This window comes from Pseudomonas floridensis (genome assembly GCF_002087235.1).
Taxonomy (GTDB): domain Bacteria; phylum Pseudomonadota; class Gammaproteobacteria; order Pseudomonadales; family Pseudomonadaceae; genus Aquipseudomonas; species Aquipseudomonas floridensis.
The window spans coordinates 1-49,647 of the sequence record NZ_MUIO01000016.1; the positions used below are offsets into that span (position 1 = coordinate 1).

Genomic DNA, 49,647 nt, shown 5'->3' on the forward strand with positions numbered 1-49,647 from the left:
TTGATCGTCCAAAGTATCGACAGCGAAACATCATTGAGCGGATGTTTGGCTGGCTAAAAGAGAACCGCAGAATAGGGACTCGCTACGACAAGCTGGCCAGGAGCTTTGCAGCCATGGTCACGCTGGCCTGCAGCCTACGCTGTATGAGGCAATACTTTCGTACAAAACCTAGTCAGTCGCAAATTTTCCTACTCAGGGTTTCCTTTGTGCGTTACGTCAGAAATTTTGATAGCTTCTGATCTATACGCTCTACTTGATTGGGATCCCGGTTTTTTTTGCGACTATAAAAAAATTATAAAAATAAGCTACTCAATAATGACTACATTGAGGTTCCAAAAGGCAGGTATAGTTTGACAATAAGTGGATATGTCGGACTGGATTTTCCTTGTGGGTCGCTTGGGTATGGGATTAACTTTCGCTTGGTTGATATGTTGCCAAAGGTTAGTAAAACTGCTTCAGTTGATGAAAAAAACTTTGTCTTAGAGAATGACATATAGAGGCTTTTGTAGTTCTTGATTCCGATCTTTGGTATAGAATTATCTGATTGACAGCAAGCTCGAAAGTACCGGCACGTCCCAGTACGACGGTCTGGGGCGACGGGTTACCAAACAGTTCGAAGTAAACAGCCAGACCGAACACAAACGCTTCCTATGGCAAGGCCTGCGGATGCTGCGTGAAGAACAGCCGGGACAGAACAGCCTGCACGTTTACGAGCCCGGCAGCTATGCGCCGCTGGCCAGTATCGACCAGCGTGAAGGTGAAGCCGAAAACACGCTTTACTACTTCCACACCGACCAGATCGGCACGCCGCTGGAGATGACCGACGCCGACGGCCAGATCGTCTGGCAGGCAACGTACAAGGCGTGGGGTTCCATTGAAACGCTGACCGTGAACGAGGTGGAGTAGAACCTGCGGTTTCAGGGGCAGTATTTTGATGAAGAGACGGGGCTTCACTACAACACGTTCCGGTATTACGATCCGGAGGTGGGGCGGTTTATTACGCAGGATCCGATTGGGTTTCTCGGAGGGCTTAATCTTTACTCATACGTTCCTGCTCCCACATTATGGATTGATCCATCTTGGATGGCTTCCTTGGGAGAAAGGAGGTTTTGATAGTTGGTTCAATAATGCTTCTTTTGCTGACGTTCTCAAAAATAAGACTGCAGTGGGAGACGCGCTAAGAAGGCCAGGAGGTAAGCATGAAATTTTTCCAATTTCAATAGCTGCGAAGGCAAAAGAGCTAGGTTTTTCGGCTCAAGAATTTAGAGAACTAACTGTGCCAACCAAAGATGGTACTTTTGTCGGCGTTACTAATGCGCTCGGCAATCCCGTACCTAACGGATCACACCATAATAGCAGCGCAGGTAGAAACTTTCACAATAATCTAATAAGAGATTTGGCTAAGACTCAGACAAAGGCTCAGGCGTTGAGTGTAATTGATGCCCATCATCGTGCTCATATGAAATTAGGGAGTTGCTAATGGATACTTACGATATTGAAAGATATGAAAAAGTTCATATTTGGATCGGTACAAACTTTGAGCCAGAACCGGATTATCAGAAATATTTTGAGCTAGATTATGATGCTGAATTAGATGAGCCAGGCTATAAAGTGTGTGGGTTTTGTAAGGATATAGGGATAAGGTGGTATGATCAGGATTTCATTGGAATCATCCCTAGAGCTGAAAAGGAAATAAGTTTAAATGAGCTTCTTAAAGAGGCTCCTGTTGATTCTAATAGTTTAGAAAATGTAAAGGCGGAATGTGCTAATTTAGGTATTTCCAAAGCAAATGCAATATTTTGGTACTCTGACGGTGGTATTGGTGTTTCTCGGCCATATAAGGCTAGCTATAATGGCTTAAAATATGTGGGTCTGTTTGAAGGAAATTGACTTTCTGTATGCTTTTTTAATGTGGAGATTATAAGTGCCTCGAAATAGTGATTGATTTTCAATTATTTCTTTGAGGTGCTTATATGTTGCTTCTATTTGCTAGCTATTGAGAGGCTTTTGTATTTTTAAAATTTCGTATTAAATAATTTCTGTCAGGTTGGGTTTTGATTTGTCAGATCTCAATTTTTAGAATGTATTTTTCAAGTCTGTTTCGAGTAAAATTTTTCTGCCCTCGCTACGACTCCGCAGCCAACCGCTTGAACTTTAACACCAGCCGTTTCGGCCACGTGACGGACAACCGCCTCAAGCAATGGCGCGATCAGGTATACAGCTACGACGCCTGGGGCAACCTGACCGAGAAAAGCAGTGGTCTGGCGAAATGGCAGACGTTTACCTACGACTGCGAAAACCGTCTCGTCAAAGCCGAAACGCTGGTAAACAGCAAGCTCGAAAGTACCGGCACGTACCAGTAAGACAGCCTGGGGCGGAGGGTTGGCAAGACTTCAATAAAGGACGGTCAAACCGAACACAAACGCCTCCTCTGGCAAGGCCTGCCGATGCTGCATGAAGAACAGCCTGTACGTTTACGAGCCCGGCAGCTATGCGCCGCTGGCCCGTATCGACCAGCTCGAAGACGAACCCGAAAACACGCTTTACTACTTTCACACCGACCAGATCGGCACGCCACTGAAGATGACCGACACCGACGGGCAGATCATCTGGCAGACGACGTACAAGGCGTGGGGTTCCATTGAAACGCTGACCGTGAACGAGGTCGAGCAGAACCTGCGTTTTCAGGGGCGGTACTTTGATGAGGAGACGGGGCTTCACTACAACACGTTCCGATATTACGATCCGGAGGTGGGGCGGTTTATTACGCAGGATCCGATTGGGTTAGATGGGGGGCTTAATCTATACCGGTATGCACCTAACCCTAATGTTTGGATAGATCCTTGGGGATGGGCTTATAAGGGGGTTGATTTTACAGGGTCCCCTGACTTATTCCCTGTAAGTGGTAACCAAAAAAACATAGTAAGTATCACTATGCAAGGGTCCAGAGGGCGAGATTTTACTCAGGCCTATAAAGAGGCTGGCATTAAAGCATCAGACGTCGATGACTATACGTGGCATCATCTGGATGATTTTGACCCTGCAACGGGCAAGACTACCATGCAGCTGGTTAAAACGTCGGCACACGAAGCTACGTTTCCACATGGAGGCTCTGTATCTCAGTTTGAAAAACACTTTGGATTGCGGTCTGGAGCTTATGGTACAGCAGATGCAATAGGTATTTCGCAAAGTAAGGGCTGGCTGAAAGGGCGGGCACCGAAAGTAAAATCCACAACGTGCTAGTAAGGGGTTTAAATATGCTACCTTTTGAGTTTTCTAAGTCTGAGTCTAAAGTTGGAATGGCTCAAATAGATGAGTTAGAGACTGTCGTAGGTAGAGTTCTACCTACAAGCTTTAAAGATCTATACATGAGCTGTAATGGCGGTGTGCCGAGTAAAGATTGGTGGGATAGCGATGATGAGTATGAGCCTGTTAGAGTAAAAAGATTCAAGGCTGTCGCGCCTCCAGACGCCCCAGATGCATCAGAAACTAAATTTCTGGGGGGGTGCTATGTTGCAATGGTAGCAAAAAATGTAATTCCCCAGACTTTACTTCCGTTTGCCATAGATGATGGCGGGAATTTTTTCTGTTTAGACCTTTCTGACGGTAATGTGTGTTTCTTTGCGACCGATTCCTTCGATTCCGAGTTGAGTGCCTCTGCTAATCATGCCAAAGCTTACAGGTGGCTTTCAAATTCCTTTGAGGAGTTTATTAATGAGTTGAAAGATGAATCGGATCTTGAGTTTTAAATTTGAGCCGTATTGGAAGTATTTTGCTTGGCTTGGGTGACTTTCATAAGTGCAAGTATGCGTATGGTTGAATTCGACAACCGAATTCAAGGGGGTAAAAAATGAAATAATTAAATTTGAAGGCGCAACTGAATAATTGTGCCTTTTGGCAATGTTTTGGATGTTGCGTGTTAAAATCCATCTATTCGATGAGGCTTTACGGACTATGAGCGAAGCCGCTACATCTCGCTGGTCTGAAGCGACTCGAGTTGAAAAGGAAAAAGCACGATTGTCACTGACACTGAGGCAAGGATCACACGTGAGTTGCACCTCTTTGTAGTGCCTGGCGATAGGTTTGTTATTAAGGGGGAGTGCCCGCCATGCAATAGCTGTAAAGGCAAGATGAATGCCTTTAAAAGCGCTAATGGTGCTGATGTAAAGTAAAAATTATCTGCTAGCGATGGTTATTCAGTTGAGGCTTAGAACGCTAAAACTCAAAAATATCTAGGCCTGGTTGCGGTTGAAAAAGGATGGGAGCAGTTTTCCGGTCCAAAATCAGCAACGTGCTAAAGGTTAATATGAATACTAATTTAAAAAGCGCTATCAAAGAGTATTATCGTTATGGGATATCTGGAGAGCTTCCGTCTCCAGAGTCTATGGAGGTCTTACGAACGAATGACTTACTTCGTCCTGTTGTTGAACTGGAACATGACGATTTGATTAAATTGCTTTTTCATGAGGTGTCGATATGCAGTAAAGAAAGTGTGGTTGAGTCTTTTTTGTTGGGTTTAGAAAATAATCAGCCTGAAAAGAGGGCTGCACTGTCAGCTTTTGCGATAGCTTTGAACTTACCTAAGCATAAATTTACTGTTGCTAATGGCTTTCAATGCGATGTGTGTGGCGCTTTTAAATCCCGCAAAAGGGATTTTACTATTTTGAATTTAGGGCGCTATTCTTCTGGGGCTAGCAATAGTGGTTCTCCCCGATGAGTTATATTTTTTTTGAAAGAGGCTAATGAGTCTAGAGTCAATAGTGTGGAATCTATAACATCGTTCAAAGCTGTGCTAGCTGTTTTAAAGAGTGCTGTGCCAGAGGATACACCTACGACTATTGAAAAAAATCAGAAGCTTGAAGAGTTTAAAGCTTTCAGCTGAGCAGTCTAGAGGGCTTGTTGATCTTTTAGTCCATATAGGCGTTTTGGAAAGTCCAGAGCATAAGGGGTTTGTTTATCAGTTTAAAAACATTGGGCTAATGCCAAGAAAATCCAAGTCCAGTGACTGGAGTTATCCGGTTGATTTCTGGAAAGGAGAGTATGGTGTAAATGAGGACGCGGTAGAGTTTTGGTTTGGTAAGTATTTGAGACAGTTTGCTTGAGCGCAATTTTATATGTTAAGCAAAATGTCTTTATAAGAAACAACTGGGCGTTACCGTCGAAAGCCGCTGCAAATCATCGAAGACGCGATGGGCCACTTCCTGCATTTCCTTCGCATCGAGCAAGACACGCTGGCCGACATTAGCGCCACCAGACGCTAGCCCTTCACCATCGAACTGCATGACACCGGCCACATAACCGGCTTTACGCTGCTTCATGGCAGCCAGCTTTCGCTTGGGTACGATGGATATGCCTGGCTGCTCCAGGAAACCGGCCCGCTATGTCGCACCATCACCTACCTTCATGAATTTATTGCCACACGCCCGGCAAGTCGCTGGATAAACTTCAAGTTCTTCGCAAGCTCGTTCCTCCCCATCAAGGAAGACCAAAATTGGGCAAACAATCCCGCAACAAACCAGGTCCCCTCGACCCAAAGCTGATGTATTTCTACACCCCGTACACCTTCCGCGCGCGCTATTTTCCGGTGTTCATGTTTTCCATGTTCATGTGCATTTTTTCGCTCGCCATCACGACAAGCATCGTCACGCAGGCCTGGTTTGCTCATGACCGCGATGCGTCCATGGATACCTTCAAGCTCATGATGGGCACCAGTGTGATCCTGTCCGCCGGAGGCATTTTGCTGGCCAGAGGGCGGTTATGGGGGATGTGGGTGTTGGTGACCTTGCTGGCGATCTGTATGGCTACGGTGCTGGTGACTTGGGCTATGTCTGATCGGCGTGTCGATGTGATCAGCTCGATGCTGGGTGTGCTTTTTCCGTTGCTTGGCTTTTTATCGCTGAACAGCAGGCGTCACCGGGAGATGCGTGAGCAGTTTCTGTTCAATCGTGCGCAGCGCAAGCTGCTACGTGAAGAGTACAAGCTCAGGGACACGCGCAAGCGCCACATCGATAGTCGCAGGGCCATGCTGCGCAAAAGGAAGGAGAGCCGTCGATAGCCGGATGCGTTTTCGACAGGCAACAAAAAACCCGCCGAAGCGGGTTTTCCCAAGACCATCCCGACTTCCTGTCGGACGCCTCCGAGGCGATGGCCGATCATCCTTGATCCTGGTGAGCTCCCTGCTCACCACTTGTTGGATCCAATATTACGGCTCATGTTGTTGGACAAAAATAGCCAACTACCCCTAGGGCGTGTAAGCCTTTGGCTATACGAGGCCGTTGCAGCCCTGTTCCTGCATCAACATGCCGTGGGAATGTGACAAGTGATGCGTAGGAGAAGCAGGGCGTACATAATTTGATCAGTCGTCCATGGCGCGGCACAAATCGCAGGCAATAAAAAACCCGCCGAAGCGGGTTTGTACCAAGACCATTCCAACTCCCTGTCGGCTGCCTTCCCGGCGATGGTCGATCGTCCCTGATCCTGGCGAACTCCTTGTTCACCAGTTGTTGGATCCAATCTTACGACCGTCCCGTCAGGTCAAAAAGAGCCAAATGACTCAATTGCGTGTAAGCCTTTCGCTATACCTGCGTGGGATTTAGTCGAAGGTCGGGTGATGCAGTCCTGCCTATGCGAGCTATAACTGAGCACAGCAGCATTACGAAATCACCGGCCCGCTTGGGTCCAGAGCTAATAATTCGCCAGGGTGTGTCTATGTCGATCTTCCATCAGGGGCTGTCCAAAGGCCCGGCCAACCACATGGCGCTTACGCCGCTGAGTTTTCTTGAGCGTACTGCCGCGACTTACCCGGATTATCCGGCAGTCATTCATGGCGCGATTCGGCGTGACTGGGCGCAGACGTATCGCCGCTGTCGTCAGCTCGCTTCAGGATTGAGCCAGTTGGGTGTGCAAAGCGGCGATACGGTTGCGGTGATGCTGCCCAATATTCCGGCAATGCTTGAGGTGCATTTTGGTGTGCCGATGCTGGGTGCGGTGCTCAATACACTGAATGTGCGCCTGGATGCATCGGCCATTGCTTTCATGCTCGGGCATGGCGAAGCCAAGGTGTTGATTGCCGACCGTGAGTTTCATGCGGTGGTGCATGCGGCGTTGGCAATGCTGGAAAACCCGCCGCTGTTGATTGATGTGGACGATCCCGAGTATGGCGAAGGACGACTGCTCAGCGAGCTCGACTACGACGCGCTGCTTGGCGCAGGTGATCCCGATTTCGAGTGGCGATGGCCTGAGGACGAATGGGCGCCGATCTCCCTGAATTACACCTCCGGCACGACCGGCGACCCCAAAGGTGTGGTCTATCACCATCGCGGTGCGTTTCTGAATGCCATTGGTAATCAGATGGCCTGGGGCATGGGCCTGCATCCGGTCTATCTGTGGACGCTACCGATGTTTCACTGCAACGGCTGGTGTTATCCCTGGACCATCACGGCGCAGGCCGGCACCCATGTGTTTCTGCGTCGCGTCGACCCGCAGAAGATCATTACGCTGATCGACGAACACAAGGTCAGCCATTTGTGTGGCGCGCCCATCGTGCTCAACGCGCTGGCCAATCTGCCCGATGCAGCGAACGTCTCGTTCGGCCATGCGGTCCATGCCATGACCGCAGGTGCTGCGCCGCCTGCGCGGGTCATTGCGTCGGTCGAGGCAATGGGTATCTGCATCACCCACGCGTATGGCCTGACGGAAACCTACGGCCCGGTCACGGTTTGTGCCTGGAAGGCTGAATGGGACGAGCTGCCGCCTGACGAGCGCGCATCGTTGAAAGCGCGGCAGGGTGTACGCTATCCGACGCTCGAAGGGGTAATGGTCGCCGATCCGCTGACCCACCAGCCGGTGCCTAAAGATGGCCAGACCATTGGCGAGATCTATATGCGTGGCAATACCGTCATGAAAGGCTACCTGGGCAACCCGACCGCCACGGATAAAGCGTTCGAGGGCGGCTGGTTTCACTCCGGCGATCTGGCGGTGTGGCATGCCGACGGCTATCTGGAGATTCGTGATCGCAGCAAGGACATCATCATTTCCGGCGGCGAGAACATTTCGACCATCGAGGTTGAAGGTGTGCTGTATCGCCATCCGGCCATTCTGGAAGCCGCCGTTGTCGCCCGGCCTGACGAGAAGTGGGGCGAGACGCCGTGTGCCTTCGTCACCCTCAAGACCGGCTCTGACCAGGTGACGGCTGAGCAGCTCATGCGTTTTTGCCGCGAGCATCTGGCGGGCTTCAAGGTCCCGAAAACCGTGGTGTTTACGCCGCTGCCGAAAACCTCGACCGGCAAGATCCAGAAGTTTCTATTGCGCGAATGGGCGAAAAACGGCCAGACCGATCAGGGCGTGAAAGTGGATGCGGCTTCGCAGTAGCGTTGTTCGGCGTTGCGGCTCTCCTGATCGCGATCCCGGTTCGCACGCTTGGTCCACTCCCGGCATTCCTCACGGAAGTTGACCTGCGCGGATTTGCGGCACTCGCGTCGTTCCACTGAGCGAGCAAGGAAGTTCTCGCACACGCTGTCGCCGTCGATGGTGTTGTCGTAGACACGCCACTGCGCGCGATAGCGGTTGCGCCCGTCCCACTCGCGTATGGAAACGGTTGCCACCTTGTAAGGTCGCGAAGGTCGGGCGGCGGGTCGGGCGGCGTCTGCCTTGAAGTCGGCCATGTAGCCCGCCGACACCATGCCTTGCGCCGGTTCGGTCTGAGTCGGGCGCGGGACCTGGCCGAAACGGCAATTCAGGACGCTCTCATCGATGACATTGCCGTTCTTCAGGCAGTTATCCAGCGGTTGTAACGGGGCGTTCGACGCGGCCGCACTGGCGGGCTCGGTTTTGGGCAACACATACGCTTCCCGACGCAGCGTGGCAGGGGATGGGCTGGCTGTCGGCACCGATTCCGAATCGATCCAGGACGTCTGCGCTTCAACGGCGGGCGGTTCAGCGACCGGCAGCGGCACAGCCTTGGGCTTGTGCAGGTGCGAAGTGATCATGGCACCCAGGCAACCCACGACAACCAGGCCCGCCAGCCATAACCCGTAGGCGCGCGGCTTGCGTGGACGAGGGCTGACCTTTCGGCTCGGGTGCGAACCCAGCACCACATCGACCTGGCCGGGCACAAGACGCTGGATGCGGATAATTCCGTCATCGTCTGACTGCTGCGTGGAATCCATTCCTGCTCCTTGAATCATTGATCACGCTGCGTGGTCTGGCTATGTGCCACGTATCGGGGTTTCAAGTGTATCGGTGTTCAGGGCGATTTCTGAAATGTTTTAGAGGTGTCGCCGCCGCGTCCTACGCGCTAAGGTCGAATCCGTTTTGATTCACCCGTTTCGATTCATTTAGGGAAGCGCCGCACATGCACGAACGTCTTGAGCAGGTTTTCGGTTACTCGCAGTTTCGTCCGGGGCAAGAGGCAGCCATTGGTGCGGTGCTGGCCGGGCGTTCCGCAGCCGCGATTTTCCCCACCGGTTCAGGCAAATCACTCTGCTACCAATTGCCGGCGTTGATGTTGCCGCACCTGACGCTGGTGGTGTCGCCTTTGCTGGCGCTGATTCAGGACCAGTTGGCCTTTCTCAAGCGTCACGGCATTGCGGCGGCGAGCATCGATTCGGCGCAGAGCCGCGAGGACGTCGCCCATGTGATGGCGCAGGCGCGCTCCGGGGAGTTGAAGGTGCTGATGATTTCCGTAGAGCGTCTCAAGAATGAACGCTTTCGCCAGTTCATCACCCAAGTCCCGATCTCGCTGCTGGTGGTGGACGAGGCGCACTGCATCTCCGAATGGGGCCACAACTTCCGGCCCGATTATCTGAAGCTGCCCGACTACCAGCGCGAGTTCAATATCCCGCAGGCCTTGCTGTTGACTGCCACGGCCACGCCGCAGGTGATTGCCGACATGCAGGACAAGTTCGCCATCGCGCCGCAGGACGTGGTCACCACCGGCTTCTATCGCGCCAACCTGCATCTGTGGGTCGAGCCGGTCAGCGGATGGGACAAGCGTCGGCGGCTGGTCGAATGGCTGAGCGAGCGAAGCGGGCAGCCGACCATCGTTTACGTCACGTTGCAGAAAACCGCCGAATACATCGCGGCGCACTTGCAGCAGAGCGGCCTGCCAGCCAGCGCCTACCATGCCGGTTTGCCCAACGATAAGCGCGAGTCGATCCAGCAGCAGTTCATGAGCGGTCGCCTGAACTGCATCGTTGCCACCATCGCGTTCGGCATGGGCATCGATAAGAGCGATATCCGCAACGTGGTGCACTTCGACCTGCCTAAATCCATCGAGAACTACAGCCAGGAAATCGGCCGGGCAGGGCGCGACGGTGCGGCGTCCGATTGTCTGGTGCTCGCCAACCGCGACAGCATCAACGTGCTGGAAAACTTTGTGTATGGCGACACACCGGAGCGTGAGGGCATCGCTCGCGTTCTGGAGGACTTGCTTAACGCACGTCACGACGGGCAATGGGAGTTTCTGCTGAATCCGTTGGCGGATCTCAGCAACATCCGCCAACTGCCGCTCAAGACGCTGCTGGTACAACTGGAACTGCGCGGGATCATCGCGCCGCGTTACGCCTATTTCGCGGAATACCGCTTCAAGTTTCTGATTGAGCCAGGTGAATTACTGGCGCGCTTCGAAGGTGAGCGACGGCAGTTCGTCGAAGCGGTCATCCAGACGTCCAGTCGAGCGCGAACCTGGGCGACGGTGGATTTCGATGCGCTCTACCAGCAGTACGGTGCCGAGCGCGGGCGTGTGGTCACGGCGCTGGATTACTTTCAGGAGAAGGGCTGGATCGAGCTGGAAAGCAAGCAGATGACCGAGGTCTACAGCCTGTTGCGCAGCGATTTTGATCCAGAGGCGCTGAGCGACGAGTTGCACGCTTACTTCAGCGAGCATGAAGCGACCGAAGTCGCCCGGATACACACCATGCTTGACGTGTTCGCGAGCGATCAATGCCTGACGCACCGTCTTGCCCAGTACTTTGGCGACCACAACGCCCCGCAGCGTTGCGGCCATTGCTCGGTGTGCCATGGCCAGATCGCCCATCTGCCAGAGCCTCCTGCACTCGAACCGCTAGGCAACAAAGACTTTCAGCAGCTGTGCGGCGATTTCATTCACAAGCATCAGGACCACAGCGGCCAGCCGCCAAGCGCGGAATGCCTGACGCGTTTTCTGTGCGGCATCAGTGTGCCGCTCTTCACAAAGCTGAAAGCGCGTGCCACTGCGGGATTCGCCGAACTGGAGGATTATCCATATGCGCACGTGCGGACGTGGGTGCTGAGCCGGCTCGTAGCGTGACGCAATAGCGTTTGTCTGCCCCGCCATTTCGTGGACAAGTCCACTCCTGCCCCGTGGGACTCGTCCGCGAATAGGCTAAACACCCCCACCGGAACGCAAACCGGCCGCTCGAGAGCGGCCGGTTTCTGTATCTTTATGATCAACGATGACGGTAATCGCGACCATGCTTGCGATGCCCATAGTGCTTGCCACGGTTACCATGACCGCGGTATTCGCGACGGTCATCACGGCCGCCACGATAGCGGCGATCATCATCGCGGCTTTCATTGCCCATATAATTGCCCAGCGCGCCACCTGCGGCGCCACCTGCAACCGAGCCCACCAGGCTGCCCGTGTTGCCGCCTACGCTGCGACCGATCCCGTTCCCGCCCGCAGCGCCCAGCCCACCGCCAATAGCCGCCTCTGTACGATTGCGGCGATCTGCACCAACCGCGCTACCGGCTGCGCCGCCCAGCCCGGCACCAATTGCCGAACCGGTGCTGCCGCCGACCTGCTGACCGACGACCGAACCCAGTACCCCACCCAATGCTCCGCCTACGCCTGCCGTCACGTTATCGCCTGCAGAGGCGAAACCGGTGCTCAGGGTAAGAGACAACAACAGTATCGAGGAATACTTCATGTAGGGAATCTCATAGGGATGACGCCGCGATATTCGTGTCAAGTGAAGAATGTAGCAATGCAAATCCGACGAGTAACACGATTGCAAAACAAACAGCTAAGTTATTGTTTTGGCTAAGGAACTTAAACCTGAAAATACAGTCTGAGGTTACTTGCGACAGGCCCGTTTCCAGAGAAACGGGCCTTTTTTATGGGCTTCAGATAATCCGCACCGACTCCGCCGAGCGCTCAAGGCGGATCGCCACGAACTTCGAGGTCGGCGTGCTGCTGCCGTCACCAACGCTTTCCAGCGGTACCAGTGGGTTGACCTCTGGATAGTAAGCCGCCGCCTGGCCGGCCGGGATGTCGAACGGCAGCAGGGTGAAGCCCTTCACGCGGCGCTCGCGGTTGTCGCCCCAGATCGAGATCAGGTCCGCTTTCTGGCCCGGCTGGAAGCCGAGGCGGATGATGTCGGCTTCGTTGACGAACAGCACGTCGCGTTGACCTTTCACACCGCGATAACGGTCGTCCAGGCCATAGATGGTGGTGTTGTACTGATCGTGCGAGCGCATGGACTGCATGATCAGGTCCGGAATCTCGCCGGTGGAACTGATGCCCTCATGCAGCAAGGTGCTCGGCAGTTTGTTGGGCTTGAAGTTGGCGCGGGTCGATGCGGTGTTCCAGCGACGTGCGCCCGCCGCATTGCCCAGGTAGAAACCGCCCGGGTTTTTGATGCGCTCGTTGAAATCCTTGAAGCCTGGAATGGTGTCTTCGATCAGATCGCGAATGCGGCTGTAGTCCTGCGCCAGCCACAACCAGTCGACCGGTTGCTTGCCCAGCGTCGCGTTGGCGATGCCGGCCAGGATCGCAGGCTCGGAGCGCATCTGCGAGGAGATCGGCTGCAACTGACCGTTCGAGGCGTGCACCATGCTGAACGAGTCTTCCACGGTGACCGCTTGCGGACCGTTATCCTGAATATCGATGTCGGTACGACCGAAGCACGGCAGGATCAGCGCGTCCTTACCGTGAAACAGGTGGCTGCGGTTGAGCTTGGTACTGATTTGTACCGTCAGGTCACAGTTGGTCAGTGCTTCGGCGGTGCGATGGCTGTCTGGCGTGGCCTGGGCAAAGTTGCCGCCCAGCGCGATGAACACCTTGGCGCGGCCTTCGGCCATGGCATGGATGGCTTCGACCACGTTATGGCCGTTTTCGCGGGGCACCTTGAACTGGAAGCGTTTTTCCAGAGCGTCCAGCAGGAACACCGGCGGGCGCTCGTTGATGCCCATGGTGCGGTCGCCTTGCACGTTGCTGTGACCGCGCACCGGGCACAGACCGGCGCCCGGCTTGCCAATGTTCCCGCGCAGCATCATCAGGTTGGCGATTTCCTGAATGGTCGCCACCGAGTGACGATGCTGAGTGATGCCCATTGCCCAGCACATGATGACGTTCTTGCCTGCGGCGTACATGCGCGCCGACTGTTCGACATCGGCAAGCGGCAGACCCGATTGTTCGACGATCTCGTCCCATGACGTGTCGTCGATGGCCGCCAGGTAATCCAGCACGCCTTCAGTGTGTTCGTTCAGGAACGCGTGATCGAACACCGACGGCGCGTTGTTCAGTTGCGCCTCGCGCTCCCATTGCAGCAGGTACTTGGCCATACCGCGCAGCAGCGCCATGTCGCCACCCAATGCCGGGCGGAAGTAGGCGGTGTTGGTCGGGCGGTCGCCGTTGGTGAGCATTTCCATCGGGTGCTGCGGGTGTTGGAAACGCTCCAGGCCACGCTCTTTCAACGGGTTCACGCATACCACCTGCGCGCCACGCTTTACTGCTTCGCGAAGCGGCTCGAGCATGCGCGGGTGGTTGGTGCCGGGGTTTTGGCCCAGTACGAAAATCGCGTCCGCATGTTCGAAGTCATCGAAGGTCACGGTGCCTTTGCCGACGCCGACGCTTTGCGACAAGGCAACGCCGCTGGCCTCGTGGCACATGTTCGAGCAGTCCGGGAAGTTGTTGGTGCCGTAGGCGCGCACGAACAACTGGTACAGGTAAGCCGCTTCGTTGCTGGCGCGGCCGGAGGTGTAGAACTCGGCCATGTTCGGGCTGGGCAGAGCTTTCAGGTGTTTGGCGATCAGCGCGAAGGCATCGTCCCAGGCGATGGGCTTGTAACGGTCGGTTTCGGCGTCGTAGACCATCGGCTCGGTCAGGCGGCCCTGATACTCAAGCCAGTAGTCGCTCTGCTCCAGCAACGCGGTCACGCTGTGGCGGGCGAAGAAGGCCGGGTCGACGCGGCGCTTGGTGGCTTCCCAGTTGACCGCCTTGGCGCCGTTCTCACAGAACTTGACCATGCCGCTTTCCGGCGAATCGCCCCACGCGCAACCGGGGCAGTCGAAACCGCCGTTCTGGTTGGTCTTGAGCATCATGCGCAGGTTTTTCAGCGCATTGTCGCTGCCCAGCCAGGCCTGCGTCACGCTGATCAGTGCGCCCCAGCCGCCAGCCGCACCTTTGTATGGCTTGTAGCGGGGTGTAGGTGTCTTGTCGGCTTGGTGATGAGTGCTCACGCTTGAATCTCCATCGCAGGGCTATAGACCCGCGGCGCACTGTGCTGCGGCAGGTGGATTAAATTAAGGTTGTGTCGGCGTGCCCATTGCAGGGCCAGGCCGGTGGGCGAGGACAGACTGACCAGCGTCTGGATACCTGCGCGCAGAACTTTCTGGATCAACTCCAGGCTGCAGCGACTGGTGACGATGGCCGTGCCGCCCGCCAAGGGAATATCTTGACGAATGAGCGCGCCGATCAGCTTGTCCAGCGCGTTGTGCCGCCCGATGTCTTCACGACCTAGCAACAACTGGCCGTAGCCATCCATGTAGATGGCGGCATGCACGGCGCCGCAGTGCTGCCCCAACGGCTGAAATTCGCCGATACGCTGGCGCAGGCCTTCCAGCCATTGAATCGGTGGGAGCGGTGCGCCAGGCAGCGCGTTAAGTTCCGGCAGCGCCTGCTCGACCGCTTCGACGCCGCACAGGCCACAGCCGCTGGTGCCTGCTAGCTGGCGGCGTTGCTGTTTCATTTCCCAGAAAGCACGGCTGGCGATTTCGACCTCGGCCTGCATCGCCGAGCCGCAACCGCTGAGTTTCAAGTCGTAGATTTCATCGCGTGACGCAATGATCCCGCTGCCCAGGCTGAAGCCGACGATGAAGTCTTCGAGGTCGGTCGGGCTGACCAGCATGACGGCCTGGCTGATGCCGTTGTAGGCGATCGCCAGCGCCACTTCCTCGGCAAGTGCCGTGCGTGCGCCGTCCTGACCTTCGAGGGTCGCGTAACTGTAGGACTGGCTGGCTTCGGGGGCGGGCGCGAAAGCAGACGCGGTGCCGACCGTGCGCTTGGCATGCATGGGCAAAAATACCGGCAGATTGACACCTACCAGACTAGGCCTGTTGTCCGGTATCGTCTAATCGCTAGTTCCAATGCGCTGATAGATAACGTCGATCAGCGTTTTATCGGGGGATTTCTGCTACCAGCGCGAAACACGCTTCCGCCAGCGCGGAGCGGGGCGCACTGCGGCGCATGATCAACCCCAGCTGGGCCAAAGTACGGGCATCGGCAATCGGATGCATGGCTAGATGCTCGGTGAGCGTCTCCAGGCCGCCGTCCAGCGGCATGATCGCGCAGCAAAAACCGCCATGAACTGCCTGTAATAACTGATGAACGGCATCGGTTTGTAGCAGAGGTTGCGGCTGAAGGCCGCGGCTGTGGAAGTTGTGGTCGATGGATTGGCGAAAATGCATGCCGCTGGTCAGCATGCCCAACGGCAACTCGACCAGATCCGCCCAGCTCAGCGGCGCATCGCCGAAGCTGAAATGTCGCCGGTCGTAGAGCAGGCCCATTTTCGTGTCATCCAGCGCCAGCGAGTCGAACCGGTCATTGTCCAGCCGCTCCAGATAGGACACGCCCAGATCGATGCGATTGCTCGCCAGTTGTTCCAGCACCTGCTCGGAACTGAGCGACGACAGCTCGAAACGCAGATTGGGGTGCATCTGGTGCAGACGATGCAGCAACGGCAAGGGATCGAAGCTCGACAGCGGCACCACGCCCAGTCGCAAGGTCCCGACCAGATGGCCACGGCAGGCGGCGGCTTCGGCCTGCAAGCCGTCATAGGCCGATAACACCGTCCGCGCCCAGGCCAGTACCCGTTCGCCCGGCGCGGTGAACCCTTCGAAACGCTGGCCCCGGTTGACCAGCGGCAAGCCGAGTTCTTCTTCCAGATTGCGCAGGCGCATCGAGAGTGTGGGCTGGGTGATGTTGCAGCGCGCTGCCGCCTGACCGAAGTGGCGCGTTTCGTCGAGGGCGATCAGGAATTTGAGTTGCTTGATGTCCATATTCACTCCGGTAGGCGATCCAGGCGCACGATTCTACGCGTTCATGGCCGAGGATGGTCGAGCGACGTTGGTCGGAACGCTGCAGGCCACGATTTATAAGGGCTATGGTTATTGTTGCTGATTCGACAACCAACGTCAGGAGAACCAGAGAATGAGTATTTTCAGTTTCTTGAAAGAGGCGGGCGAAAATATCCTGGATGCTATTACGCCGGGTAACGCCAACGCAGATGAAGTCCTGAAAACGCATATTTCCGAAGTCGGCTTGGGTAATCCCGCCATTCAGACAGAAGTCGACGATGGCACTATCACCGTCAAGGGTGAGGCTTCCAGTCAGGAGGAAAAGGAAAAGATTCTGGTAACGCTGGGCAATATCAAAGGCGTCGAGAAGGTAGACGATCAGATGACCATCGCCGCCGCTGGTAGCGCGTCAGGCGCTTCGTCCAGTGTCAGCGCACAATCCAGATTCGTCACCGTCGAGAAGGGTGACACCCTCAGCGCGATTTCAAAGCGCGTGTATGGCGATCCGAACAAGTACCAGAAAATCTTCGAGGCTAACCAGCCGATGCTCAAGAGCGTGGACAAGATCTATCCGGGGCAGACGTTACGCATCCCTGATTGAGCTGAGACGCTGATCGCGCCTCAGACTCTATACCCCTGATGAGTACTTGTGCGGCAGGCATGGGTACTCTCGATGCCGTGGGCATAACCCCTTACAAGCCCTTGATCAGCGCCCGATAATCATCCACGGCGGCAAACTCCTCGGTGTCCTTCGGACCTTTCTGGCTGTTGGGCTGGCTGACGGCCAACAAGTGCGCGACGCCGAAACGTCCGGCGCTGCGCAGGATCGGCAGGGTGTCGTCGATGAACAGGCTGCGGGCCGGGTCGAATGCCGTGTCGGCCAGCAGGGCGTCCCAGAACTGCGCGTTCTCCTTCGGAAAACCGTAATCGTGGGAGCTGATCAGGCGCTCGAAGTAGGGTGACAACTCAATTCGCTCCATTTTCAACGACAGCGAATCACGGTGCGCGTTAGTGATCATGATCACCCGCTTGCCCGCCTGTTTGATCGCCGCCAGAAAAGTCTCCGCGTCCGGCCTGAGTGCGATCATGTGGGCGATTTCCCGTTTCAGGTCACGCACTGACAGCTTCAACTCGGCGCTCCAGAAATCCAGGCAATACCAGTTCAGGGTGCCCGCGTTGTTCTCGAACAGCGGCTTCAATTCCAGCCAGGCCATGGCGAAGCTGATGCCGTGCAGCTCGGCGTAGCGCTGCGGCAGGTGCTGCATCCAGAAGTGATCGTCGTAATGCAGGTCGAGCAACGTACCGTCCATGTCCAGCAGGACGGTATCGATTTCGCTCCAGGGCATGGAAAGCATTCTTGCCTCTTGCGGGGTGGTCGTGTGAGTAAGCATATCCGACACAGACATTCGGAAAAGCCACGGTATAGTACCTCGTCCATGTGAAGGAGCCTGTCATGCGTCAGAAACCTACCGTCCTTGCCCGCGCCATCGTGGCCAGCAGTCGCCTGTTCCGGGTGGAAGAGCTGCAATTGCGCTTTACCAACGGCGTCGAGCGCACGTATGAGCGTCTGGTTGGCAAAGGCGCGGGATACGGCGCGGTGATGATCGTCGCGATGCTCGATGCCGATCACGCGATCCTTATTGAAGAGTATTGCGGTGGCACTGACGAGTACGAACTATCGTTGCCCAAAGGCTTGATCGAGCCGGGCGAAGACATCCTGGCTGCGGCCAACCGCGAGCTCAAGGAAGAAGCCGGGTTTGGCGCGCATCAGCTGGAACACCTGACCGAGCTGTCACTGTCGCCCGGTTACATGAATCAGAAGATTCAAGTGGTGCTGGCCACTGACCTTTACGAAGAGCGACTGGAAGGTGATGAGCCCGAGCCGATCCGCGTGGACAAGATCAACCTCAGGGAGCTGGCGAGCCTGGCTCAGAATGCACAATTCAGCGAAGGACGTGCGCTGGCCGCGTTGTACCTGACCCGCGATTTGCTGACCCAACGTGGATCGTTCCAACCATGACCGACTCGCTCGACCTTCTGCCGCATCCGCTGCTTGCCCCCGTGATCGAACTGGCGCGTCAGGCGGGTGAGGTGATCCTGCCCTTCTGGCGCGCAAACGTCAGCGTGACTTCCAAGGCCGACGACTCGCCCGTGACTGCAGCGGACCTGGCCGCCCATCAGGTGCTGGTCGACGGACTGCAGGCGCTCGATCCGGGTATTCATGTGTTGTCTGAGGAAGACGCTGACATTCCATTGAGCGAGCGCGAGACCTGGGAGCGCTGGTGGCTGGTCGATCCACTGGACGGCACCAAGGAATTCATCTCCGGCAGTGAAGAGTTCACCGTCAATGTCGCCCTGATCGAGCACGGTCGCGTGGTGTTCGGCGTGGTTTCCATGCCGACCAACGACCGCTGCTATTTCGGCGGTGCAGGGCTGGGGGCATGGCGCAGCGATGCCGTTGGCCATGTTGCGCCGATCAAGGTGCGCAGCGAACTGCAGGCCGGGCAGGCGTTCACCGTGGTCGCCAGCCGTCGGCATTCCAGCCCTGAGCAGGAGCATTTGCTGGCGGGGTTGGCTGCAAGCCTGGGGCCGCTGCAACTGACCAACATCGGCAGCTCGCTGAAATTTTGTCTGCTGGCCGAGGGCGCTGCCGACTGCTACCCGCGTCTGGCCCCGACCTCGCAATGGGACACCGCGGCCGCGCAAGGCGTGCTCGAGGGCGCAGGTGGCGAAGTGCTGCAACTCGACGGCCAGCGCTTTTCCTACCCGGCGCGCGAATCGCTGCTCAACCCGTTCTTCCTGGCCTTACCCGCCAAAGCCGACTGGCGCGAAAAGCTTCTGGTGCTGGCGCAATCCTGACTCTGGAGCAATACCCCAATCGCGGGAGCGGACTCGTCCGCGAAGGCTTTCTTTCAGTCGGTACACCTTCGTCGGACCCTACACCTTTTCGCGGACGAGTTGGCTCCCACGGGCGACCTGGCAAAGTAATACGGGGTATTTCCGCCGCCTGGGCAGCTTCGCGTTGGCGGCAGAGGTGGATCGTGGCACGATGGCGCGGTTATCGAACGGGATTGCCAAGACCATGCCGCACTCTAAACCCAAGAATCTTTCACTGATCGCCGCTATCGACCTGGGCTCCAACAGCTTCCATATGGTTGTGGCAAAAGCCAATCAGGGCGAAATTCGCATTCTTGAGCGCCTGGGCGAAAAGGTGCAGTTGGCAGCCGGAATCACCGAAGAGCGCCAGCTCACTGAAGAATCCATGCAGCGAGGCCTCGATTGCCTCAAGCGCTTTGCCCAGTTGATCAACGGTCTGCCGCTCGGCGCCGTGCGCATCGTGGGCACCAATGCCCTGCGTGAAGCCCGTAACCGCAACGACTTCATTCACCGCGCCGAGGAAATCCTCGGTCATCCGGTGGAAGTCATCTCTGGTCGCGAAGAGGCACGCCTCATTTACCTGGGCGTCTCCCACACACTGGCCGACACGCCCGGCAAGCGCCTGGTGGCGGACATCGGCGGCGGCAGCACCGAGTTCATCATCGGCCAGCGCTTCGAGCCGCTGCTGCGCGAAAGCCTGCAAATGGGCTGCGTGAGTTTCACTCAGCGCTACTTCCGCGACGGCAAGGTGACACCGGCCCGCTATGCCCAGGCCTACACCGCCGCTCGCCTCGAGATCATGAGCATCGAGCATGCGCTGCACCGCCTGAAGTGGGATGAAGCCATCGGCTCGTCCGGCACCATTCGCGCCATTGGTGTGGCGCTCAAGGCCAATGGCTATGGCGCGGGCGAGGTCAATGCCGAAGGGCTGGCCTGGCTCAAACGCAAACTGTTCAAGCTGGGTGACGTCGAGAAGATCGATTTCGACGGCATCAAACCCGACCGCCGTGCGATTTTCCCGGCTGGCCTGGCGATTCTGGAAGCCATCTTCGACGCCCTCGAACTCAAGCGCATGGATCACTGCGAAGGTGCGTTGCGTGAAGGTGTGCTGTATGACCTGATGGGGCGCCATCATCACGAAGACGTGCGCGAGCGTACGCTGACTTCGCTGATGGAGCGCTATCACGTCGACATGGAACAGGCCGCTCGCGTCGAGGCCAAGGCGCTGCACGCGCTTGAACAGGTCGCCGACAGCTGGGACCTGCAACATGAGAGCTACGCCGAGCTGCTGAGCTGGGCCGCCAAGGTGCATGAAGTCGGACTGGACATCGCCCACTATCATTACCACAAGCACGGCGCCTACCTGATCGAACACTCCGACCTGGCCGGTTTCTCACGCGAAGACCAGCAAATGCTCGCGCTGCTGGTGCGCGGTCATCGCCGTAACATTCCCAAGGACAAATTCGCCGAGTTCGGCGATGAAGGCATCAAGCTGATTCGCCTGTGCGTGCTGCTGCGCTTTGCGATTCTGTTCCACCACATCCGTGGCACCCAAGAGATGCCACGCGTGGTGTTGCGCGCCGACGGTCCGAACCTGGATGCGGAATTCCCGGCCGGCTGGCTGGAAAACAACCAGTTGACTCAGGCCGACTTCGCGCTGGAAGCGGAGTGGCTGACCCGAGTCGGTATCGTCTTCAGCGTACGCTGAGAACCGGGTTGCTCAGGCGCTCCAACAGGGTCGCCTGGGCGCTTCGGGCGTTCTGGTTGCCGGTCGGCGTGCTGCGCACGTAACGCCCGTCAGACTGCAACAGCCAACTGTGGGTGTTGTCGGTCAGGTAACTTTCCAGCTCCTTCTTCACCCGCAGAATCAACTTCTTGCCTTCCACCGGGAAACAGGTCTCGACACGCTTGTCGAGGTTGCGCTCCATCCAGTCGGCACTGGACAGGAACATCTGTTCGTCACCGCCATTGAGGAAGTAGAACACCCGCGTGTGCTCCAGGAAGCGGCCGATGATCGAGCGCACATGGATGTTGTGCGAAACCCCGGCAATGCCCGGACGCAGGCAGCACATGCCACGCACCACCAGATCGATACGCACCCCGGACTGACTGGCCTTGTACAAGGCGCGGATGATCTTCGGATCGGTCAGCGAGTTGAACTTGGCGATGATATGCGCAGGTTTGCCGTCGATCGCGAATTGCGTTTCGCGGGCAATCATGTCGAGCATGCCTTTCTTGAGCGTGAACGGCGCATGCAGCAGCTTTTTCATGCGCAGCGTCTTGCCCATGCCGATCAACTGACTGAAGAGTTTGCCGACGTCTTCGCACAGCGCGTCGTCCGAGGTCAGCAGGCTGTAGTCGGTATACAGACGAGCGTTACCGGCATGGTAGTTACCGGTGCCCAGATGCGCGTAACGCACGATCTCGCCGGCTTCGCGGCGCAGAATCAGCATCATCTTGGCGTGAGTCTTGAAGCCCACCACGCCGTAGATCACCACTGCGCCCGCGGCCTGAAGGCGGCTGGCCAATTGCAGGTTGGACTCTTCGTCGAAGCGGGCACGCAATTCGATCACTGCCGTGACCTCTTTACCGTTGCGCGCCGCATCGACCAAGGCGTCGACGATCTCCGAGTTGGCACCACTGCGGTACAGGGTCTGGCGCACGGCCAGTACATGCGGGTCTTTCGCCGCCTGGCGCAGCAGGTCGACGACTGGCGTGAAGGACTCGAACGGGTGCAGCAGCAAAATGTCCTGCTTGCTGATCACGCTGAAAATGTTTTCGCTGTTCTGCAGCAGCTTGGGAATCGCCGGAGTGAACGGCAGGTACTGCAGCTCCGGATGGCTGTCCAGACCGGTGATGCTGAACAGACGCGTCAGGTTGACCGGGCCGTTGACCTGATACAGCTCGGACTCGGTCAGATTGAACTGCTTGAGCAGGTAGTCGGACAGGTGCTTGGGACAGGTGTCCGCCACTTCCAGACGCACCGCGTCGCCATAACGACGCGAGAACAGTTCGCCGCGCAGGGCACGAGCAAGGTCTTCCACGTCTTCCGAATCCAGTGCCAGGTCGGCGTTACGGGTCAGGCGGAACTGGTAGCAGCCCTTGACCTTCATGCCCTGGAACAGGTCATCGGCGTGAGCGTGGATCATTGACGACAGAAACACGAAATTGTCGCCCGGCCCGCAGACATCTTCGGGCACTTTGATGATGCGCGGCAGCAGGCGCGGCGCCGGAATGATCGCAAGGCCCGAGTCGCGACCGAAGGCATCGATGCCTTCCAGCTCGACAATGAAGTTCAGGCTCTTGTTGACCAGCAGCGGGAACGGGTGCGTCGGATCAAGACCGATCGGGGTGATGATCGGCGCAATTTCGTCACGGAAATAGCGACGGACCCAGGCCTTGAGCTTGGCGGTCCAGTGACGGCGACGAATGAAGCGGACCTGATGCTTTTCCAGCTCCGGCAGAAGAATGTCGTTGAGAATCGCGTACTGGCGATCCACATGACCGTGAACCAGCTCGCTGATGCGGCCCAGCGCCTGATGCGGTTGAAGGCCGTCGGCACCTGCCTGTTCACGGGCAAACGTAATCTGTTTCTTGAGACCCGCAACACGAATCTCGAAGAACTCATCGAGGTTGCTGGAGAAAATCAGCAGGAACTTGAGCCGCTCCAGCAACGGGTAGGACTCATCGAGCGCCTGTTCCAGAACCCGTATGTTGAACTGCAACTGTGACAGCTCACGGTGGATATACAGGCTGCTGTCGTCCAGGTTTGGAACGACAATGGCAGGCGTCGCGGCAGCAGGTGCCTCGATGGCCGGGACAACTTCGATATCAGGCTCGACCACCGGGGCAGCTTCCTGAACATCGACTTCAACAGCGGCTTCGATGAGTCCTTCGGTATTCATGAGTGTTCCTGTGAGGCTATTGCCCTTTCAGCAGTTGAGCAGCGCGGACGGCAAAGTAGGTAAGAATGCCGTCAGCTCCTGCGCGTTTGAAGGCCGTGAGGGATTCGAGAATCACCCCTTCACTCAGCCAGCCGTTCTGGATTGCAGCCATGTGCATCGCGTATTCGCCACTGACCTGATACACAAAGGTCGGCACCTTGAACTCATCCTTGACCCGATGAAGGATGTCCAGGTAAGGCATACCCGGCTTGACCATCACCATGTCCGCGCCTTCAGCCAGGTCGGCAGCCACTTCATGCAGCGCTTCGTTGCTGTTGGCCGGGTCCATTTGATAGGACGCCTTGTTGGCTTTGCCCAGATTCAGTGAGGAACCTACCGCATCGCGGAATGGGCCGTAATAGGCGCTGGCGTACTTGGCCGAGTAAGCCATGATCCGCACATTGACGTGTCCGGCCAGCTCCAGCGCTTCACGGATGGCCTGAATCCGACCGTCCATCATGTCGGACGGCGCAATGACCTGCGCACCGGCGTCGGCATGAGACAGCGCCTGTTTGACCAGTGCATCGACCGTAATGTCGTTCTGTACGTAGCCTTCTTCGTCGAGAATTCCGTCCTGCCCGTGGGTGGTGAACGGATCCAGCGCCACGTCAGTGATGACGCCCAGCTCGGGGAAGCGGTCACGCAACGCACGTGTCGCACGCTGAGCGATGCCTTCGGGGTTCCAGGCTTCTGCGCCATCCAGGGATTTCTTTTCCGGCGGCGTAACCGGGAACAGCGCCAGCGCGGGAATGCCCAGTGCAACCCAGCTCTCGGCTTCCTTGAGCAACAGATCGACGCTCAGACGCTCGACGCCAGGCATCGATGCAATGGTTTCGCGACGGTTTTCGCCGTCGAGTACGAATACGGGGAGAATCAGGTCATCGACGGCGACCACATTTTCACGAACCAGCCGACGGGAAAAGTCGTCGCGGCGATTACGGCGCAGACGAGTGAGAGGAAACAGGCGGTTAGCGGGGGTAAAGCTCACGGCGAGACTCCTGAGCCCGCTTACGCGGGCAAGCGCGACAGTTATAAGCCGCCATTATGACCAATGTGTGACAGTCATGGTTCGACCTGCGACTGCAGGCCGCAGCGGCTTAACTGGAGAGAAAGGACCATTGTGGTTGCAAGAATCTTTAACGTCGAGACACATATGGACACTTTCATGATTGCCTTGGGCGAGTTAGGCTGCGCGTTCATTTCGCCAGCATCCAGACAATGCTCCAGAATTTCTTGAATGAGTTTGGCTACTTCGCCCTCTTCCTCGGCACCTTCTTTGAAGGCGAGACCATTCTGGTTCTTGCCGGATTTCTGGCTTTCCGTGGGTACATGGACCTCAACATCGTCATCCTCGTTGCCTTCTGCGGCAGCTACGCTGGCGACCAGTTGTGGTATTTCATGGGGCGCAAACACGGCCGCAAACTGCTTGCCCGCAAACCTCGCTGGCAGCTCATGGGCGACAAGGCGTTAAGGCTTGTGCGCAAACACCCGGACATCTGGGTGCTGAGCTTCCGCTTCGTTTACGGACTGCGAACCGTCATGCCGGTGGCCATCGGCCTGTCCGGCTATCCTCCGGGACGCTACCTGCTGCTCAACGGTATCGGTGCGGCAGTCTGGGCTGCGGCGCTGGGTTCGGCGGCGTATCACTTCGGCGCGGTGCTTGAGGGCCTGCTGGGTAACGTCAAGAAATACGAACTCTGGGTACTCGGTGCCCTGGTGTTGCTGGGCCTGGGTCTGTGGCTGCGTCGCCGCATCAAGAATGCCCGCATCGCCCGCGAAGAAAAGCGCTGCTGCGCGTCGGCCGCCGCCTCCGATCTGGAGATGCCGGTTGAAGTCCCGCTTGATCTGAAGAAAAAATCCGACGACTGATTTCGTCTTTCCCCGAGCGCGGCCAGACCGCCTCGCTCGGCGGCTGTACACCCTTCGCTCTGCACCCTGCCTCGGCTGTTTCCGGCCTCGACCCATCCGTTACTGAACAGATCGCAAAGATTACGATCCATTGCTAGACGCAACGTAGGCAAAGACGACCCTGTCGAGGCGTCGCAAAAGAAGGAGTCCAGGTTATGCAAAAGAAAGTGGCGGTGATCCTGTCGGGCTGTGGCGTCTATGACGGTGCCGAAATTCACGAAAGCGTATTGACCCTGCTGCGACTGGACCAACGTGGCGCGCAGGTGCAGTGTTTTGCGCCGAACATCGCGCAGCATCACGTCATCAATCACCTGACCGGTGAAGAAATGCCCGAGACCCGTAACGTACTGGTCGAATCGGCGCGCATTGCACGCGGCGAGGTAAAAGATCTGCGCGAGGCCGACGTCGAGGACTTCGATGCGCTGATCGTGCCTGGTGGATTCGGCTCGGCCAAGAATCTCTCAGACTTTGCACAACAGGGCCAGGCCTGTCAGGTCAATGCAGAACTGCTGGCATTGGCCGAAGCCTTTGCTCTGGCAGGCAAGCCGGTCGGTCTGATCTGCATCACCCCTGCCCTCGCCGCGAAGATCTACGGCCCGGGCGTGACCTGTACCATCGGCAACGATCCCGAGACTGCCGCCGCGATTATCAAAATGGGCGGCGAGCATCAGGACTGTGACGTATCCGAGATCGTGGAAGACCAGGCGCGAAAGCTGGTCAGCACCCCGGCCTACATGGTCGCCAAGAGCATCAGCGAAGCGGCTTCAGGCATCAACAAACTGGTCGACCGCGTGCTGGAGCTGACGCAGGAACAAGAGGCCTGAGCAAAGGCAACGGCCTTTCTCTGTGAAAGCGGACTTGCCCACGAGTCCCGCCGCACCACGCCTCACCCGTGGGAGCGGACTCGTCCGCGAAGCCCTCATTCCAGATACCCAGCCTCCAACGACCGTAACACCGCTTTCGCGGACGAGTCCGTTCCCACAGTTCTAGTGTTGCTTCAGGCGCCAAGCGTTGTCCGGGCAGGCTTGCGTGGGAGCCAACTGTCCGCGAAGACTATCTTTCAGCTCACACAGCTTCATCGAACCTGTAGATCCATTCGCGGACGAGTCCGCTCCCACGGGGTGTCTGCCCAACGCTTGGCCTACTGAAGAAACACTGGACTCGTGGGAGCCAACTCGTCCGCGAAAAGGTTGGCGGGTCCGATGAAGGTGTATGGGTTGGGAGATAGCCTTCGCGGACAAGTTGGCTCCCACGTGAAACCTGCCGGCGTGGGAGCGGACTTGTCCGCGAAAAGTGGATCTAATGGCTCACGCTTGCTCTACCGTGCCGATGAAGTTGGCCAGTTCCGGAGTCTTCGGGTTGGCGAAGAGGACTTTCGGATCGCCCACTTCATGCACTTTGCCCTGATGCATGAACACCAGTTTGTCGCCCACTTCCCGGGCGAAGCGCATTTCGTGGGTGACCATGATCAGGGTCATGCCATCGGCCGCCAGTTGACGCACTACGCTGAGCACTTCGTTGACCAGCTCCGGGTCGAGCGCCGAGGTGATCTCGTCGCACAGCAGCACCTTAGGCGACATGGCCAGCGCACGGGCAATCGCCACGCGTTGCTGTTGTCCGCCTGAAAGGCGATCCGGGAAGGCGTCGAATTTCTCGCCAAGTCCCACGCGCTCCAGCATCTTTCTCGCCAGTTTGGCCGCTTCGGCTTTCGACACTTTCTGCACAACCTGCGGTGCCAGCATCACGTTTTCACCGACGCTCAGGTGCGGAAACAGGTTGAACTGCTGGAACACCATGCCGACCTTTTGTCGCAAGGTACGCAGGTCGGCACGGGCGGCGTCCAGGTATTCGCCATCGACTTCGATCACACCGTCGTTGATCGACTCCAGACCATTGAGGGTGCGCAGCAGCGTGCTCTTGCCCGAGCCGCTGCGCCCAATGATCGCCACCACCTGGCCTTCTTCCACGGAAAGATCGATGCCTTTGAGGACGTGATGGTCGCCGTAGTATTTGTGCAGGGCGGAAATTCTAAGCAGAGGCATGCAGTCTCCTTTCCAGATGACGCGCGCAGAGCGACAAGGGATAGCAAAGGATGAAGTAGCCCAGGGCGACGAAGCCGTAGACCATGAAAGGTTCGAAGGTGGCGTTGGCCAGCATGCTGCCGGTCTTGGTCAGTTCGGTGAAACCGATGATCGAGGTCACGGCCGTACCTTTGACCACCTGCACCGAAAAGCCGACCGTTGGCGCAACCGCGATACGCAGCGCCTGCGGCAGGATCACGTAGCGCATCTGCTCAAGTGGCGTGAGCGCCAGGCTGGCGGAAGCTTCCCACTGACCTCTGGAGATCGACTCGACGCAGCCGCGCCAGATCTCGGCCAGATAGGCGCTGGTAAACAGCGTCAGCGCCAGTGCAGCAGCGGCCCACGGGGAAATGTCCATGCCCATCAGCGCTACACCGAAGAACACCAGAAACAACTGCATCAGCAGCGGTGTGCCCTGAAACAGTTCTATATATAAGCTGGCGGCCACACGTGGTCCGGATTTGGTCGAGGTGCGCATGCCCATCACCAGCAGGCCGATCAGCCCGCCGCCAATGAATGCCACCAATGACAGCGCCACCGTCCATTGCAGGCCGGTCAGCAGATTGCGCAGGATGTCCCAGAGGGTAAAGTCCATCAACTGCTCCTCGATATGAAGCGCCGTCCGATCCAGGCCAGCAACTGCCGGATCAACAGCGCCATCGCCAGATAGATCAGTGTGGTGACGATGTAGGTTTCGAACGAGCGGAAATTGCGCGACTGAATGAAGTTGGCGAAAAAGCTCAATTCTTCAGTGGCGATTTGCGAGCAGACCGCCGAGCCCAGCATGACGATGATGATCTGGCTGCTCAGCGCCGGCCAGACCTTGCTCAAGGCCGGTACCAGCACCACGTAGCGAAACGCCTCGTAGCGGTTCATCGCCAGTGCAGCCGACGCTTCCAGTTGTCCTTTGGGAATCGCCTGAATACCCGCGCGGATGATTTCCGTCGAATAGGCCCCCAGATTGATGACCATCGCCAGGACCGCGGCCTGCCATTCCGATATCTGCATGCCCAGCGAGGGCAGGCCGAAGAAGATGAAGAACAGCTGGACCAGAAACGGTGTATTGCGGATCAGCTCCACATACACCGCAAAAATCGTCGCGAAGGGCTGGATCTTCCAGGCCCTGACGACAGCACCGACAATTCCCAGGCTGACGCCGAGCACGGTGCCAATGGCGGTCAATTCCAGCGTGAATAATGCGCCGCGCAACAGCAGATCAATGTTCTGCAGTACCGGCGCAAAGTCGAAGTGATAAGCCATTGGCAAACCCTGTGATCAGAAAGCAGTGATCAGAGATCGGCTGGCAGCGGTTGCTTCAGCCAGGTCTCGGACGCCTTTTCCAGCGTGCCATCGGCCTTGGCGGCATTGAGGATCTCATTCACTTTGGCCAACAGTTCCGGCTGGTCCTTGTTCACGCCAACGTAGACCGGCGAATCCTTGAGTTTCACTTTCAGGGCCGGGATGCGTTTCGGGTTGCGCTCGCTGATGGCGACCATGACCACATTGCCGCTGGCAATCAGATCGGTTTGACCCGCGAGGTAGGCTGCGATAGTGGAGTTGTTGTCTTCAAAGCGCTTGATGGTTGCACCTTGTGGCGCCACGGCCGACAGCTCGATGTCCTCGATCGCGCCACGGGTAACGCTGATGGTCTTGCCGTTCAGGTCGGCGACTTCCTTGATCGGGGCATCAGGCGGGCCGAATACGGCCAGGTAGAACGGTGCATAGGCTCGGGAGAAGTCGATGACTTTTTCGCGATCCGGATTCTTGCCCAGGCTGGAGATCACCAGATCCACCTTGCCGGTGGTCAGGAATGGAATGCGGTTGGTGCTGTTGACCGGAGTCAGCTCGAGTTTGACCTTCAGCCTGTCAGCCAGCAGCTGTGCGGTATCGATATCCAGCCCGCGTGGTTTCATGTCCGGACCGACCGAGCCGAAAGGCGGGAAATCCTGCGGGACGGCAACCTTCAGTGTGCCGCGCGCTACGACGTCTTCCAGGCCGTTGGCATGGGCTGGCGCCTGGCTCAGCATCAGGCTGGCAAACAAGGCAGTAAGCAGTGCGCTGTAACGCTTGGTCATGTGAACTCTCCGAACGGAACGAAAGGTGTTGGCCGATCACTCAGTGCACAGCCCATGCCATCCGTCCCTGACGCGCCATAACTCAAGGTTTGCAGCCATTTTTTGGTCTTACTGGTCTGAACAGTTGCAGCATGGCACGCCCCGCTTTGGCGCGCCTGAAAGCCTCGCCGCCCCAGCGCTGGGCGTCGCTTGCCGAATGCTCGGGATGACGTTAAAAGGGATTTTTACTGGACTGACTGGCCTGAACAGTGATGCCCCACACTTCGCTCGCCGTACCGGAATCAGCCCTCAGGGCCATCCGCAAATTAATAGCCGAGCAGGGCTACAAGCCTGGCGAAAGCCTGCCGTCACAGCGGGATCTGGCCGTTCTGTTGGGGGTCAGCCGTGCGTCGTTGCGCGAGGCGCTGTCCTCGCTCAGCGCGCTGGGTGTGGTGAGCGTGCAGCCCGGCAAGGGTGTGTTCGTACAGTCCCTTTCTGAACCAGAACAGAGCACGGGGGGATTTTCCTGGCCTTTCGACGCGCGGGTTTCTCCGGCTGACACGTTTCAACTGCGCTACGCACTGGAAGGCTTTGCTGCCGGACTGGCTGCGGTTACCTTGACCGCCGACGAACGGGATGTGCTGGAAGACAACGTCGAGGCGATGCGTCTTGAACTGCGCGCAGGCGACTTTGAAGCGGCCGCCCGACTGGATTTCGAGTTCCATCGACACATCCTGGTCGCCAGTGGCAATCAGGCAATGCTGGGGATCGTTACCGCAGGCGCCGACATCTTCCTCGAAAGTCAGAAGATGCCGTTCATAAGGGCTGCAAGGGTGATGGAAACCTGGCAGGAGCACCGCAAGATTCTTCGCGCGCTGGCACGGCATGCCTCCGGGCCTGCGCAAAAGGCCATGCAGGAACACATCCGCGGCGCAGCGCTGCGCACCGGAATCGTATTCGCTACCCCCTCCGGCTGATGATGCGCTATAACCTGACTCATGCCTCGTCATAGCCAGACTCAATGAACCATCGCTTCCTGAATGCCATTAGGCCCGTTATGATGAGCGTCGTTTTTTAGCCTACGAACTCGGAGACATCCATGAGTAGCGACAAGATCAAACACGTCACCGACGCCAGCTTCGAAGCCGATGTACTGAAGGCTAATGGTCCTGTGCTGGTTGACTACTGGGCCGAATGGTGTGGTCCGTGCAAGATGATTGCCCCGGTTCTGGACGAAATCGCCAGCACTTATGAAGGCAAGCTGACCGTTGCCAAGCTGAACATCGACGAAAATCAGGAAACCCCGGCCAAGCATGGCGTACGTGGAATCCCGACGCTGATGCTGTTCAAGAACGGTAATGTTGAAGCGACCAAAGTCGGTGCATTGTCGAAGTCGCAGCTGGCTGCCTTCCTCGACGCCAACATCTGAAGCGTTCCAAAGCCCTGCGAATAACGGGGCTTTTTTTCGGGCGTCGTACTGGACGCCTCGAAAATCAAGTGGTACATTCGGCCCCGCAACGGCTTCTCCGTTGCCCCCTGCTAGCCGTCGCCGACGCTCTCCTTTCGATTTAGTACGCGATCCTGTCGCCTTCTCTGCGGCGCGGCCTCATTAAGCCAAAAGCTTAATTTCCCCTCCATACACGATTACGTCATTCCTATATGAACCTGACTGAACTCAAGCAAAAGCCGATTACCGATCTGCTCGAAATGGCCGAACAGATGGGCATAGAAAATATGGCCCGTTCGCGCAAGCAGGATGTGATTTTCTCCCTGCTCAAAAGGCACGCTAAAAGTGGCGAGGAAATTTCCGGTGATGGCGTGCTGGAGATCCTCCAGGACGGCTTCGGCTTCCTGCGCTCTGCAGACGCTTCCTATCTGGCCGGTCCGGACGACATTTATGTCTCCCCGAGCCAGATTCGCCGCTTCAACCTGCGTACCGGCGACACCATCGTTGGCAAGATCCGTCCTCCTAAGGAAGGTGAGCGTTATTTCGCTCTGCTCAAGGTCGACACGATCAACTACGACCGTCCGGAAAACGCCAAGAACAAGATTCTGTTCGAAAACCTGACGCCGCTGTTCCCGAACGTGCGCATGAAGATGGAAGCCGGCAACGGCTCCACCGAAGACCTGACCGGTCGCGTGATCGATCTGTGTGCACCAATCGGCAAGGGCCAGCGTGGTCTGATCGTTGCGCCGCCGAAGGCGGGCAAGACCATCATGCTGCAGAACATCGCGTCGAACATCACGCGTAACAACCCGGAAGTGCACTTGATCGTTCTGCTGATCGACGAGCGTCCGGAAGAAGTGACCGAAATGCAGCGCACCGTGCGCGGCGAAGTGGTTGCCTCGACATTCGATGAACCGCCAACCCGTCACGTACAGGTTGCCGAAATGGTGATCGAGAAGGCCAAGCGCCTGGTCGAGCACAAGAAAGACGTCGTCATCCTGCTCGACTCCATCACCCGTCTGGCCCGTGCCTACAACACCGTCATCCCGAGCTCCGGCAAGGTACTGACCGGTGGTGTCGATGCGCACGCTCTGGAGAAGCCAAAGCGTTTCTTCGGTGCTGCACGAAACATCGAAGAAGGCGGCTCGCTGACCATCATCGCCACCGCGCTGGTTGAAACCGGCTCGAAGATGGATGAAGTCATCTACGAAGAGTTCAAGGGTACCGGCAACATGGAGCTGCCTCTGGATCGCAAGATCGCGGAGAAGCGTGTGTTCCCGGCCATCAACATCAACCGCTCCGGCACCCGCCGTGAAGAGCTGTTGACCGCTGATGATGAACTGCAGCGCATGTGGATCCTGCGCAAGCTGCTGCACCCGATGGACGAAGTCGCGGCGATCGAGTTCCTGATCGACAAGCTCAAGCAGACCAAGACCAACGATGAATTCTTCCTGTCGATGAAACGCAAGTAACAGACGGGTCGGTTCAAGAAATGGCATCCCTCGGGATGCCATTTTTTTTGGCTGGCGATCGGCTCATTAGCTGCCTTGAATGCTCAGAGCGGGTAGGATATGCGTCTATTTGGATAAATGGCCGGGTTAATGAAATTCAAAGATCTAAGGGATTTCGTACAGCAGCTTGAGCAGCGCGGAGAGCTGAAACGCATTCAGATGCCGATTTCGCCCGTGCTGGAAATGACCGAGATCTGTGATCGCACCTTGCGTGCCAAGGGCCCGGCCCTGTTGTTCGAAAAACCGGTCGGCTTTGACATTCCGGTGCTGGGCAACCTGTTTGGCACACCCGAGCGCGTGGCCATGGGCATGGGTGCCGAGGCAGTCAGCGAACTGCGCGAAATCGGCAAGCTGCTGGCCTTCCTCAAAGAGCCCGAGCCCCCCAAAGGTCTGAAAGACGCCTGGTCCAAACTGCCGATCTTCCGCAAAGTCATTGCGATGGCGCCTAAAGTGGTCAAGGACGCGCCGTGCCAGGAGATCGTCATCGAAGGCGATGACGTCGACCTCGGCATGCTGCCGGTCCAGACCTGCTGGCCGGGCGACGTCGCACCGCTGATCACCTGGGGCCTGACGGTGACCAAAGGGCCGAACAAGGAACGCCAGAACCTGGGTATCTACCGCCAGCAGGTGATTGGTCGCAACAAAATCATCATGCGCTGGCTCAGCCATCGCGGCGGCGCGCTGGATTTTCGCGAGTGGTGCGCCAAGCATCCGGGCGAGCCTTATCCGGTGGCCGTTGCGCTCGGCGCTGACCCGGCGACTATTCTGGGTGCTGTGACGCCGGTTCCTGACAGCCTCTCCGAGTATGCCTTCGCCGGTTTGCTGCGTGGTTCGCGTACCGAACTGATCAAATGCCGTGGCAGTAACCTGCAAGTGCCGGCCAGCGCTGAAATCGTGCTGGAAGGCGTGATCCATCCCGGCGAAATGGCGGATGAAGGGCCTTACGGCGACCACACCGGTTATTACAACGAAGTGGACAGTTTTCCGGTGCTCACCGTCGAGCGCATCACCCATCGCATCAAACCGATCTACCACAGCACCTACACTGGCCGTCCGCCGGATGAGCCCGCAATTCTGGGCGTGGCGCTGAATGAAGTGTTCGTGCCGATTCTGCAAAAGCAGTTTCCGGAGATCGTCGATTTCTACCTGCCGCCCGAAGGCTGCTCGTATCGCATGGCCGTTGTGACCATCAAGAAGCAGTATCCCGGTCATGCCAAGCGCGTGATGCTTGGGGTCTGGTCGTTTTTGCGGCAGTTCATGTACACCAAGTTCGTGATCGTCACCGATGACGATATCAATGCCCGTGACTGGAACGACGTGATCTGGGCGATCACTACGCGCATGGACCCCAAGCGCGACACGGTCATGATCGACAACACGCCGATCGACTACCTGGACTTCGCCTCGCCGGTGTCCGGTCTGGGCTCCAAGATGGGCCTGGACGCGACCAACAAGTGGCCGGGCGAAACCAGTCGGGAATGGGGCAGGGCCATCGTCAAGGATGAGGCCACTACACGTCGGGTCGATGAGATCTGGGATCAGTTGGGAATAAAGTGATGCGTGTAACTTTGCAGCCCTCGGGCGCAGTGCTGGAAACCTTGCCGGGCGAACGGATTCTCGATGCCGCGCAACGTTTGGGCTACGACTGCCCGCAGAGCTGTCGCAACGGCAATTGCCACGTCTGCTCGGCGCTGCTGGTCGAAGGGCGCGTCATGCAGTCGGGTCAGGAGCATGATCACGGCGAAATCTACACCTGCCTGGCCGAACCGCTGGAAGAGTGCGTGGTGCTATGGGACGGCGTGCTGGCCAAGGGTGAGTTGCCGGTGCGCAGTTTCGCCTGCCAACTGAGCGAGTGCATCGAGGTGGGTGGCGATGTCTGGCGCGTCGGGCTCCGTGCCCCGGCCGGCAAGGCGCCGCGTTACCACGCCGGGCAATACCTGATGATCGAGCGCGAAAATGGCGAGAAATCGGCCTTTTCCATCGCCTCTGCGCCTCATCGGGGTCGCGATCTGGAGTTGCACGTGCTGGTTCGCGAGGACAGCGCACGCAACCTTATCGAGCAACTGCAGCGCAACGCGATGGCCCGGGTTGAATTACCGTTCGGCGATACGCATCTGGCTGAGCTGCCTGACGGTCCGCTGGTCCTGATCGCTGCCGGCACCGGTATGGCCCAGATGAGCAGCCTGATCGAGCACTGCCGGGCCAAGGGGTTCGACCATCCGGTGCACTTGTATTGGGGGGCGAGGCGTCCCGAGGACTTCTACGAAATTGCCCATTGGGATGAGTGGGCGAAGCTGCCCAATCTGTTCCTGAACAAGGTCGTCAGCGATCTGTGCGGTTGGGAAGGACGCTGCGGGATGCTGCACGAGGCCGTCTGTGAAGACATCAAGGACCTGTCGGCCTTGCATGTCTACGGCAGCGGCTCGCCAGCGATGATCTACGGCACGCTCGATGCGCTGGTTAGCGCCGGTATGGACGCTCATCAGATGCGTGCGGATGTGTTCGCCTACGCGCCACGTCCCTGATACCTGACTGACGGCAGCAACGCTGGATTGGATTTTGCTTGGATCCGCTTATAGCCGCTGGCGATGTCAAATCATCGCCAAGTGCTTTTTTGGTAAGGCAGGCCGTCGGCCTGCGGCAGTGAACGTACCACGACACCCTGATGCCGCTCGCCCGTGAGCGTTTCAGCGGGGCTCGGCAAAGACTGGCAGCGAGACTGTCAGGGAGGCAAATGGAGAACCCAATCAACGAACTGGCCGTGGCTGTACACGACGGCCTGGGCCTGACGTATCCACCTGTCATCGATCTTGGCCCGCAATTGACCCGCGAACAGCTGTTGGCCTCGATGGCGGCCACCATGCAGCGCCACAAAGGTGGTCCGGTATGGCTTTTCGCATACGGCTCACTGATCTGGCGACCTGAATGCACCGCCGTCGAACGCCAGCGCGGGCGCGTGCATGGTTACCATCGCGGTTTATACCTGTGGTCGCACGAGCATCGTGGCACTCCCGAGGTGCCGGGACTGGTGTTCGGCCTGGACCGTGGCGGTTCATGCACCGGCTTTGCGTATCGGCTGCCGGATGAGTGCCTGGAAGATTCGCTGCTTGCGCTTTGGCAACGCGAAATGCCCTATCCCTCCTACCGGCCGCACTGGCTCAGTTGCCGTCTTGAAGATGGCCGACAGGTGCAGGCGTTGGGATTCGTGCTGGAGCGGCATTTGCCGAGTTATGCGGGCAATCTGCCGGACAGCGTGCTGAGCCAGGTGCTGGCCAGCGCAAGCGGGCGGTATGGCACCACCCGCGACTACGTCGAGCAGACCGCCATCGCCCTGCGCAGCCACGCCATGCCGGATTTGCATCTGGAGGCGCGGCTCAAGCGGTGCCGGTCAGCGACGGCCTGAATCAGGCTTTGACTTCACGCGCGGTACTGGCGACCTGTTTGTGACGCAGTGTCGGGGCCAGGAACACCATGGCCAGAATGCACGCGCCGATTAGCAGCACGAAACCACCGTCCCAGCCAAAATGGTCGACGGTGTAGCCCATCGCCGCGCTTGCTGCGACCGAGCCGCCCAGATAACCGAACAGGCCGGTAAAGCCCGCCGCCGTGCCGGCTGCCTTCTTGGGTGCCAGCTCCAGCGCCTGTAGGCCGATCAGCATCACGGGGCCGTAGATCAGGAAGCCGATGGACACCAGCGCGATCATATCCACGGTCGGATTGCCTTCAGGGTTGAGCCAGTACACCAGCGTGGCGATGGTCACCAGGAACATGAACACCATGCCGGTCAGGCCGCGATTGCCCTTGAAGATCTTGTCCGACATCCAGCCGCACAGCAGCGTGCCCGGAATACCGGCCCACTCGTACAGGAAATACGCCCATGAGGTCTTGTCGACAGTGAAGTGCTTGGCTTCTTTCAGATAGGTCGGTGCCCAGTCCAGTACGCCGTAGCGCAGCAGATAGACGAACACGTTGGCCATGGCGATGTACCACAGGAATTTATTGCGCAGCACATATTTGACGAAGATTTCCTTGGCGCTGAATTCTTCTTCGTGGCTCGCATCGTAGCCTTCCGGGTAATCGTTCTTGTAGTGCTCGATAGGCGGCAGACCCACGGACTGCGGTGTGTCGCGCATGGTTGCGAAGGCAAATACTGCAACCAGTAGCGCCACGGCGGCCGGTACGTAGAACGCAGCATGCCAGTCGTTGGTCCAGCCCATACCCAGCAGGAACAATGGGCCGATCAGACCGCCGCCGACGTTATGCGCGACGTTCCACACCGACACCACGCCGCCGCGCTCTTTCTGCGACCACCAGTGCACCATCGTCCGCCCGCTCGGCGGCCAGCCCATCCCTTGCGCCCAGCCATTGATGAACAGCAGGACGAACATGATCGTGACGCTGGACGTGGCCCAAGGCGCGAAACCGAAGATGAACATGATCCCGGCCGACACCAGCAGGCCGAACGGCAGGAAATAACGCGGGTTGGACCGGTCGGAGATGATCCCCATCAAGAACTTCGACAGGCCGTAGGCAATGGCAATCGCCGACATCGCTACACCCAACTGACCACGGGTGTAACCCTCTTCAATCAGATAAGGCATCGCCAGCGAAAAGTTTTTGCGTAGCAGGTAGTAACCGGCATAGCCAATGAAGATACCGGCGAAAATCTGCCAGCGCAGACGGCGATACGTGCTGTCGACTTTCTCTTCGGGAAGGGGTGCCTTGTGCCTGGCGGGGCGGAAAAACGCAAACATAGAGACGCTCCTGGTTCTTATTTTTTTGCGAATGCGAATATTACATTTTCGTTACAGAAAAAAGCACTGCCTTTTGACCGAGAAGCCCGGTAAATCGGGGGTTTGGCATGTTGTTTTATGAACGTCTCACAGGTTTAACGATTCAGCTATCAGGTTGAGAAGGGTCTTACGGCCGGATCGGAAATCGTGTCCTTATGTATAAACGGACACGCCCTTAGTATCGCGATCGGCAAGCCCTGAAGGCATTCACATTGCGGTAGGCAGAGGTCAGGATGAAATGGATTGTGGTTATTCTGGTAGTGACACTGGCGGTGATGGCGTTGCCGATGTGTGTGGCGGAATCGTTTCTGATCCCGATCCACACGCCAGCTCCAGCGTCCCTGCCGAGTTGATCAAAATCCGCTATGTCGGCAAGGTACGCGCTCAGTTGGTTATCAAGTCAGACGGTTCTGTGCATGAGGCTAGGCCGTAGAAAGCGGACACCCTTTACTGATGTCGAGCAATCGCTCGGACATGGCGCTATAAACCTTGGATGGGGACGGTAGGTGCATCACCTTTCACCAGTATCATGATCCCGGTGATTTTTGTCTCCCTCGGGTATCGGCGCTTCAATACCAAGGTCGTGTGGGGGGCGACATTCGCTGCAGCTACCTCAATCACTAAGTGCAGTTCGTCCGGCAGGACTCCCCCGACGAATAGTTAAGCAACGTTGATGTGTTCTGGTACACCGGCCAGGTGCTGTTCAGCAGCCATGTTGCGCACGGCCTCCCCCATCCTGAAAGCTAAAACGTAACCGTGACCTGTCAGTTCGCTGGAACGGCGCTTTTTCGTCCTCCGCTGGACGAACGCGATGCGTTGGTGCGCGATTTGTTTCAGGCGGTGCCGACGGTAATCGCGAGTTCTCGGGATAATCTTAGGCAGCGATAGGTGAGCTATTTGCCGGAGCGTGTTCGGCAGTCATCTTAAAGGCCGCTGCTGGAACCTGACGCCAGTTCGGACGACGACATCTCGAACTGGCGTCTACGGCTGTCAGCTAGTCAAATACGTGCATTTTTTCTACGGCTTCAAAATGCTCAGTATTGGACACGCCTTGAGCGCTCAGTGCGTTTGAGCATTCTGTAACCGCAAACTCAATGGCATTTTTGAGTGCGTTCAGGGCAACACCTATTTCCTTTGTTGCCTCAGGCCCCAGCATCGCTTTCGCTGTACGTGCTGATTCTGACGCCAGCCTTAGGGCTTCCTCGGCTTTTATACGTGTAACTTCGCGCGCTGCCTCTTCAGTCTGGCGTTGCGCGAGCTGCAGTGCTGCCTCTCGGGCACGCTGCTGCGCGGCGTGTTCTTCTGCCATGCGCCGGGCGGCTTCTTCCGCCTGCATTCGTGCCCGAGCAGCATTTTCGGCTGCGCGGCGTGCGGCTTCTTGAGCGACAAGCACGGTGTGCTGGCGTTGCTGCTCTTTAAGCCTGCCGTGTAACGATTCGAGGCCTGCTTTGAACTCGTTTAGAAAGCGAATACTCTGCAGATGAAAATCAGCATCGACCGTCATGGAGTAGAAGTCAGTCTGACCACCTCCCGGCAAGCTGCGCAACAAGGCTTTGTTTTCCATGTCGAGCTTTGTAGCGCGTACATCACCCCACATGAAACGTACATTATCGATGTGTGCTTGCTGCAACGGTGCTCGTTTGCTGTTAATAAGATGATGGGCCGTGTGTATGTATCGTTCGGTAATCCCTGTGTATTCAAGTCCGCTCAAGCTGCCAATGTGAGCGGCAAGTTCTGCCTGCAAAAAATTGGGCAGTTGTTGCAGGTGATGATTTAACTCTTCCATGGTTTAAATCCTTTTTAGATTGTTATGATTGCTGAAAACTAATAGTGGATAAGCGTGCGGCGTTGGTTTAGTCGGACTGCTTGAACCCCGGCTTGCCACTCCGCGCTCTCCATGCCTTGATTTCCTGCATGACCCCTTTGGCGCTGTCTTCTCGATCTGCGGGTGGATAACAGAGGAGGCCTGATTTCTCGGGGTGCTCGGTCACGCCAGCTATGTGGTCGATAAGGTCAGTTATATACTGTTCCTCTTGATCTTCAGGCACATCAACCGGGCCGTCGAAAAGCTCGCTAAGAATTTCAAAGAACTCGGGTTCTGTGTATTCGCTCAGCGTTGATTTAAATTTCATGTGCGTGTTTTCCTGTGGGTCTGAATATGCTCTTTGGGAGTCATTATAGTGAGGTTGTCGAGGTCGTAGACGGCTCCCCCATTGCTGATCCAGTGTTTGTGATGGATCTCTAGTTTTACACGGCTGCCTATTCTGTCTTCCGGCAGAGCATAGGGTGCGCGTTTCTTTAAAACCTCTCTATTATTAATAAAGCTGAAGTGTCTACTCAACTCAGGATCTTTAGACGCCGCTAACCAAATTGCCTCTCTCAGCCAATCAAAGCTGTTGAATTTCTGACCTCTGAGCTGCTCCGCGATACTCGATGGAATGGGGGCTCCCTGACTCTTCGCAGAGTTTTTCAGCCAGTTTGCGTCAACCGTTGCTCCATACCCGCTCGCTACCCCAGGAATAGACCTCGGGTCCTTGAATAGCAGATAGGTGTCTGGCAGCCCTGAATCAATCGGCGATACGAGAATGTAGTCATCAGGATCGTTTCGATCGATTGCCGGGTACGTCTCAAGCTCGGGAGCGACCGGAGCCACGGTGGTGCCTGGATCAGCAGGCAGCGCTGGTGGCCTCAGGGGAGAGACAGTCGAGCTGTCAGCCGGTCGTGCTATTGGAGTCCAGATCAGTGACGGTGTGGATTCGCCATATCGGATAAATTCGTAGGTGTTGTTCTGGGCGTTGTAAGTGAATGTTCGTACACGAACCTTCGTGCCGAGTTTTATTCCATCGGTTGCCGTCCACTGCGCGAGCGAGCGTTCACCATCGGTGGATTCGACCAGTCGATGAGGTACATCAATGGCACCGCCCACACTGGCGACGTAAGCCAGGTCCAGTGTTTCAGGCAGGTTGAGCTGTGAAAGGGGCGTGCCGACCACGGGCGAGGGCCGTTCGGCATCGCCCAGGATCGGCGCATAAGCGGCTAGCGCGAGACCTGCATTGCGTGTGAGTGCCTTTGAAGCGATTCGAAAAAACTATTCCTTCGCCAGATGGGCCGTCTTTGTCTGTGCCGTTTCGATTCCCGCAGTGGTTGCCGACAGCGCCGGAGGTGCTACGGCATTCCATAGAGTGTTGACGTGCTTCGTGGAGACGGACTCTTCTGCCTCCCTGGCCGATCTGAAGGTGTGCGATAACTCGGCATGCTGTGTGGAGAGTTGGGTAGATCGTTCTTCGAGTAGTGAGATGGCTTGTGAAAGAAGCTGCGACTTTTGGGTATGCGTATAGGCATCTATCCAGCGTCGATGAAGCTGATGTGACAGATTTGCATCACCGTTGCTATGGGCTTCAAGAAATTGTTTGTACTGGCTTGGATCTGGATTGCCTACGCCTGTACCACTTGCAGTAAGTGCATTATTTAATGCATCCCGATCAGCGCTCTTCATGGCGATCAAGTAGTTGATCTGCGCTTTCTCTTGAAGGATGAGATCAAGTGCCTGCTGCGCGGTATGCGGAACCTGTTGCGAATCAATGAAGCCAATTTCCTGCGCTATCGACTCGGATAAGCTGGCAAACTTCGCTGTGAAGTGTCGTGCTATATCCTGACTTTCAGTTCGAAAAGACTCGGTCAACGAGTTGATAGTGTATCGGTATGCTTGTTCTTTCTCGGCTTGGGCACGTGCAGCAGCTTCTGTCTGCGCTCTCGCTGTTGCTTCGGCTTTTACTCGTTGTTCACGTTCGTGTTGCGCTTTGGCCAGACTCTGCGCATGTTCCTGAGCCTGCCGCTCGGCCTGTGCGATGGCTTCGGCTTCAGCTATTGCTTGAGCAGCCTGCTGTGCGCGGGCATGCAGTCGCCTGCGTCGTCTTTTTCGGCTGGAGGAACCCGTATTGGTGAAACTGCTCCCGAAAAAGCCTGTATTTTGCAGTTTTGATGAGCCGCCGTGACTAATATTCACAGTCCCGGTGGTTGTGTCCTTTAATAAGTTGGTCTGTCTTTTTTTTCTGATAGCCATACAGTTCTCCTTTCTGTATGGCTATGTTGTTTGGTTTTTTATGCACGCCCGATCTATATAAATATTTTAAATTGGTTTTTCTATGCTGATCACTACCTTCCCCACCGCCCTGCGCCCACCCAACGCATCAATCGCCTCCCCAGCGCGCTCCAGCGGATAGACCTGCGACACCAGCGGCTTCAACTTCCCTTCTTCAAACCACGCAAACAACTGCTTGAAGTTCGCGGCGTTATCCTGCGGCTGTCTCTGCGCAAACGAGCCCCAGAACACGCCCACCACCGAGGCACCCTTGAGCAGGGCGAGGTTGACCGGCAGTTCGGGGATGCGGCCGCTGGCGAAGCCGACGACGAGCAGGCGGCCGTTCCAGGCGATGGCACGGATGGCCTGGTCGAAGAGGTCGCCGCCGACCGGGTCGTAGATCACGTCCACGCCATTGCCATGGGTGAGGCGTTTGATTTCGTCTTTGAGGTTGGCTTCGGTGTAATTGATGAGTTCATCGGCGCCTGCTTTTCGGGCGACTTCGAGCTTCTCTGCCGAGCTGGCAGCAGCGATTACACGGGCGCCGAGGGCTTTGCCGATTTCTACGGCTGCAAGGCCCACGCCGCCCGAGGCACCGAGCACCAGCAGGGTTTCACCGGGCTGAAGATTGGCGCGTTGTTTAAGTGCATGCATCGAGGTGCCGTAGGTCATGCTGAAGGCGGCTGCTATGGTGAAGTCCATGCGCTCGGGAATCGGTAGCACGTTGTAGTTCGGTACCGCGACCTGTTCAGCAAAGCTGCCCCAGCCGGTGAGCGCCATGACGCGGTCGCCGGGTTTGAGGTGAGTGACTTTTTCGCCGACCGCCGAGACGACGCCCGCAGCTTCACCGCCCGGTGAAAACGGAAAAGGCGGCTTGAACTGGTATTTGCCTTCTATGATGAGGGTGTCCGGAAAGTTGACCCCGGCTGCGCGAACGTCGAGCAGGATTTCGTTCTTCTTGATCGCAGGGCTCGGGATTTCTTCGAGCACCAGGGTATCCGCAGGACCAAAGGCTTTGCACAGCAGAGCTTTCATCGGGCTATTCCTTTTTCAGTAATGGCCGATAAAGTCAGTTAAGTGGGTTTCAGGGTCAATGAGCATGCCCCTGCCTGATAAGCACACATAAGCTGTAAGCTGAGTGGCAAACCGTATTAAGGAGTGGACTGTGAAAGCGTGGATTCTGATGTTGCTGGCTTTGTCGTTGCCCGCCATGGCACAGGAAGAGGCCAAGGAAGAAGGTCCGCCGAAAGCGGCCTATGTCTCGCTGACGCCACCTTTCGTAGGCAACTACGCGCTGGATGGCGGTCCCAAGTTGCGCGTCTACAAGGCCGACATTGCCCTGCGTGTTACCGGCGCTGACGCTGAAGCTGCCGTGAAGCGCAACGATGCGTTGATCCGCAACCAATTGGTGTCGCTGTTCACGCAGCAGACCGTCGACACCATGAGCAGCGCCGAAGCGAAAGAGAACATTCGTCAGGAAGCGCTCAAGCAGGTTCAGCGCGTCATGAACGATGAAGAGGGTAAGCCCATCGTTGAAGACCTGCTGTTCAACAACTTCATCGTCCAGTAAGGCCGCTCAGCGCAGCGCCAGAATCGCCGCCCATTGTTCGGCGGTCACTGGCATGACTGAAAGTCGACTACCCTTTTGCACCAGCGGCAGTTGTTCGAGCTGACTTTGCTGTTTCAGGTAGCCGAGGCCGAGCACCTTGTCGAAACGCTCCACGAACGCCACATCAATGGCGCTCCACGGATTCTTTTCGGGGGTTGCCTTGACGTCGTGGTAAAGGCTGTCAGGGTCCAGCGCGGTCGGGTCCGGGTAGGCGGCTTCGGTGATCTTGGCGATTCCTGCAATGCCAGGTTCAGGGCAACTGGAATGATAGAAAAAGAACTCGTCGCCCTCCGCCATGGACCTGATGAAGTTGCGCGCCTGATAGTTGCGTACGCCGTCCCAGCGGGTGTTGCCCAGACGTTGCAGGTCGCTGATCGAGAGCTCATCGGGCTCGGATTTCATCAGCCAATAGGCCATTGATGGTGCTCCTGGAACAAGAAGTTCATGTTTGTTTTATGACAAACCGACAGTCGGTTGGCGTCAGGATTTGCGTACTGGTTCACGTTATCGCAGAATGCCGCCATTTTAAGCACCACGCTGCTGCACGGCCCACACAAAACCGCTGCTGACATCGTATTGATTTGCCTAAGGAGGGCAGTCAATGAAGCGCAAGCCTGATTTACTCTGGATTCTGGTTATATTGTTTGGCTTGGGTGTCGTGACAACGGGTTATGCGCAAAGCCTGTGGGCGAGCAAGCCGGACATGCCTGTCGAGATTACCCAGCAACAGCAGAAAGTGCCCGGTCGACACTGATAAGCCCCGTCTTGCTCTGACCGTCCAGACGCCTTCGCAACGAAGCCCGATCGGTCAGAGTCCCTGCGCCAGATACCAGCGTTTGTCCGATACCGTTCCCTGCAGTGGAACATCCCAGCTGGCTTGCGCCAAGCGTTCTACCTTCTGACATTCATGCGCCAGGCCGAGCAATACCGGCTTGCGCCAGGTACTTCTGCGCGTCCGGTACGCCAGGCTGCGATCGTAGAAGCCGCCGCCCATGCCCAGACGTCCACCTTCGTCATCGAATCCCACCAACGGCATCAGAATCAGATCGAGCGCCCAGATTCGACGCTGTTTGGCGCGGTCGATGCGTGGCTCGGGTATGCGGAAGCGGTTGGGCCTGAATTTCTCGCCGGGACGCACGCGCTGAAAAACCATGCGTGTGCGCGGCCAGGCATTGAGAACGGGCAGGTACGTCGCCTTGCCGCGACGCTGCGCCGCACGTAACAACAGGCGTGGATCGATCTCGCCGTCCATGGGCAGATAGAGCGAGACATGCCGGGCGCGCCTGAATAATGGATGCTGCGCCAATTGACGATACAGGCCGCGGGCGGCTTCACGTTGCTGGCTACGGCTGAGGGATCGACGCGCCTTTCGCAGTTGGCGACGCAATTGCGGGCGTGAGAGCGAAGGTGCACTGGTCATGATCGAGAGGTCATGCAGGCGGGTCCTTGAAGTCGGAATCAAGGCAGGATCGTCATTGCCAGACAGCGGTGACCGGCAATGGATTTAATGAGGACTCCCCGACGAACCGCTGTCGGTGTAGCCCTTGAACCCGAAAGTTCAAGGTGGAGATTGCAGGAGGTTTTAAGGCTTTCCGTCGAGCGGACATGCACACCAACCCCAACGTGCAACCCCCGTGGTTGTGCGTATCGGCTCAGGGACATGACCGACTGGCAAGCACTCCAGGGAGTGGCGCAAGTATACAGAAATGACCCGCAATAATCAGCCCCGTGTTGAATCCGGCGCGCCTGGCGTGTCACTGGACAGGACCAGATCGACTTTATCGAGCAGATCGCGGACCTGTTCGCGCGTCGATCCGCTGGCCTGTACGTCAGGCAAATCCTGCTTGTGCAGCAAATCGTGGGTGATGTTCAGGGCGGCCATCACGGCGATACGGTCGGCACCGATTACTTTGCCGCTGCTGCGGATTTCACGCATCTTGCCATCCAGGTAGCGGGCAGCGCTGACAAGGTTGGTGCGCTCTTCCTGAGGACAGATGATGGAGTATTCCTTGTCGAGGATTTGAACGGTAACGCTGTTGCCATTACTCATGAGTCTTGCTCCAAAGCCTTGAGGCGCGAAATCATTGACTCGACCTTTTGCCGGGCGATTTCGTTCTTTTCAATGAGGTGGGCGCGTTCCTCGCGCCAGGATTTTTCCTGAGCTAATAGGAGTGCGTTTTGGGCTTTAAGTTGCTCGGCGTGCTTGAGTAGCAGCTCCACGCGTTTCATCAGCGCTTGCAGGTCGGTGTCTTCCATTGTTTTCCACTGAGTACTTTCTGATGAATGGCACGGGCGAGGTAATCATGCCGAAGCCCAAACCGTCGCGTTGATGATCTTGGCGCGCGGATAGTCTAGGATACAAGGCCTTCATTCTAGACATTGCGCCGTTTGGCGACTAGCTACCCATGCCCATTCAGAATTCTCCTTACAAAGCATTTGCCACCTTGCTCAACAGCAGTGGCCACCCGGTTTCTCCCGCTGAACTCCACGGCCTGCTGTTGGGCCGCAGTTGCGCCGGTGCCGGCTTCGACAACGAAAGCTGGTTCGCCGACGCGTCGGTGCTGCTGGAAACCGAGCCGCAAGACAATGTTCGCCAGGCCCTGATCGGCCTGCAGGAGATGGTCAAGGGCGAACTCACCAGCGACGACATGACCGTTGTGCTGTTGCTGCCGGGCGACGACGAGCCGTTGGCCGAGCGCGCCGCCGCGTTGGGCCAGTGGTGCCAGGGTTTTCTGTCAGGCTTCGGTCTGGCAGCCGGTGACAAGGTGCTGAGCATTGAGGCCACCGAAGTGCTGCAGGATCTGGCCGCCATCGCGCAGGTGCAGGACGCGCTGGAAGAATCCGAAGACGGCGAAACCGACTACATGGAGGTCATGGAATACCTGCGTGTCGCGCCGTTGCTGTTGTTCACCGAGTGCAACAAGCCTGCCGCCGCACAACCCAAGCCTTCCCTGCACTGATTGCCCATCATCGCCTGCCGGCCGGGTAACAAAACCCCGGCGCCGGTAAGCGCCATCAGGACTAACGTTGCCGATGATCCATATTCCGAAGTCCGAATACGCCCGCCGACGCAAAGCCCTGATGGCTCAGATGGAGCCCAACAGCATCGCCATCCTGCCCGCTGCGGCCGTGGCGATCCGCAATCGAGACGTCGAGCATGTGTACCGGCAGGACAGCGATTTTCAGTACCTGAGCGGATTTCCGGAGCCGGAAGCCGTGGTGGTGCTGATCCCCGGTCGCGAGTACGGCGAGTACGTACTGTTCTGCCGTGAGCGCAATCCCGAACGCGAGCTGTGGGACGGCCTGCGCGCAGGGCAGGAAGGCGCGATCCGTGATTTCGGTGCGGACGATGCCTTTCCGATCAACGATATCGACGACATCCTGCCGGGGCTGATCGAGGGCCGCGATCGGGTGTATTCGGCGATGGGCAGCAATCCCGAGTTTGATCGGCACCTGATGGAGTGGATCAACGTGATCCGCTCCAAGGCCCATCTGGGCGCTCAGCCTCCCAACGAATTCGAGGCGCTGGACCATCTGCTGCATGACATGCGGCTGTACAAGTCGGCGGCCGAGATCAAGGTCATGCGCGGCGCGGCCGAGATTTCTGCACGCGCTCACGTGCGAGCCATGCAGGCCTGCCGCGCCGGGCTGCACGAGTACAGTCTCGAAGCCGAACTGGACTACGAGTTCCGCAAGGGCGGCGCGAAAATGCCTGCCTACGGTTCCATCGTCGCGGCAGGCCGCAATGCCTGCATCCTGCATTACCAGCAGAACGACGCGCCATTGAAGGACGGCGATCTGGTGCTGATCGATGCCGGGTGCGAAATCGACTGTTACGCCAGCGATATCACGCGCACCTTCCCGGTCAGCGGCAGGTTCTCGCCGGAACAGAAGGCTATTTATGAACTGGTGCTCAAGTCCCAGTACGCGGCGTTCGAAGCGATCGGTCCGGGCAAGCACTGGAACCAGGCGCATGAAGCCACGGTCCAGGTTATTACCGCAGGGCTCGTCGAGCTGGGCCTGTTGCAGGGCGATGTGAATCGGCTGATCGAAGACGAAGCCTACAAGGCGTTTTACATGCATCGGGCCGGGCACTGGCTGGGCATGGACGTGCATGACGTCGGTGAATACAAGGTCGGTGGAGAATGGCGCGTACTGGAAGTCGGTATGGCGCTGACCGTCGAGCCCGGCATTTACGTGGCTCCCGACAATCTGAATGTCGCAAAGAAATGGCGAGGTATCGGTGTGCGAATCGAGGACGACGTGGTGGTGACCAAGAAAGGCTGTGAAGTGCTTTCCGGTGGCGTGCCCAAGACAGTGGCCGAGATCGAGGCGCTGATGGCTGCCGCGCGGGTTGACGCGGCATGAGTCGCTTCAATATAGCCATCGTCGGCGGCGGACTGGTCGGTGCCAGTCTTGCGCTGGCGTTGCAGGCGGGTGCCAAGGCGCGGGGCTGGAAGATCGTTCTGGTCGAACCCTTCGCGCCGGGTGAAACCTATCAGCCCAGCTACGACGCCCGGTCTTCGGCGCTGTCGTTCGGTGCGCGGCGTATCTACGAACGTCTTGGCGTCTGGCAGCAGATCTCGCGCCGCGCCGAGCCGATTCTGCAGATTCAGGTATCCGACCGGGGCCGCTTCGGCGCGACCCGTCTGTCGGCCATTGAAGAAGGTGTACCTGCGCTGGGTTACGTGGTCGAAAACGCCTGGCTTGGGCAATGTCTGTGGGCGGGCCTGGATCGCGACGTAGTCAGTTGGCGTGTGCCGGCCGAGGTGCGCAAGATGCAGCCGCTGGCCGACGGATACCGTCTGACGCTGGCCGACGAAAGCGAACTGGAATGCGATCTGGCAGTGCTCGCTGATGGAGGCCGTTCAAGCCTGCGCGAACAGTTGGGCATTGGCGTTCGGCAAACGCCTTACGACCAGAGCGCGCTGATTGCCAACATCACGCCGAGTGAGGCGCATTGCGGTCAGGCGTTCGAACGCTTCACCGATGAGGGGCCGATGGCCTTGCTGCCGTTGCCGGAAAATCGCTGCGCCCTTGTCTGGACGCGGCGCGGCAACGACACTCAACGTCTCGCCGAGCTGGACGACCGTGCCTTTCTTGAAGAACTGCAGGGCGTGTTTGGCTACCGGCTCGGCACGTTGCGTCAGGTCGGCGCACGGCATGTGTATCCGCTGGCGCTGGTGGAGGCCGAAGAGCAGGTGCGCTCGCATCTGGTGATTCTCGGCAACGCCGCGCACAGCCTGCATCCGATTGCCGGACAGGGTTTCAATCTGTCGCTGCGCGACGCCGATGCACTGGCCGAGACGTTGCTTGAGAGCGATTCCGCGCTGGGCGATCTGGCGACGCTGCAGGTCTATCGCGAACGTCAACGCCTTGATCAGCAACTGACCGTGGGGTTTTCCGACAAGGTGACGCGCCTGTTCGGCAGCACTCAGTCGGCGATCACCACGGGCCGTAATCTTGGCCTGCTGGGGCTCGATCTGTTGCCCACGGCCAAGCGCTGGTTTGCGCGTCAGGCCATGGGCCTGGGGACGCGTACCGATGTGTGACGCACGTACTTTCAAAACAGGGCTTCGGCCGCAAGCGGGGACCGTTTGATCATGGAAACACGCGCAGATGTGCTCATCGTCGGTGCCGGCATGGTCGGCAGCGCGCTGGCGTTGGCCTTGCAGGGCAGCGGCCTGGATGTTGTCGTGGTCGACGGCGGACCGCTGAGCGTCAAACCGTTCGACCCGGCTTCGACGTTCGAGCCGCGTGTCAGCGCCTTGTCCGCGGCCAGCCAGCGGATTCTGCAACGCCTTGACGTCTGGGACGGCATCGCCGCTCGCCGTATCAGCCCTTACGGCCACATGCAGGTGTGGGATGGCAGCGGCACCGGGCAGATCCATTTTTCTGCGTCCAGCGTACATGCCGATGTGCTGGGTCATATCGTCGAGAACCGTGTGGTCCAGGATGCGCTGCTGGACCGTCTGCATGACAGTGACATCGGTCTGCTGGCCAACGCCCGGCTCGAGCAGATGCGCTATTCGGGTGATGACTGGCTGCTGACTCTGGCTGACGGCCGCCAGTTGCGCGCGCCGCTGGTCGTGGCGGCCGATGGCGCTAACTCGGCCGTGCGCCGTTTGACTGCAACGCCGACCCGCGAGTGGGATTACCTGCATAACGCAATCGTCACCAGCGTGCGCACGGCCGATTCCAACAGGAAAACCGCCTGGCAGCGCTTCACTGATGAGGGGCCGCTGGCTTTTCTGCCGCTCGATCGCGAGGGCGAGCACTGGTCTTCCATCGTCTGGTCGGTGACGCCTGCGGAGTCCGAGCGCCTGATGGCGGTGGACGACGAGGTGTTCTGCAAAGAACTCGAGCTGGCGTTCGAAGGTCGATTGGGCCAGGTGCTGGCGGTCGATGCCCGTTTGTGTGTGCCGCTGCGTCAACGTCACGCCAAGCGCTATGTCGCCAAAGGGCTGGCTCTGATCGGTGATGCCGCGCACACTATTCACCCGCTGGCCGGGCAGGGCGTAAACCTTGGTTTTCTGGACGCTGCAGTACTGGCCGAAGTGCTGACCCATGCGGCCGGGCGAGGCGAGTTGTTGTCGGATGTACGCGTATTGGGCCGTTATGAGCGTCGTCGCATGCCGCACAACCTGGCGCTGATGGCCGCAATGGAAGGCTTCGAGCGTCTGTTTCAGGCCGATCCGCTGCCTCTGCGCTGGCTGCGCAACACCGGGCTTAAAATGGTCAACAAGATGCCTGAAGCCAAGGCACTGTTCGTGCGCGAAGCGCTTGGGTTGGCGGGGTATCTGCCGGAATTGGCGCGACTGTAGGTCTGCGCTGGAAAGCTTCCAGGGAGCGGTTACAGCCTCAAGCCGCTTTTAGTCGGTATTCGCTCTCGTTTTTCAACAGGCAAATACGATTCGGGCCATCTTGCTTGCAAGCATGACTAATGCCACTCCCACAGGTTGTGCACAGCTCCACGCTACCCCATGTGGAAGCGGACTCGTCCGCGAAGGCTATATTTCAGCCGCTGGATCTTCATAGAGAGCATCGTCCTCTTCGTGGACAAGTCC

The 49,647-nt window shown here is 57.6% G+C and carries 49 protein-coding genes, 1 other RNA gene and 4 pseudogenes; 30 read left to right on the top strand and 24 right to left on the bottom strand.

Features of this window, described 5'->3' with window-relative positions; genetic code table 11:
* The 8 genes and pseudogenes from BZK31_RS05450 to BZK31_RS29690 all read left to right on the top strand — a co-directional run.
* Positions 1 to 158, top strand: a pseudogene (locus BZK31_RS05450) (transposase); the annotation flags it as partial.
* Between the two features lie 391 nt (positions 159 to 549).
* Positions 550 to 1,089, top strand: a pseudogene (locus BZK31_RS29995) (RHS repeat domain-containing protein); the annotation flags it as partial.
* A complete protein-coding gene (locus BZK31_RS29685) occupies positions 1,013 to 1,480 on the top strand; it encodes a hypothetical protein (protein ID WP_167377851.1) in 468 nt (155 codons plus the stop codon). The pseudogene BZK31_RS29995 and the gene BZK31_RS29685, both read left to right, overlap by 77 nt.
* A complete protein-coding gene (locus tag BZK31_RS05460) occupies positions 1,480 to 1,890 on the top strand; it encodes an immunity 22 family protein (RefSeq protein ID WP_083181778.1) in 411 nt (136 codons plus the stop codon). The genes BZK31_RS29685 and BZK31_RS05460 overlap by 1 nt, the downstream gene beginning before the upstream one ends.
* Before the next feature lie 233 nt (positions 1,891 to 2,123).
* A pseudogene (locus BZK31_RS30000) lies at positions 2,124 to 3,123 on the top strand (RHS repeat-associated core domain-containing protein); the annotation flags it as partial.
* A gap of 134 nt (positions 3,124 to 3,257) precedes the next feature.
* Entirely contained in the window at positions 3,258 to 3,749 is a 492-nt protein-coding gene (locus tag BZK31_RS05475) for an SMI1/KNR4 family protein (protein WP_083181779.1), read from the top strand.
* A gap of 267 nt (positions 3,750 to 4,016) precedes the next feature.
* Positions 4,017 to 4,172 carry a hypothetical protein gene (locus tag BZK31_RS30010; protein WP_157900705.1) on the top strand — a complete coding sequence of 52 codons (156 nt, stop codon included), beginning with the start codon at positions 4,017 to 4,019 and terminating at the stop codon, positions 4,170 to 4,172.
* A 134-nt stretch (positions 4,173 to 4,306) separates the two neighbouring features.
* A complete protein-coding gene (locus BZK31_RS29690) occupies positions 4,307 to 4,717 on the top strand; it encodes a hypothetical protein (protein ID WP_167377853.1) in 411 nt (136 codons plus the stop codon).
* A 415-nt stretch (positions 4,718 to 5,132) separates the two neighbouring features.
* Here the strand turns inward: BZK31_RS29690 and BZK31_RS05485 are convergent, their stop codons facing one another.
* Positions 5,133 to 5,318, bottom strand: a complete 186-nt coding sequence (locus BZK31_RS05485) for a hypothetical protein (RefSeq protein ID WP_083181781.1) — start codon at positions 5,316 to 5,318, stop codon at positions 5,133 to 5,135.
* Between the two features lie 173 nt (positions 5,319 to 5,491).
* Between BZK31_RS05485 and BZK31_RS05490 the strand changes: the two genes are divergently transcribed.
* Both BZK31_RS05490 and BZK31_RS05495 read left to right on the top strand, forming a co-directional pair.
* Positions 5,492 to 6,055 (top strand): hypothetical protein, encoded by a 564-nt coding sequence (locus tag BZK31_RS05490; protein WP_083181782.1) that lies wholly within the window; start codon positions 5,492 to 5,494, stop codon positions 6,053 to 6,055.
* A 653-nt stretch (positions 6,056 to 6,708) separates the two neighbouring features.
* The gene (locus tag BZK31_RS05495) at positions 6,709 to 8,370 is read left to right on the top strand and encodes an acyl-CoA synthetase (protein ID WP_083181783.1); all 1,662 of its coding nucleotides are present in this window, start codon (positions 6,709 to 6,711) and stop codon (positions 8,368 to 8,370) included.
* Here the strand turns inward: BZK31_RS05495 and BZK31_RS05500 are convergent.
* Complete coding sequence (locus BZK31_RS05500; protein WP_083181784.1) at positions 8,337 to 9,167, bottom strand: hypothetical protein; 831 nt, start codon at positions 9,165 to 9,167, stop codon at positions 8,337 to 8,339. The genes BZK31_RS05495 and BZK31_RS05500 overlap by 34 nt on opposite strands.
* Positions 9,168 to 9,352: 185 nt before the next feature.
* On the opposite strand from BZK31_RS05500, the gene BZK31_RS05505 reads away from it, so the two are divergent.
* Positions 9,353 to 11,287: a RecQ family ATP-dependent DNA helicase gene (locus BZK31_RS05505; RefSeq protein WP_083181785.1), complete on the top strand. Its 1,935-nt coding sequence runs from the start codon at positions 9,353 to 9,355 to the stop codon at positions 11,285 to 11,287.
* 139 nt (positions 11,288 to 11,426) lie between these two features.
* Here the strand turns inward: BZK31_RS05505 and BZK31_RS05510 are convergent, their stop codons facing one another.
* The 4 genes from BZK31_RS05510 to BZK31_RS05525 all read right to left on the bottom strand — a co-directional run bounded on the left by BZK31_RS05510 (position 11,427) and on the right by BZK31_RS05525 (position 16,257).
* A complete protein-coding gene (locus BZK31_RS05510) occupies positions 11,427 to 11,906 on the bottom strand; it encodes a glycine zipper domain-containing protein (RefSeq protein WP_083181786.1) in 480 nt (159 codons plus the stop codon).
* A 196-nt stretch (positions 11,907 to 12,102) separates the two neighbouring features.
* Complete coding sequence (locus tag BZK31_RS05515) at positions 12,103 to 14,439, bottom strand: FdhF/YdeP family oxidoreductase (protein WP_083181787.1); 2,337 nt, start codon at positions 14,437 to 14,439, stop codon at positions 12,103 to 12,105.
* Complete coding sequence (gene fdhD, locus BZK31_RS05520; RefSeq protein WP_083181788.1) at positions 14,436 to 15,272, bottom strand: formate dehydrogenase accessory sulfurtransferase FdhD; 837 nt, start codon at positions 15,270 to 15,272, stop codon at positions 14,436 to 14,438. Before fdhD ends, BZK31_RS05515 begins: the two co-directional genes overlap by 4 nt.
* Before the next feature lie 103 nt (positions 15,273 to 15,375).
* Positions 15,376 to 16,257 carry a LysR family transcriptional regulator gene (locus tag BZK31_RS05525; RefSeq protein WP_083181789.1) on the bottom strand — a complete coding sequence of 294 codons (882 nt, stop codon included), beginning with the start codon at positions 16,255 to 16,257 and terminating at the stop codon, positions 15,376 to 15,378.
* A 151-nt stretch (positions 16,258 to 16,408) separates the two neighbouring features.
* On the opposite strand from BZK31_RS05525, the gene lysM reads away from it, so the two are divergent.
* On the top strand, positions 16,409 to 16,876 hold the full coding sequence (lysM, locus tag BZK31_RS05530) for a peptidoglycan-binding protein LysM (protein WP_083181790.1): 468 nt from the start codon (positions 16,409 to 16,411) through the stop codon (positions 16,874 to 16,876).
* Between the two features lie 91 nt (positions 16,877 to 16,967).
* Here lysM and yrfG read toward each other — a convergent pair whose 3' ends face one another.
* Positions 16,968 to 17,630, bottom strand: a complete 663-nt coding sequence (gene yrfG / locus BZK31_RS05535) for a GMP/IMP nucleotidase (protein WP_083181791.1) — start codon at positions 17,628 to 17,630, stop codon at positions 16,968 to 16,970.
* A 98-nt stretch (positions 17,631 to 17,728) separates the two neighbouring features.
* On the opposite strand from yrfG, the gene nudE reads away from it, so the two are divergent.
* The 3 genes from nudE (at position 17,729) to ppx (ending at position 20,860) form a co-directional block, all read left to right on the top strand.
* On the top strand, positions 17,729 to 18,295 hold the full coding sequence (gene nudE / locus BZK31_RS05540) for an ADP compounds hydrolase NudE (protein WP_083181792.1): 567 nt from the start codon (positions 17,729 to 17,731) through the stop codon (positions 18,293 to 18,295).
* Positions 18,292 to 19,134 (top strand): 3'(2'),5'-bisphosphate nucleotidase CysQ, encoded by an 843-nt coding sequence (gene cysQ / locus BZK31_RS05545; RefSeq protein ID WP_083181793.1) that lies wholly within the window; start codon positions 18,292 to 18,294, stop codon positions 19,132 to 19,134. The genes nudE and cysQ overlap by 4 nt, the downstream gene beginning before the upstream one ends.
* A gap of 223 nt (positions 19,135 to 19,357) precedes the next feature.
* Positions 19,358 to 20,860 (top strand): exopolyphosphatase, encoded by a 1,503-nt coding sequence (gene ppx / locus BZK31_RS05550; protein WP_083181820.1) that lies wholly within the window; start codon positions 19,358 to 19,360, stop codon positions 20,858 to 20,860.
* Here ppx and ppk1 read toward each other — a convergent pair.
* A complete protein-coding gene (ppk1, locus tag BZK31_RS05555) occupies positions 20,847 to 23,057 on the bottom strand; it encodes a polyphosphate kinase 1 (protein ID WP_083181794.1) in 2,211 nt (736 codons plus the stop codon). The genes ppx and ppk1 overlap by 14 nt on opposite strands.
* A 16-nt stretch (positions 23,058 to 23,073) precedes the next feature.
* Entirely contained in the window at positions 23,074 to 24,084 is a 1,011-nt protein-coding gene (gene hemB, locus BZK31_RS05560; RefSeq protein ID WP_083181795.1) for a porphobilinogen synthase, read from the bottom strand.
* Positions 24,085 to 24,314: 230 nt separating this feature from the next.
* On the opposite strand from hemB, the gene BZK31_RS05565 reads away from it, so the two are divergent.
* Both BZK31_RS05565 and elbB read left to right on the top strand, forming a co-directional pair.
* On the top strand, positions 24,315 to 24,965 hold the full coding sequence (locus BZK31_RS05565) for a DedA family protein (protein ID WP_083181796.1): 651 nt from the start codon (positions 24,315 to 24,317) through the stop codon (positions 24,963 to 24,965).
* A 194-nt stretch (positions 24,966 to 25,159) separates the two neighbouring features.
* Positions 25,160 to 25,828, top strand: coding sequence for an isoprenoid biosynthesis glyoxalase ElbB (gene elbB, locus BZK31_RS05570; protein ID WP_083181797.1), 669 nt, complete (start codon positions 25,160 to 25,162; stop codon positions 25,826 to 25,828).
* A gap of 483 nt (positions 25,829 to 26,311) precedes the next feature.
* Here elbB and BZK31_RS05575 read toward each other — a convergent pair whose 3' ends face one another.
* From BZK31_RS05575 to BZK31_RS05590, 4 genes are read right to left on the bottom strand one after another with little or no spacing between them, the layout of a single operon-like run.
* Positions 26,312 to 27,046, bottom strand: coding sequence for an amino acid ABC transporter ATP-binding protein (locus BZK31_RS05575; RefSeq protein WP_083181798.1), 735 nt, complete (start codon positions 27,044 to 27,046; stop codon positions 26,312 to 26,314).
* A complete protein-coding gene (locus tag BZK31_RS05580; protein ID WP_167377855.1) occupies positions 27,033 to 27,683 on the bottom strand; it encodes an amino acid ABC transporter permease in 651 nt (216 codons plus the stop codon). The genes BZK31_RS05575 and BZK31_RS05580 overlap by 14 nt, the downstream gene beginning before the upstream one ends.
* The gene (locus BZK31_RS05585; RefSeq protein WP_083181800.1) at positions 27,680 to 28,345 is read right to left on the bottom strand and encodes an amino acid ABC transporter permease; all 666 of its coding nucleotides are present in this window, start codon (positions 28,343 to 28,345) and stop codon (positions 27,680 to 27,682) included. The genes BZK31_RS05580 and BZK31_RS05585 overlap by 4 nt, the downstream gene beginning before the upstream one ends.
* Before the next feature lie 29 nt (positions 28,346 to 28,374).
* Complete coding sequence (locus tag BZK31_RS05590) at positions 28,375 to 29,160, bottom strand: transporter substrate-binding domain-containing protein (RefSeq protein ID WP_083181801.1); 786 nt, start codon at positions 29,158 to 29,160, stop codon at positions 28,375 to 28,377.
* Positions 29,161 to 29,411: 251 nt separating this feature from the next.
* On the opposite strand from BZK31_RS05590, the gene BZK31_RS05595 reads away from it, so the two are divergent.
* From BZK31_RS05595 to BZK31_RS05620, 6 genes are all read left to right on the top strand, one after another.
* Positions 29,412 to 30,116 carry a FadR/GntR family transcriptional regulator gene (locus tag BZK31_RS05595; RefSeq protein WP_083181802.1) on the top strand — a complete coding sequence of 235 codons (705 nt, stop codon included), beginning with the start codon at positions 29,412 to 29,414 and terminating at the stop codon, positions 30,114 to 30,116.
* A 122-nt stretch (positions 30,117 to 30,238) separates the two neighbouring features.
* Complete coding sequence (trxA, locus tag BZK31_RS05600) at positions 30,239 to 30,568, top strand: thioredoxin TrxA (protein ID WP_083181803.1); 330 nt, start codon at positions 30,239 to 30,241, stop codon at positions 30,566 to 30,568.
* Between the two features lie 230 nt (positions 30,569 to 30,798).
* A complete protein-coding gene (rho, locus tag BZK31_RS05605) occupies positions 30,799 to 32,058 on the top strand; it encodes a transcription termination factor Rho (protein WP_083181804.1) in 1,260 nt (419 codons plus the stop codon).
* A gap of 129 nt (positions 32,059 to 32,187) precedes the next feature.
* On the top strand, positions 32,188 to 33,654 hold the full coding sequence (gene ubiD, locus BZK31_RS05610; RefSeq protein ID WP_083181805.1) for a 4-hydroxy-3-polyprenylbenzoate decarboxylase: 1,467 nt from the start codon (positions 32,188 to 32,190) through the stop codon (positions 33,652 to 33,654).
* Positions 33,654 to 34,622, top strand: coding sequence for a CDP-6-deoxy-delta-3,4-glucoseen reductase (locus tag BZK31_RS05615; protein ID WP_083181806.1), 969 nt, complete (start codon positions 33,654 to 33,656; stop codon positions 34,620 to 34,622). The genes ubiD and BZK31_RS05615 overlap by 1 nt, the downstream gene beginning before the upstream one ends.
* Before the next feature lie 209 nt (positions 34,623 to 34,831).
* A complete protein-coding gene (locus BZK31_RS05620) occupies positions 34,832 to 35,500 on the top strand; it encodes a gamma-glutamylcyclotransferase (protein ID WP_083181807.1) in 669 nt (222 codons plus the stop codon).
* 1 nt (position 35,501) lies between these two features.
* Here BZK31_RS05620 and glpT read toward each other — a convergent pair whose 3' ends face one another.
* Complete coding sequence (gene glpT, locus BZK31_RS05625; protein ID WP_083181808.1) at positions 35,502 to 36,851, bottom strand: glycerol-3-phosphate transporter; 1,350 nt, start codon at positions 36,849 to 36,851, stop codon at positions 35,502 to 35,504.
* Between the two features lie 314 nt (positions 36,852 to 37,165).
* On the opposite strand from glpT, the pseudogene BZK31_RS30540 reads away from it, so the two are divergent.
* Positions 37,166 to 37,631, top strand: a pseudogene (locus tag BZK31_RS30540) (energy transducer TonB); the annotation flags it as partial.
* A 253-nt stretch (positions 37,632 to 37,884) separates the two neighbouring features.
* Here the strand turns inward: BZK31_RS30540 and BZK31_RS05630 are convergent.
* The 5 genes from BZK31_RS05630 to BZK31_RS05645 form a co-directional block, all read right to left on the bottom strand.
* On the bottom strand, positions 37,885 to 38,676 hold the full coding sequence (locus BZK31_RS05630; RefSeq protein ID WP_083181809.1) for a hypothetical protein: 792 nt from the start codon (positions 38,674 to 38,676) through the stop codon (positions 37,885 to 37,887).
* 67 nt (positions 38,677 to 38,743) lie between these two features.
* Positions 38,744 to 39,022 carry a bacteriocin immunity protein gene (locus BZK31_RS05635; RefSeq protein WP_083181810.1) on the bottom strand — a complete coding sequence of 93 codons (279 nt, stop codon included), beginning with the start codon at positions 39,020 to 39,022 and terminating at the stop codon, positions 38,744 to 38,746.
* Entirely contained in the window at positions 39,019 to 39,882 is an 864-nt protein-coding gene (locus tag BZK31_RS30340) for an S-type pyocin domain-containing protein (protein ID WP_341865285.1), read from the bottom strand. Before BZK31_RS30340 ends, BZK31_RS05635 begins: the two co-directional genes overlap by 4 nt.
* A 96-nt stretch (positions 39,883 to 39,978) precedes the next feature.
* Positions 39,979 to 40,953, bottom strand: a complete 975-nt coding sequence (locus tag BZK31_RS30345; RefSeq protein ID WP_341865286.1) for a hypothetical protein — start codon at positions 40,951 to 40,953, stop codon at positions 39,979 to 39,981.
* A gap of 66 nt (positions 40,954 to 41,019) precedes the next feature.
* Positions 41,020 to 42,006 carry an NADPH:quinone oxidoreductase family protein gene (locus BZK31_RS05645; protein WP_083181811.1) on the bottom strand — a complete coding sequence of 329 codons (987 nt, stop codon included), beginning with the start codon at positions 42,004 to 42,006 and terminating at the stop codon, positions 41,020 to 41,022.
* A gap of 130 nt (positions 42,007 to 42,136) precedes the next feature.
* Between BZK31_RS05645 and BZK31_RS05650 the strand changes: the two genes are divergently transcribed.
* Complete coding sequence (locus BZK31_RS05650; protein ID WP_083181812.1) at positions 42,137 to 42,541, top strand: flagellar basal body-associated protein FliL; 405 nt, start codon at positions 42,137 to 42,139, stop codon at positions 42,539 to 42,541.
* Positions 42,542 to 42,547: 6 nt separating this feature from the next.
* Here the strand turns inward: BZK31_RS05650 and BZK31_RS05655 are convergent, their stop codons facing one another.
* Positions 42,548 to 42,997 carry an EVE domain-containing protein gene (locus tag BZK31_RS05655; RefSeq protein WP_083181813.1) on the bottom strand — a complete coding sequence of 150 codons (450 nt, stop codon included), beginning with the start codon at positions 42,995 to 42,997 and terminating at the stop codon, positions 42,548 to 42,550.
* A 184-nt stretch (positions 42,998 to 43,181) separates the two neighbouring features.
* Here BZK31_RS05655 and BZK31_RS05660 point away from each other — a divergent pair, with 184 nt between their 5' ends.
* Positions 43,182 to 43,334, top strand: coding sequence for a hypothetical protein (locus tag BZK31_RS05660; protein ID WP_083181814.1), 153 nt, complete (start codon positions 43,182 to 43,184; stop codon positions 43,332 to 43,334).
* Positions 43,335 to 43,388: 54 nt separating this feature from the next.
* On the opposite strand, the gene BZK31_RS05665 is transcribed toward BZK31_RS05660, so the two are convergent.
* From BZK31_RS05665 to BZK31_RS05680, 4 genes are all read right to left on the bottom strand, one after another.
* The gene (locus BZK31_RS05665) at positions 43,389 to 44,000 is read right to left on the bottom strand and encodes a 5-formyltetrahydrofolate cyclo-ligase (protein WP_083181815.1); all 612 of its coding nucleotides are present in this window, start codon (positions 43,998 to 44,000) and stop codon (positions 43,389 to 43,391) included.
* A 91-nt stretch (positions 44,001 to 44,091) separates the two neighbouring features.
* Positions 44,092 to 44,270, bottom strand: a non-coding RNA gene (ssrS, locus tag BZK31_RS05670) — 6S RNA.
* Positions 44,271 to 44,300: 30 nt separating this feature from the next.
* On the bottom strand, positions 44,301 to 44,630 hold the full coding sequence (locus BZK31_RS05675; protein WP_083181816.1) for a cell division protein ZapA: 330 nt from the start codon (positions 44,628 to 44,630) through the stop codon (positions 44,301 to 44,303).
* Positions 44,627 to 44,836 carry a TIGR02449 family protein gene (locus tag BZK31_RS05680; protein ID WP_073170818.1) on the bottom strand — a complete coding sequence of 70 codons (210 nt, stop codon included), beginning with the start codon at positions 44,834 to 44,836 and terminating at the stop codon, positions 44,627 to 44,629. The genes BZK31_RS05675 and BZK31_RS05680 overlap by 4 nt, the downstream gene beginning before the upstream one ends.
* A 149-nt stretch (positions 44,837 to 44,985) precedes the next feature.
* Here BZK31_RS05680 and BZK31_RS05685 point away from each other — a divergent pair, with 149 nt between their 5' ends.
* From BZK31_RS05685 to BZK31_RS05700, 4 genes are all read left to right on the top strand, one after another.
* Positions 44,986 to 45,540: a YecA/YgfB family protein gene (locus tag BZK31_RS05685; RefSeq protein WP_083181817.1), complete on the top strand. Its 555-nt coding sequence runs from the start codon at positions 44,986 to 44,988 to the stop codon at positions 45,538 to 45,540.
* A gap of 73 nt (positions 45,541 to 45,613) precedes the next feature.
* Positions 45,614 to 46,948: a Xaa-Pro aminopeptidase gene (gene pepP / locus BZK31_RS05690; RefSeq protein WP_083181818.1), complete on the top strand. Its 1,335-nt coding sequence runs from the start codon at positions 45,614 to 45,616 to the stop codon at positions 46,946 to 46,948.
* Positions 46,945 to 48,132: a 2-octaprenyl-6-methoxyphenyl hydroxylase gene (ubiH, locus tag BZK31_RS05695; protein WP_083181819.1), complete on the top strand. Its 1,188-nt coding sequence runs from the start codon at positions 46,945 to 46,947 to the stop codon at positions 48,130 to 48,132. Before pepP ends, ubiH begins: the two co-directional genes overlap by 4 nt.
* A 51-nt stretch (positions 48,133 to 48,183) precedes the next feature.
* On the top strand, positions 48,184 to 49,404 hold the full coding sequence (locus tag BZK31_RS05700; RefSeq protein WP_083181821.1) for a 2-octaprenyl-3-methyl-6-methoxy-1,4-benzoquinol hydroxylase: 1,221 nt from the start codon (positions 48,184 to 48,186) through the stop codon (positions 49,402 to 49,404).
* Positions 49,405 to 49,647: the final 243 nt, after the last annotated feature.

Excerpts from the sequence above, each read along its gene's own strand:
- lysM (WP_083181790.1), top strand. The coding sequence starts at position 16,409 with ATGAGTATTTTCAGTTTCTTGAAAGAGGCGGGCGAAAATATCCTGGAT.
- BZK31_RS05635 (WP_083181810.1), bottom strand. The coding sequence starts at position 39,022 with ATGAAATTTAAATCAACGCTGAGCGAATACACAGAACCCGAGTTCTTT.
- BZK31_RS29690 (WP_167377853.1), top strand. The coding sequence starts at position 4,307 with ATGAATACTAATTTAAAAAGCGCTATCAAAGAGTATTATCGTTATGGG.
- BZK31_RS05525 (WP_083181789.1), bottom strand. The coding sequence starts at position 16,257 with ATGGACATCAAGCAACTCAAATTCCTGATCGCCCTCGACGAAACGCGC.
- BZK31_RS05590 (WP_083181801.1), bottom strand. The coding sequence starts at position 29,160 with ATGACCAAGCGTTACAGCGCACTGCTTACTGCCTTGTTTGCCAGCCTG.
- BZK31_RS05460 (WP_083181778.1), top strand. The coding sequence starts at position 1,480 with ATGGATACTTACGATATTGAAAGATATGAAAAAGTTCATATTTGGATC.
- BZK31_RS05620 (WP_083181807.1), top strand. The coding sequence starts at position 34,832 with ATGGAGAACCCAATCAACGAACTGGCCGTGGCTGTACACGACGGCCTG.
- BZK31_RS05595 (WP_083181802.1), top strand. The coding sequence starts at position 29,412 with ATGCCCCACACTTCGCTCGCCGTACCGGAATCAGCCCTCAGGGCCATC.
- BZK31_RS05575 (WP_083181798.1), bottom strand. The coding sequence starts at position 27,046 with ATGCCTCTGCTTAGAATTTCCGCCCTGCACAAATACTACGGCGACCAT.
- BZK31_RS05500 (WP_083181784.1), bottom strand. The coding sequence starts at position 9,167 with ATGGATTCCACGCAGCAGTCAGACGATGACGGAATTATCCGCATCCAG.
- BZK31_RS05510 (WP_083181786.1), bottom strand. The coding sequence starts at position 11,906 with ATGAAGTATTCCTCGATACTGTTGTTGTCTCTTACCCTGAGCACCGGT.
- BZK31_RS05565 (WP_083181796.1), top strand. The coding sequence starts at position 24,315 with ATGCTCCAGAATTTCTTGAATGAGTTTGGCTACTTCGCCCTCTTCCTC.
- BZK31_RS30345 (WP_341865286.1), bottom strand. The coding sequence starts at position 40,953 with ATGGCTATCAGAAAAAAAAGACAGACCAACTTATTAAAGGACACAACC.
- cysQ (WP_083181793.1), top strand. The coding sequence starts at position 18,292 with ATGACCGACTCGCTCGACCTTCTGCCGCATCCGCTGCTTGCCCCCGTG.
- BZK31_RS05505 (WP_083181785.1), top strand. The coding sequence starts at position 9,353 with ATGCACGAACGTCTTGAGCAGGTTTTCGGTTACTCGCAGTTTCGTCCG.
- trxA (WP_083181803.1), top strand. The coding sequence starts at position 30,239 with ATGAGTAGCGACAAGATCAAACACGTCACCGACGCCAGCTTCGAAGCC.
- ppx (WP_083181820.1), top strand. The coding sequence starts at position 19,358 with ATGCCGCACTCTAAACCCAAGAATCTTTCACTGATCGCCGCTATCGAC.
- fdhD (WP_083181788.1), bottom strand. The coding sequence starts at position 15,272 with ATGCATGCCAAGCGCACGGTCGGCACCGCGTCTGCTTTCGCGCCCGCC.
- BZK31_RS05660 (WP_083181814.1), top strand. The coding sequence starts at position 43,182 with ATGAAGCGCAAGCCTGATTTACTCTGGATTCTGGTTATATTGTTTGGC.
- BZK31_RS05655 (WP_083181813.1), bottom strand. The coding sequence starts at position 42,997 with ATGGCCTATTGGCTGATGAAATCCGAGCCCGATGAGCTCTCGATCAGC.
- rho (WP_083181804.1), top strand. The coding sequence starts at position 30,799 with ATGAACCTGACTGAACTCAAGCAAAAGCCGATTACCGATCTGCTCGAA.
- BZK31_RS05475 (WP_083181779.1), top strand. The coding sequence starts at position 3,258 with ATGCTACCTTTTGAGTTTTCTAAGTCTGAGTCTAAAGTTGGAATGGCT.
- yrfG (WP_083181791.1), bottom strand. The coding sequence starts at position 17,630 with ATGCTTTCCATGCCCTGGAGCGAAATCGATACCGTCCTGCTGGACATG.
- BZK31_RS05615 (WP_083181806.1), top strand. The coding sequence starts at position 33,654 with ATGCGTGTAACTTTGCAGCCCTCGGGCGCAGTGCTGGAAACCTTGCCG.
- ubiH (WP_083181819.1), top strand. The coding sequence starts at position 46,945 with ATGAGTCGCTTCAATATAGCCATCGTCGGCGGCGGACTGGTCGGTGCC.
- ubiD (WP_083181805.1), top strand. The coding sequence starts at position 32,188 with ATGAAATTCAAAGATCTAAGGGATTTCGTACAGCAGCTTGAGCAGCGC.
- elbB (WP_083181797.1), top strand. The coding sequence starts at position 25,160 with ATGCAAAAGAAAGTGGCGGTGATCCTGTCGGGCTGTGGCGTCTATGAC.
- BZK31_RS05700 (WP_083181821.1), top strand. The coding sequence starts at position 48,184 with ATGGAAACACGCGCAGATGTGCTCATCGTCGGTGCCGGCATGGTCGGC.
- BZK31_RS05585 (WP_083181800.1), bottom strand. The coding sequence starts at position 28,345 with ATGGCTTATCACTTCGACTTTGCGCCGGTACTGCAGAACATTGATCTG.
- BZK31_RS05685 (WP_083181817.1), top strand. The coding sequence starts at position 44,986 with ATGCCCATTCAGAATTCTCCTTACAAAGCATTTGCCACCTTGCTCAAC.
- nudE (WP_083181792.1), top strand. The coding sequence starts at position 17,729 with ATGCGTCAGAAACCTACCGTCCTTGCCCGCGCCATCGTGGCCAGCAGT.
- BZK31_RS05675 (WP_083181816.1), bottom strand. The coding sequence starts at position 44,630 with ATGAGTAATGGCAACAGCGTTACCGTTCAAATCCTCGACAAGGAATAC.
- BZK31_RS05495 (WP_083181783.1), top strand. The coding sequence starts at position 6,709 with ATGTCGATCTTCCATCAGGGGCTGTCCAAAGGCCCGGCCAACCACATG.
- ppk1 (WP_083181794.1), bottom strand. The coding sequence starts at position 23,057 with ATGAATACCGAAGGACTCATCGAAGCCGCTGTTGAAGTCGATGTTCAG.
- BZK31_RS05665 (WP_083181815.1), bottom strand. The coding sequence starts at position 44,000 with ATGACCAGTGCACCTTCGCTCTCACGCCCGCAATTGCGTCGCCAACTG.
- BZK31_RS05630 (WP_083181809.1), bottom strand. The coding sequence starts at position 38,676 with ATGGAAGAGTTAAATCATCACCTGCAACAACTGCCCAATTTTTTGCAG.
- glpT (WP_083181808.1), bottom strand. The coding sequence starts at position 36,851 with ATGTTTGCGTTTTTCCGCCCCGCCAGGCACAAGGCACCCCTTCCCGAA.
- BZK31_RS05680 (WP_073170818.1), bottom strand. The coding sequence starts at position 44,836 with ATGGAAGACACCGACCTGCAAGCGCTGATGAAACGCGTGGAGCTGCTA.
- BZK31_RS05645 (WP_083181811.1), bottom strand. The coding sequence starts at position 42,006 with ATGAAAGCTCTGCTGTGCAAAGCCTTTGGTCCTGCGGATACCCTGGTG.
- pepP (WP_083181818.1), top strand. The coding sequence starts at position 45,614 with ATGATCCATATTCCGAAGTCCGAATACGCCCGCCGACGCAAAGCCCTG.
- BZK31_RS05485 (WP_083181781.1), bottom strand. The coding sequence starts at position 5,318 with ATGAAGCAGCGTAAAGCCGGTTATGTGGCCGGTGTCATGCAGTTCGAT.